The sequence below is a fragment of the Promicromonospora sp. NPDC050249 genome (assembly GCF_040656015.1).
Classification (GTDB): Bacteria; Actinomycetota; Actinomycetes; order Actinomycetales; family Cellulomonadaceae; genus Promicromonospora.
Genome location: NZ_JBFAKY010000004.1, coordinates 115,344 through 172,413, shown reverse-complemented (window position 1 = coordinate 172,413; position 57,070 = coordinate 115,344). Strand labels below are relative to the sequence as shown.

General features: G+C 71.8%; 49 protein-coding genes (2 of these 49 only partly in view). 18 read left to right on the top strand and 31 right to left on the bottom strand.

The window, feature by feature from the left end; all coding sequences use genetic code 11:
• Together AB0I32_RS04785 and AB0I32_RS04780 are read left to right on the top strand one after the other, a co-directional pair.
• On the top strand, window positions 1-714 hold the 3' portion of the coding sequence (locus tag AB0I32_RS04785; RefSeq protein WP_357503408.1) for an AEC family transporter. Its footprint begins 450 nt before the window's first position; only the last 714 of its 1,164 coding nucleotides appear in the window; its start codon lies off the left edge, out of view; it ends in the stop codon at window positions 712-714.
• 143 nt (window positions 715-857) lie between these two features.
• On the top strand, window positions 858-2,426 hold the full coding sequence (locus tag AB0I32_RS04780; protein WP_357503406.1) for a pectate lyase: 1,569 nt from the start codon (window positions 858-860) through the stop codon (window positions 2,424-2,426).
• A 114-nt stretch (window positions 2,427-2,540) separates the two neighbouring features.
• Here AB0I32_RS04780 and AB0I32_RS04775 read toward each other — a convergent pair whose 3' ends face one another.
• From AB0I32_RS04775 to AB0I32_RS04760, 4 genes are all read right to left on the bottom strand, one after another.
• Entirely contained in the window at window positions 2,541-3,965 is a 1,425-nt protein-coding gene (locus AB0I32_RS04775; protein WP_357503404.1) for a Gfo/Idh/MocA family oxidoreductase, read from the bottom strand.
• A gap of 106 nt (window positions 3,966-4,071) precedes the next feature.
• Window positions 4,072-5,112, bottom strand: a complete 1,041-nt coding sequence (locus AB0I32_RS04770; protein ID WP_357503402.1) for a 3-oxoacyl-[acyl-carrier-protein] synthase III C-terminal domain-containing protein — start codon at window positions 5,110-5,112, stop codon at window positions 4,072-4,074.
• Window positions 5,113-5,116: 4 nt separating this feature from the next.
• Entirely contained in the window at window positions 5,117-5,731 is a 615-nt protein-coding gene (locus tag AB0I32_RS04765; protein WP_116673419.1) for a SprT-like domain-containing protein, read from the bottom strand.
• Window positions 5,732-5,846: 115 nt separating this feature from the next.
• Window positions 5,847-8,126, bottom strand: coding sequence for an LLM class flavin-dependent oxidoreductase (locus AB0I32_RS04760; RefSeq protein ID WP_357503399.1), 2,280 nt, complete (start codon window positions 8,124-8,126; stop codon window positions 5,847-5,849).
• A gap of 117 nt (window positions 8,127-8,243) precedes the next feature.
• Here AB0I32_RS04760 and AB0I32_RS04755 point away from each other — a divergent pair, with 117 nt between their 5' ends.
• Window positions 8,244-8,738, top strand: coding sequence for a MarR family winged helix-turn-helix transcriptional regulator (locus AB0I32_RS04755; protein ID WP_357503397.1), 495 nt, complete (start codon window positions 8,244-8,246; stop codon window positions 8,736-8,738).
• 212 nt (window positions 8,739-8,950) lie between these two features.
• Here AB0I32_RS04755 and AB0I32_RS04750 read toward each other — a convergent pair whose 3' ends face one another.
• The gene (locus tag AB0I32_RS04750; RefSeq protein WP_357503395.1) at window positions 8,951-9,706 is read right to left on the bottom strand and encodes an FCD domain-containing protein; all 756 of its coding nucleotides are present in this window, start codon (window positions 9,704-9,706) and stop codon (window positions 8,951-8,953) included.
• Between the two features lie 70 nt (window positions 9,707-9,776).
• Between AB0I32_RS04750 and AB0I32_RS04745 the strand changes: the two genes are divergently transcribed.
• From AB0I32_RS04745 to AB0I32_RS04735, 3 genes are read left to right on the top strand one after another with little or no spacing between them, the layout of a single operon-like run.
• A complete protein-coding gene (locus AB0I32_RS04745; RefSeq protein ID WP_357503393.1) occupies window positions 9,777-10,586 on the top strand; it encodes a (Fe-S)-binding protein in 810 nt (269 codons plus the stop codon).
• Between the two features lie 14 nt (window positions 10,587-10,600).
• The gene (locus tag AB0I32_RS04740) at window positions 10,601-12,100 is read left to right on the top strand and encodes a LutB/LldF family L-lactate oxidation iron-sulfur protein (protein ID WP_357503524.1); all 1,500 of its coding nucleotides are present in this window, start codon (window positions 10,601-10,603) and stop codon (window positions 12,098-12,100) included.
• The gene (locus AB0I32_RS04735; protein WP_357503391.1) at window positions 12,097-12,768 is read left to right on the top strand and encodes a lactate utilization protein C; all 672 of its coding nucleotides are present in this window, start codon (window positions 12,097-12,099) and stop codon (window positions 12,766-12,768) included. The genes AB0I32_RS04740 and AB0I32_RS04735 overlap by 4 nt, the downstream gene beginning before the upstream one ends.
• A 5-nt stretch (window positions 12,769-12,773) precedes the next feature.
• On the opposite strand, the gene AB0I32_RS04730 is transcribed toward AB0I32_RS04735, so the two are convergent.
• Window positions 12,774-13,187, bottom strand: coding sequence for a DUF2000 domain-containing protein (locus AB0I32_RS04730; RefSeq protein ID WP_357503389.1), 414 nt, complete (start codon window positions 13,185-13,187; stop codon window positions 12,774-12,776).
• 50 nt (window positions 13,188-13,237) lie between these two features.
• Here AB0I32_RS04730 and AB0I32_RS04725 point away from each other — a divergent pair, with 50 nt between their 5' ends.
• Together AB0I32_RS04725 and AB0I32_RS04720 are read left to right on the top strand one after the other, a co-directional pair.
• Window positions 13,238-14,047 carry an AraC family transcriptional regulator gene (locus tag AB0I32_RS04725; RefSeq protein ID WP_357503387.1) on the top strand — a complete coding sequence of 270 codons (810 nt, stop codon included), beginning with the start codon at window positions 13,238-13,240 and terminating at the stop codon, window positions 14,045-14,047.
• 170 nt (window positions 14,048-14,217) lie between these two features.
• Window positions 14,218-14,730 carry a DoxX family protein gene (locus AB0I32_RS04720; protein WP_357503385.1) on the top strand — a complete coding sequence of 171 codons (513 nt, stop codon included), beginning with the start codon at window positions 14,218-14,220 and terminating at the stop codon, window positions 14,728-14,730.
• Window positions 14,731-14,814: 84 nt separating this feature from the next.
• Here AB0I32_RS04720 and AB0I32_RS04715 read toward each other — a convergent pair whose 3' ends face one another.
• Together AB0I32_RS04715 and AB0I32_RS04710 are read right to left on the bottom strand one after the other, a co-directional pair.
• The gene (locus AB0I32_RS04715) at window positions 14,815-15,867 is read right to left on the bottom strand and encodes a CU044_5270 family protein (RefSeq protein WP_357503383.1); all 1,053 of its coding nucleotides are present in this window, start codon (window positions 15,865-15,867) and stop codon (window positions 14,815-14,817) included.
• Window positions 15,864-16,508 (bottom strand): RNA polymerase sigma factor, encoded by a 645-nt coding sequence (locus AB0I32_RS04710; protein WP_357503381.1) that lies wholly within the window; start codon window positions 16,506-16,508, stop codon window positions 15,864-15,866. Before AB0I32_RS04710 ends, AB0I32_RS04715 begins: the two co-directional genes overlap by 4 nt.
• Window positions 16,509-16,711: 203 nt before the next feature.
• Between AB0I32_RS04710 and AB0I32_RS04705 the strand changes: the two genes are divergently transcribed.
• The 6 genes from AB0I32_RS04705 to AB0I32_RS04680 all read left to right on the top strand — a co-directional run bounded on the left by AB0I32_RS04705 (window position 16,712) and on the right by AB0I32_RS04680 (window position 23,684).
• A complete protein-coding gene (locus AB0I32_RS04705) occupies window positions 16,712-17,368 on the top strand; it encodes an ATP-binding protein (RefSeq protein ID WP_357503379.1) in 657 nt (218 codons plus the stop codon).
• Window positions 17,369-17,438: 70 nt separating this feature from the next.
• Window positions 17,439-18,644, top strand: coding sequence for a glycosyltransferase (locus tag AB0I32_RS04700; protein ID WP_357503377.1), 1,206 nt, complete (start codon window positions 17,439-17,441; stop codon window positions 18,642-18,644).
• Between the two features lie 41 nt (window positions 18,645-18,685).
• Window positions 18,686-19,783, top strand: a complete 1,098-nt coding sequence (locus tag AB0I32_RS04695; RefSeq protein WP_357503375.1) for a LacI family DNA-binding transcriptional regulator — start codon at window positions 18,686-18,688, stop codon at window positions 19,781-19,783.
• 693 nt (window positions 19,784-20,476) lie between these two features.
• On the top strand, window positions 20,477-21,607 hold the full coding sequence (locus AB0I32_RS04690; RefSeq protein ID WP_357503521.1) for a Gfo/Idh/MocA family oxidoreductase: 1,131 nt from the start codon (window positions 20,477-20,479) through the stop codon (window positions 21,605-21,607).
• 68 nt (window positions 21,608-21,675) lie between these two features.
• Window positions 21,676-22,827 (top strand): dihydrodipicolinate synthase family protein, encoded by a 1,152-nt coding sequence (locus AB0I32_RS04685; protein WP_357503519.1) that lies wholly within the window; start codon window positions 21,676-21,678, stop codon window positions 22,825-22,827.
• Window positions 22,824-23,684 carry a sugar phosphate isomerase/epimerase family protein gene (locus AB0I32_RS04680; protein WP_357503373.1) on the top strand — a complete coding sequence of 287 codons (861 nt, stop codon included), beginning with the start codon at window positions 22,824-22,826 and terminating at the stop codon, window positions 23,682-23,684. The genes AB0I32_RS04685 and AB0I32_RS04680 overlap by 4 nt, the downstream gene beginning before the upstream one ends.
• A 57-nt stretch (window positions 23,685-23,741) precedes the next feature.
• On the opposite strand, the gene AB0I32_RS04675 is transcribed toward AB0I32_RS04680, so the two are convergent.
• The 6 genes from AB0I32_RS04675 to AB0I32_RS04650 form a co-directional block, all read right to left on the bottom strand.
• Window positions 23,742-24,449 (bottom strand): DUF624 domain-containing protein, encoded by a 708-nt coding sequence (locus AB0I32_RS04675; RefSeq protein ID WP_357503371.1) that lies wholly within the window; start codon window positions 24,447-24,449, stop codon window positions 23,742-23,744.
• A complete protein-coding gene (locus tag AB0I32_RS04670) occupies window positions 24,446-25,285 on the bottom strand; it encodes a carbohydrate ABC transporter permease (RefSeq protein WP_357503369.1) in 840 nt (279 codons plus the stop codon). Before AB0I32_RS04670 ends, AB0I32_RS04675 begins: the two co-directional genes overlap by 4 nt.
• Window positions 25,285-26,238 carry a sugar ABC transporter permease gene (locus AB0I32_RS04665; RefSeq protein WP_357503367.1) on the bottom strand — a complete coding sequence of 318 codons (954 nt, stop codon included), beginning with the start codon at window positions 26,236-26,238 and terminating at the stop codon, window positions 25,285-25,287. The genes AB0I32_RS04670 and AB0I32_RS04665 overlap by 1 nt, the downstream gene beginning before the upstream one ends.
• 127 nt (window positions 26,239-26,365) lie before the next feature.
• Window positions 26,366-27,661, bottom strand: coding sequence for a sugar ABC transporter substrate-binding protein (locus AB0I32_RS04660; RefSeq protein ID WP_357503365.1), 1,296 nt, complete (start codon window positions 27,659-27,661; stop codon window positions 26,366-26,368).
• A gap of 69 nt (window positions 27,662-27,730) precedes the next feature.
• Window positions 27,731-29,632: a DUF2264 domain-containing protein gene (locus tag AB0I32_RS04655; protein WP_357503363.1), complete on the bottom strand. Its 1,902-nt coding sequence runs from the start codon at window positions 29,630-29,632 to the stop codon at window positions 27,731-27,733.
• Window positions 29,629-30,651 carry a hydroxyacid dehydrogenase gene (locus AB0I32_RS04650; protein WP_357503361.1) on the bottom strand — a complete coding sequence of 341 codons (1,023 nt, stop codon included), beginning with the start codon at window positions 30,649-30,651 and terminating at the stop codon, window positions 29,629-29,631. Before AB0I32_RS04650 ends, AB0I32_RS04655 begins: the two co-directional genes overlap by 4 nt.
• A 173-nt stretch (window positions 30,652-30,824) precedes the next feature.
• Between AB0I32_RS04650 and AB0I32_RS04645 the strand changes: the two genes are divergently transcribed.
• Window positions 30,825-32,708 (top strand): heparinase II/III family protein, encoded by a 1,884-nt coding sequence (locus tag AB0I32_RS04645; RefSeq protein WP_357503359.1) that lies wholly within the window; start codon window positions 30,825-30,827, stop codon window positions 32,706-32,708.
• Window positions 32,705-33,886, top strand: a complete 1,182-nt coding sequence (locus AB0I32_RS04640) for a substrate-binding domain-containing protein (protein WP_357503357.1) — start codon at window positions 32,705-32,707, stop codon at window positions 33,884-33,886. The genes AB0I32_RS04645 and AB0I32_RS04640 overlap by 4 nt, the downstream gene beginning before the upstream one ends.
• 120 nt (window positions 33,887-34,006) lie before the next feature.
• On the opposite strand, the gene AB0I32_RS04635 is transcribed toward AB0I32_RS04640, so the two are convergent.
• The 9 genes from AB0I32_RS04635 to AB0I32_RS04595 all read right to left on the bottom strand — a co-directional run bounded on the left by AB0I32_RS04635 (window position 34,007) and on the right by AB0I32_RS04595 (window position 46,915).
• Window positions 34,007-35,491, bottom strand: coding sequence for a rhamnulokinase family protein (locus AB0I32_RS04635; protein ID WP_357503355.1), 1,485 nt, complete (start codon window positions 35,489-35,491; stop codon window positions 34,007-34,009).
• On the bottom strand, window positions 35,488-37,584 hold the full coding sequence (locus AB0I32_RS04630) for a bifunctional aldolase/short-chain dehydrogenase (protein WP_357503353.1): 2,097 nt from the start codon (window positions 37,582-37,584) through the stop codon (window positions 35,488-35,490). The genes AB0I32_RS04635 and AB0I32_RS04630 overlap by 4 nt, the downstream gene beginning before the upstream one ends.
• Window positions 37,581-38,558, bottom strand: a complete 978-nt coding sequence (locus AB0I32_RS04625) for an alpha/beta hydrolase fold domain-containing protein (RefSeq protein ID WP_357503351.1) — start codon at window positions 38,556-38,558, stop codon at window positions 37,581-37,583. The genes AB0I32_RS04630 and AB0I32_RS04625 overlap by 4 nt, the downstream gene beginning before the upstream one ends.
• Window positions 38,555-39,730 carry an L-rhamnose isomerase gene (gene rhaI, locus AB0I32_RS04620; protein WP_357503349.1) on the bottom strand — a complete coding sequence of 392 codons (1,176 nt, stop codon included), beginning with the start codon at window positions 39,728-39,730 and terminating at the stop codon, window positions 38,555-38,557. Before rhaI ends, AB0I32_RS04625 begins: the two co-directional genes overlap by 4 nt.
• A gap of 277 nt (window positions 39,731-40,007) precedes the next feature.
• A complete protein-coding gene (locus tag AB0I32_RS04615) occupies window positions 40,008-41,930 on the bottom strand; it encodes an N-acetylmuramoyl-L-alanine amidase (RefSeq protein ID WP_357503347.1) in 1,923 nt (640 codons plus the stop codon).
• 368 nt (window positions 41,931-42,298) lie between these two features.
• A complete protein-coding gene (gene rhaS / locus AB0I32_RS04610; RefSeq protein WP_357503345.1) occupies window positions 42,299-43,315 on the bottom strand; it encodes a rhamnose ABC transporter substrate-binding protein in 1,017 nt (338 codons plus the stop codon).
• A gap of 11 nt (window positions 43,316-43,326) precedes the next feature.
• Complete coding sequence (locus AB0I32_RS04605) at window positions 43,327-44,322, bottom strand: ABC transporter permease (RefSeq protein WP_357503343.1); 996 nt, start codon at window positions 44,320-44,322, stop codon at window positions 43,327-43,329.
• A complete protein-coding gene (locus AB0I32_RS04600) occupies window positions 44,319-45,374 on the bottom strand; it encodes an ABC transporter permease (protein ID WP_357503341.1) in 1,056 nt (351 codons plus the stop codon). Before AB0I32_RS04600 ends, AB0I32_RS04605 begins: the two co-directional genes overlap by 4 nt.
• Window positions 45,371-46,915, bottom strand: coding sequence for a sugar ABC transporter ATP-binding protein (locus tag AB0I32_RS04595; RefSeq protein ID WP_357503339.1), 1,545 nt, complete (start codon window positions 46,913-46,915; stop codon window positions 45,371-45,373). The genes AB0I32_RS04600 and AB0I32_RS04595 overlap by 4 nt, the downstream gene beginning before the upstream one ends.
• A gap of 212 nt (window positions 46,916-47,127) precedes the next feature.
• Here AB0I32_RS04595 and AB0I32_RS04590 point away from each other — a divergent pair, with 212 nt between their 5' ends.
• Entirely contained in the window at window positions 47,128-48,573 is a 1,446-nt protein-coding gene (locus AB0I32_RS04590; RefSeq protein WP_357503337.1) for an APC family permease, read from the top strand.
• A gap of 162 nt (window positions 48,574-48,735) precedes the next feature.
• Here AB0I32_RS04590 and AB0I32_RS04585 read toward each other — a convergent pair whose 3' ends face one another.
• Window positions 48,736-49,119 (bottom strand): L-rhamnose mutarotase, encoded by a 384-nt coding sequence (locus AB0I32_RS04585; RefSeq protein ID WP_357503335.1) that lies wholly within the window; start codon window positions 49,117-49,119, stop codon window positions 48,736-48,738.
• A gap of 61 nt (window positions 49,120-49,180) precedes the next feature.
• Between AB0I32_RS04585 and AB0I32_RS04580 the strand changes: the two genes are divergently transcribed.
• A complete protein-coding gene (locus AB0I32_RS04580) occupies window positions 49,181-50,206 on the top strand; it encodes a LacI family DNA-binding transcriptional regulator (RefSeq protein ID WP_357503333.1) in 1,026 nt (341 codons plus the stop codon).
• Between the two features lie 9 nt (window positions 50,207-50,215).
• On the opposite strand, the gene AB0I32_RS04575 is transcribed toward AB0I32_RS04580, so the two are convergent.
• The 7 genes from AB0I32_RS04575 to AB0I32_RS04545 form a co-directional block, all read right to left on the bottom strand.
• Window positions 50,216-50,452 (bottom strand): hypothetical protein, encoded by a 237-nt coding sequence (locus AB0I32_RS04575; RefSeq protein ID WP_357503332.1) that lies wholly within the window; start codon window positions 50,450-50,452, stop codon window positions 50,216-50,218.
• 160 nt (window positions 50,453-50,612) lie between these two features.
• Window positions 50,613-52,946, bottom strand: coding sequence for a rhamnogalacturonan lyase (locus tag AB0I32_RS04570; protein ID WP_357503331.1), 2,334 nt, complete (start codon window positions 52,944-52,946; stop codon window positions 50,613-50,615).
• A gap of 48 nt (window positions 52,947-52,994) precedes the next feature.
• Window positions 52,995-53,636 (bottom strand): Poxvirus protein I5, encoded by a 642-nt coding sequence (locus AB0I32_RS04565; RefSeq protein WP_357503330.1) that lies wholly within the window; start codon window positions 53,634-53,636, stop codon window positions 52,995-52,997.
• A 5-nt stretch (window positions 53,637-53,641) separates the two neighbouring features.
• Window positions 53,642-54,571 carry a carbohydrate ABC transporter permease gene (locus AB0I32_RS04560; RefSeq protein ID WP_357503329.1) on the bottom strand — a complete coding sequence of 310 codons (930 nt, stop codon included), beginning with the start codon at window positions 54,569-54,571 and terminating at the stop codon, window positions 53,642-53,644.
• Window positions 54,568-55,548, bottom strand: a complete 981-nt coding sequence (locus AB0I32_RS04555; protein WP_357503327.1) for a sugar ABC transporter permease — start codon at window positions 55,546-55,548, stop codon at window positions 54,568-54,570. Before AB0I32_RS04555 ends, AB0I32_RS04560 begins: the two co-directional genes overlap by 4 nt.
• A gap of 11 nt (window positions 55,549-55,559) precedes the next feature.
• Entirely contained in the window at window positions 55,560-56,894 is a 1,335-nt protein-coding gene (locus tag AB0I32_RS04550; protein WP_357503325.1) for an extracellular solute-binding protein, read from the bottom strand.
• Window positions 56,895-57,069: 175 nt separating this feature from the next.
• Window position 57,070 carries a 1-nt sliver of a Gfo/Idh/MocA family oxidoreductase gene (locus AB0I32_RS04545; RefSeq protein WP_357503323.1) on the bottom strand. Its footprint extends 1,103 nt past the window's final position, so only 1 of the gene's 1,104 nt is visible here; its start codon lies off the right edge, out of view — the gene reads right to left on this strand; the stop codon is cut by the window's right edge — 1 of its three bases falls inside, at window position 57,070.

Genomic DNA, 57,070 nt, shown 5'->3' with positions numbered 1-57,070 from the left:
CAGCTGCTCGTGCTGGCGCCGCTCACGCTCGCGGTGCTCGACCGCTCGGGGGCCGCCTCCGGGGGCGAGCCCGGGAGCGCGGCAGCCGGTGCGCGCAGGACCGCCGCGCGGTCCGGCTGGACGTCGGTGGTCCGCGTGCTGCTCGCGGCCGTCCGGAACCCGATAACGGTGGGCACGCTCGCCGGGCTGCTGGTCGCGGTGGTGAGCGAGCTGACCGGGGCCCGGCTGCCCGAGGTCGCCCTGATCCCCTTCGACCTGATCGGCGCGGCGGCCCCGCCCCTCGGCCTGCTGACGTTCGGCATGACGCTCGCAGTGCCGATGCCGGCGCTCACTCCGCCGGGGGCGGGCACCGGGTCGCAGCACGGCTCCGGCGGCGGGTCGGCGGCAGGCCCGGACGCAGGGCCGGCAGCTCCCGCGTCGACCCCTTGGTGGACCGGGCGCGACCGACTGCTGGTGCGGGCCGTGGTCTCCCTCGCCGTCCTGGTACGCAACGTCCTGCACCCGCTCGCGGCGTGGGCCGTCGGCACCGCCGTGGGGCTCGACCCGGCGGCCCTCGCCCTCGTCGTGACGATGGCCGCGCTGCCCACCGCGGTGAACGTCACGACGTACGCCACCCGGTACGGCGTGTTCGACGGCGTCGCGGCGCGCGCGACGGTCTGGACGACGGCGCTGTGCGTGCCCGTCCTGGTGGCCGTCGGCGCGTTCACCGGGTGACGGCGGCCGCCACGGGAGCCCTGCTCCCGGGTGAATCCCGCACGTCCTGATCCCTGGGTCTTGTGGTGGAGCGGGCTGGCTGACATCGTGTGAGAAACCGGTTTCCCATGGCGGGCCGCCGGTGTCATGGACGAAGGAGTCACATGCGAACACGACCATCCCCGCACCTGCGCGGCGGCGTCGGCCCGACGTCGGGGAACGCCCTCGTGCTGCCGGCCGGCAGCCCACTCACCCGTTCCTTCGTGCTGCCCCTTGCGCTCACCGTCGGCCTAGCCGGCGCGCTGGTCGCCGTCGGGCAGCCGGCCGAGGCGAGCGTCGCCGCAGGGGCAGCCGCCGTCGGCCACGCCTCGGGCGGGCACCCGGGGCACGGGCACCACACCGACCTGGGCCGCGAGACCATCGGGACCGACGACGGGTGGGCCGCCTGGTCCGGCCCGACGTTCCCCGAGGGTGTGGAGCGGCAGGCCACGCCGACGACGGGCGGCGCGGCGGCGGCTCCCGCCGAGGTCTACGAGGTGGACACCTGGCAGGAGTTCCGGGACGCGCTCGCCGGCCGGGCGGGCGGCAGCCAGACCGACGCCCGCACCAACCAGGTCCCGCGGATCGTGTACGTCACGGGCGAGGTGGATGCCTTCACCGCGGCGGACGGAACCCAGCTGACCTGCGAGGACTTCGCCGCGCAGGTGACCGTCGGGGATACCGGCGAGCCGTTCTCGATGGACGACTACATCGCGCACTTCGACCCCTCCGGGCCGTGGGGCTGGACCGCCCCGTCCGGCCCGCTGGAGGAGGCGCGGGTCAGGGCCGCGAGCGTCCAGGCCGCCCAGACACAGCAGCACGTCGGCTCGAACGTGACGATCGTCGGCGTGGGCGACGACGCCCGGATCTCCGGGGCGAACGTCCGGATCCGGGACGCGCACAACGTCATCCTCCGGAACATGCGGTTCTCCGACGGCTACGACTGCTTCCCGCAGTGGAGCCCGGGCGACGGCGACGCCGGCAACTGGAACTCGGCCTACGACAACGTGTCGCTGTGGACGTCGACCAGCGTGTGGGTGGACCACTCCACGTTCGACGACGGCGCGCACCCCGTCGAGTCGCTCCCCGTGGTCTTCGGGCGGCCGTTCGAGGTGCACGACGGCCTGCTCGACATCACGCACGGCTCCGACCTGGTGACGGTGTCGTACAACGAGTTCCTCAACCACGACAAGACGATGCTGATCGGCTCGTCCGACTCACGCCTCCAGGACCGCGGACAGCACCGCGTGACGCTCCACCACAACTACTGGCAGGACATCGGGCAGCGCGCGCCGCGGGTCCGCTTCGGTGACGTGCACGTCTACAACAACTACTACCGGCAGACCCGCCGGCAGGCCGAGGCGGGCGGGTTCCAGTACTACTGGGGCGCAGGCAAGGAGTCGAGCCTCGTCGTCGAGAACAACGCGGTCTCGCTGGCGCGCGGGACCGATCCCGCGCTGGTGGTGGGTGCGTACGGCGGCACGATGATCAGCGAGTCGGGCACGGTGCTGAACGGCCGGCAGGCGGACCTCCTGGCGGCGTACAACGCGACGGCGACGACCCCGCTGGCCGAGGAGGCCCGCTGGACGCCGTCCGACGCGTACCGCTACCGGCCGCTGCCTGCGGCGGCGGTCCCGTGGGTGGTCACGACGTTCGCGGGCGCGGGCGTCCTGGCTTCGGACCTGCCGAGATAACCCCGCCACCTCCGCGAGGTAGAGCGTGTCCGGACACACGCTCTACTTCGCGGACAAGTGGTCAGCGAGGTAGAGCGTGCGTTCGGACAGGCGCTCTACCTCGCGGAGCTGGGGTCAGGCGCCCAGGTTCAGGTCCGCTATGCGGACCGGGTCGCCCGTCTCCAGCGAGCGGTTGCCCGCGTAGCCCACCGACGAGGCGCGCACGCCGTCGACGTAGCCGGCTACCCGGCCCAGCGGGTCCGGCTCCGCGGCCGGCGCGAACACGCTGGCCAGGAGCAGCGCGTCGCCGCCGCCGTGCCCGCCGCCGCCGCGCACGATCGGCCGCTCCTCGGCCCGCTCCCAGTGCCGCTGCACCACGAGCCGCTCGCCGATCGGCCGTACCGGGTCCGTGGCGAACACCTCGGTAGCGCTCGGGTCGAGGATCGCCGCGCCGTTCTCGCCGAACTCGACCGAACCGCGCTCGACGACCTCGAGCTCCGCCCGGCCGCGCGTGCCGTTCACCACCACGCGGTAGCCCTCCCAGGGCGCGTGCGCGGTGAGGGAGTAGGTCAGCAGGGCGCCACCCTCGTACTCGACGACGAGCCCCAGCGTGTCCTCTGTGGTGATCCCCTCGTCGAACACCGACCGGTTGCGCACGTAGCCGTCCACCGCCTGGGCCTCGGGCCCGTACAGCGCGGACAGCCACTCGTTCTTCTCCACGGAGAGCTGCCACGGGTCGATGCCGCGCTCGTTCAGCGCGCGCTCGGCGTCGGTGGGCTCGTAGCCCGTCTCGTGCGCGCCGTCGTCGCCGTAGAAGCGCCGGCCGCCGGTGGCGAACACGCGCTCGGGCACGCCGTCGATCCACCAGTTGACCAGGTCGAAGTGGTGGCTCGACTTGTGCACCAGCAGGCCGCCGTTGTTGACCTTCTCGCGGTGCCAGCGCCGGAAGTAGTCGGCGCCGTGCACGGTGTCGAGGGCCCAGTCGAAGTGCACCGACAACACGCGGCCGATCTCGCCGCTCGCGATGACCTGGCGCAGCGCGCTGTTGCGCGGCGAGTAGCGGTAGTTGAACGTCGTGACGAGGTCGCGCCCCGTCTCGGCGACGGCGTCCACGATCTGGCGGGCCTGGTCGGGGTGGGCCGCGAGGGGCTTCTCCACGACGACGTCGGCGCCGGCCCGCAGCGCGCGCGCCACCAGGTCGCCGTGCGTGCGGTCGATCGACGTGACGATCACGCGGTCGACGGACTGCTCGGCGATCGCCTTCTCGAGGTCGTCCGGCGCGTACACGGGCCGGATACCCCCGAGTGCGGCCGCCACACGTGCCTCGTACGCCGCCGCGCGCACCGGGTTGGGCTCGACCCAGGCGACGATCTCCCCGTCCGGCGCGTGCGTGCCGATCAAGGCGTTGATGTACATGGACGCGCGGTGCCCCGTTCCGACCACCGCGTAGCGGCGGCGCCCTTCGGGCAGCGGGCCCGACGGCGGCACGGGCTCCTGTGTCGGACCGGTGATCGGCTCGGTGGTCGGCTCGATGGTGGGCTCAGGGATCGGCTCGGGCATCGGTGAGGAGCTCCTTCGGTCGTCGTCGACGTCGGGTGGAAGGGATGGGACTGAAACGATACGGCGCCGGGAAAGCGCTGTCCATGGCCTGTCCACCCGCCCGAGGTCAGCGCTCCGGGGTGAGCACCACCTGCCCGGCCCACGCGAAACCGCCGCCGAACCCGAACAGCAGAGCGGGCACACCCGCCGGGATCCTGCCCGCGTGCCACCACTTGGACAGGCCCAGCGGGATGGACGCCGCCGACGTGTTGCCCGACTCCGTGATGTCCGTGACCACGACCTTGCCCTCGAGCCCCAGCGCCTTGGCCAGCGGCTCGATGATCCGCAGGTTGGCCTGGTGCGCGACCAGCACCTCGATGTCGTCGAGGCTCAGCCCGGCCGCGGCCACGACCTCCCGCGCCCGGTCGGCGGCGCGCGTGATCGCCCACTTGAAGACCGCCCGGCCGTCCTGCTGGAACTTGACCTCGGGTGCCTCGATGCGCACAGCGGGCGTGAGCTCCGGCTCCGAGCCCCACACCACCGGTCCGACGGCGGGAACGTCAGCGGCCCGCAGCACCGCGGCGCCCGCGCCGTCGGCCGTGAGGATGCACGTCGAACGGTCGGTCCAGTCGGTGTACGCGGTCAGCTTCTCGGAGCCGATCACCAGGGCCGTACGCGCCGACCCGGTGCGGATCGCCTGGTCGGCCAGGCCGATCCCGTGCGCGAAACCCGAGCAGGCCACGTTGATGTCGATGGCCGCAGGGCCCACGACGTTCCGCAGGTCCGGCGCCTCCTCGCCCTCTGGCGTCGAGGCCCCCGGCTGGACCCCGGTACGCAGCGCGTACGCGACCCGACCGGCGGTGTTGGGCGAGCGGTCGTCGTTGGTCGCCGTCGCGACGATCACCAGGTCGACCTCGTCCGCGGTCACACCGGCATCGGCGAGCGCGTGCTCGGCGGCGGCGGTGGCCATGTCGGCGACGGTGACGTCGTCGGCCGCTACGTGGCGGGTGACGATGCCGGTACGCGACCGGATCCATTCGTCGTTGGTCTCCACCAGCCCGGCGATGTCATCGTTCGTGAGCGTCCTCGGCGGCTGGTGGTGGCCGAGACCGATGATGCGGGAGCCGGCAGCGCCGGTCGGGAGTGCGATTGCGGGCGACGTAGCCATGAGATCAACGTAGCGCGCTCAGGTCGAACGGCTCCACGACCAGGCCCGGAACCCGCTCCCGAGCGGCCCGCACCACGCGCTCCTCGGCTCCCGGCCCCGTCTCCAGCGTCTCGCCCACCTCACGGAGCGCGCCGCGCAGCTGGGCGTCGTACCGCTCACCCATCGCCGCGTTGCGGCCCTTGTACGTCCACGCGACCAGGTTGGCCAGGTCGAACCGTGGACGGCACGACCGGCAGGACATGATGCCCGGCGGTCGGCGGAACCGCGTCGTCCGGTGACCGGCCGGGCACGCCCCGACCCATGGCCCGTCGATGGACGGCGCGGACGGGTCGACGCACCGCCGGCCCGAGCACCCGATCCGCACCGCCACCTCGCGCCACACCGGCCCGTGCTTCGCCTTCGGCCCCGCGAGCGCGTGTGCGACCTCGTGCAGGATCGTGTCCCGCACCTCCCGCTCGTCGTGGATGCGGGTGAGCGGCGCGGAGAGGCTGATGCGCCTCTTGCCGTAGCTGCACATCCCGGCGCGCCGGACGGCGTCGTCGAACTCGAAGGTCCAGGCCTTCAGGCCGTGCTGGTCCATCAGCTCGCGCGCCAGGCGCGAGGCGGCGACAAGGTTCATGCGTACCCCTGCGGTGATCGTGGTGTCTGCGTCCGGCCCTTCCGGACGTCGTCGAACCTACGGGGCTCCACTGACACCCACGCGAGGTTATCCACAGCCGCCGTACCAAAGAGGGCTAGGCCGCCGGCGGGATCGGGAAGTTGGTCCGGAACACGTTCGACGGGTCGTACGTGGCCTTGACCGTGCGCAGCCGGGCGAGGGTCGGCTCGGGGAACGCCTCCAGCAGCCGTTCAGGCCGGCTGTCGGTGTCGAAGGAGAGGTACGAGCCGTCCATCACGGGACCGATCTCGGCGTCCCAGGCCCCGTTGAGCCGGTCCTGGTTCGAGCCGAGCGCCGAGAGGTTGAAGTTCTGGTGCCGGTGCGCGTAGGCCGTGGCGTCGGGTGCGACGTCGTTCGTCGCGCCGCCTGTGGCCCGGACCGCCATGAAGTACGACTCCCGCGAACCCAGCAGACGCTCGATCGCCCGGCTCGTGGACTGGTCGAGGTGCGTGAGCAGACCCGACCTGGCCGACGGGTCGCCGCCGCCCGAGTGGTGGGCGTCTTCCTGGCGCACCACGCCCGAGTAGGGCAGGAGCTGCGCCTGGTGGCCGAGCAGCGGACCGGCGTCGGCCAGCAGCTCGAGCTGGGCGATGGCCTCGTCCGGGTCGACATCGGCGCCCTCTGCGGCGATCACCGTCATGAGCTGGGCCATCGGCGACTGACCGCCACGCCCGGGGGCGATGATGATGTTCGACGTGAGTCCGCGTGGGGCCGCCTCGACGGCGGCGCCCCACTTCTCCAGCAGCCCCGCGGTGTCGGTCGCGTCGAGCGTCATCTGCGAGAAGACGACGTCTCCGACGGCTCCGGCCTCGATCTCCAGCCAGGTCACCGCGCCCATGTTCCCGCCGGCGCCGCGCAGCGCCCAGAACAGGTCGGGGTGCTCGTCGCGGGAGGCGTGCAGCACGCGGCCGTCGGCCGTGACCACCTCGGCGGCGACCACGTGGTCGATCGTCAGGCCCTGCAGCCGGCCCAGGAACCCGATGCCGCCGGTGGTGCCGAGCCCGCCGACGCCCACGCCGCCGTAGTCGCCCGACGTGATGGCCCAGCCGCGCGGTGCGAGCGTAGCCGCCACCTCGCCCCAGGTGGCTCCCGCGCCGATCCGCACGCGGCGTGTGGCCTCGTCGACCACCTCGACCGACCGCAGGCCCCTCATGCTGAGCACCACGCCGCCGTCGTTCGTGGACCGGCCGGAGATCCCGTGCCCGGCCGAGCGGACGGCGAACTCGACGCCCTGCTTCTGCACCCAGGCCAGGCCTGCGGCGACCTCGTCCACGCCCTGCGGCCGCAGCACGAGGCCCGGCGCGCCGGAGCGCAGGTAGTTGTGCCGCACCGCCTCGTACTCGCGGTCGCCCGGCTCGACCGCCCGCGCCGCCAGCTCCGGCGGGAGCGAGTCGTAGTCGATCCCCTGCCGTCGCGCGGTCAGTGCCACCGCACCACGGCGGGCGGACGCGGGCACCGTGCCGGCCGACCGTCGCTCCGCCGCAACGGCCTCCCGCACCGCCGGCACCACGTCCTCCGCGAACGCCCGGATCTGGTCCGGGTCGTCGCCCATGACGATGAACCCGCTGACGCCGTCCTCGAGCGCCAGGAGCGTGAGCTCCTCGACCCACTGGTCGGCGGGGCCCTGGAGCTGGCCCGTCGAGCGATCCGTGATGGCCCCGCCCAGGTTGAGCAGGCGGCGGATCTCGCTCGGCGAGCGTCCGGCCTCCTCCGCGGCCTCGTCGATGGTCGCGTTGCCCCGGGCGAGGTCGCCCTCCTTGAAGTAGGGCAGGGAGGGCAGCCAGCCGTCGGCCTTCGCGCCGGTGAGGCGGAGCATCCGCTTCTTGTACGCGCCGAGCCAGATCGGGATGTCGTGCGCGGGGGCGGGGCCGCGCTTGGCGCCGTCGACCCGGTGGAACCGGCCGGGCACGCGCAGCGGGGTGCGGTTGGTCGCGTCCCAGATGCCGCGCATGATCTCGATGCCCTCTTCGAGGGCGTCCACGGACTCGGCGGGCGTGCGGCGGGTCGCGCCCATCGCCGCCATCGCGTCCCAGAAGCCGCCCGCGCCCACGCCCATCTCGAACCGGCCGCCGCTGAGCAGGTCGAGGCTCGCGGCCGACCGGGCCACGAGCGCCGGCTGCCGCATGCCCAGGTTGAGCACGTTCCCGGAGATGTGGATGCGCTCGGTCTGCGCGGCGACCCACGACATCAGGGTCCACGTGTCGAGGAACGACGGCTGGTACGGGTGGTCCTGGAAGGTGACCAGGTCGAGGCCCAGCCGCTCGGAGAGCTGCGCCAGCCGGACGGGCGCCTGCGGATCGCTGTTGGTGGGGGTGATGAACGTGCCGAAGAGCAGGTCGTGCCCGTAGTCGGTCATGCGCGCGGTGTCCCTCGTGTCGCCTCGTCCGCCGCACCTCGCGGCAGATCGTCTGTTCAGAAGATGATATTAGCAACAACTCTTCTGGGAGACCGCACATTCCCGTAGGATGGGGGCATGAGCACCACGCCCACCGAGACCCGCACGGACCAGCACTCCCTGTTCGGCTGGTCGCTCGCCGCGCTCCTGCGCGACTGGAGCGCTCGGGTCGACGCCGCGGCCGACGACCTGCCGCAGGGCACGCGCGGCTACCAGCTGCTCACGGCAGTGGTGCACGGCAACCTGCCGAGCCAGGCGGCGCTCGCCGCCACCCTCGGCATCGACCGCACGGTGATGACCTATCTGCTGGACGCGTTCGAGGGCTGCGGGCTCGTCGAGCGGCAGCTCGACCCGGCCGACCGGCGCGCACGGCGCATCGTCGCCACGGACAAGGGCCTCGAGGTGCTCGCCGCGATGCAGGCCCGCGTGGCGGCCGCGGAGGAGGAGCTGCTCGCCGGGCTCGAGCCGGAGCAGCGCCTGCTGCTCCGGCATCTCCTGGAGCGCGCCGCGACCGGCACGGGCCCGGACGACAACCCGTGCCGCACCGTGGTGCAGGCGATCAAGCCTGCCTAGTACGTAGATCGTGACCGCGGGTCGACGTCACGCACCGGGAAGCGATCGCGGCCGGGGCCATCGAGGCCGTTGCGATCAACACCCCTGAGGGCATGCCCCGCAACAGTGCCGTCACCGACCCCGACGGCAACTGGATCTGGCTGTACCAGGGCTGAGTCAGAGCTGAGTCAGACAGGGCTGAGTCAGACCGGGCAGAGTCAGACAGGGCCGGATCAAGAGACCGGCGCACTGCCCTGCACCGCGACGGTCGAGGGCTTCGGAGACACGCCGTCGCGCTCGTCCAGACCCGTCTCACGGTAGAACCCCTCGATGTGCTCACGCATCAGGCGCTCCGCCTGGACGCCGTCGTGCCGCGCGACGGCGTCCAGGATCGCGCGGTGCTCCGCGCTGAGGCGCGCGGCCGTCCGGGGCCATTCCTGGACGGCCTCCGCGCCTGCCGCCACATACGAGGCGACGGCGGCGCGCATACCGCTCAGGATGGCCTCGACGAGCTGGTTCCCGCCCAGGCGGGCCAGCTCGATGTGAAAGTCCTGGTCGTGCTCCAGGAAGGCGGCGGAGTCGAGACCGGGGTCCGCCATCGCCTCGACGTGCTCACGCGCCCGCGCCAGCGCGGCGTCGTCGGTCGCTCGCGCGGCGGCGTCACGCACCGCACCGGCCTCCAGCAGCACGCGCGTACGGACGACGTCGGACACGGGCAGCGTGCCCGACGCCACGTGCAGCCGGACCGCCGCGCCGAGGCCGGCCGCGGGCCGGTCGATCAGGGTGGCGCCCGCGCTCGGGCCAGAGCCGACGGCGGTGCGCACGATGCCCATCGCCTCGAGGATGCGGATCGCCTCGCGCACGGACGGGCGGGACACCCCCAGCTCCTCGGCGAGCGCCCGCTCCGCCGGGAGCCGCTCGCCGATGGACCACTTGCCCGCGCTCAGGCCTGACTCGATCTGGGCCAGTACGCGCTCGTGGGTTCTCACCGGGCGATTGTACTTCTGTGGTCTGTCCACAGTGGGCTATGGTGAGGTAAGACCTCGAAGGAGAGTGCCCATGCGCATCGCCCTGGCTTCCACGTGCATCGCCGACGCCATGTTCCCGCAGGCCCCGAGGGCCGTCGTCACGCTGCTGGAGCGGCTGGGCCACGAGGTGGTGTTCCCGGCGGGCCAGGCGTGCTGCGGCCAGATGCACGTCAACACCGGCTACCTCGCCGAGGCCGTCCCGGTGGTCCAGAACCACGTGCGCACGTTCGCCCCCGTGGCCGACGGCGAGTGGGACGCCGTCGTGGTGCCGTCCGGTTCGTGCACGGGGTCGATCCGGCACCAGCAGTCGATGGTCCTTGAACGCGCCGGGCTGCACTCCGAGGCGCGGGCCGCGAGCGCCGTCGCCGAGCGCACGTACGAGCTGTCCGAGCTGCTGGTCGACGTGCTCGGCGTGACCGACGTCGGTGCGTACTTCCCCCACCGGGTCACCTATCACCCCACGTGCCACTCGCTGCGGATGCTCGGGGTGGGCGACAAGCCCGAGCGGCTCCTGCGGGCCGTCGAGGGGCTGGAGCTGGCACCGCTGGCCCAGGCCGAGGGCTGCTGCGGGTTCGGCGGGACGTTCTCGCTGAAGAACGCGGACACGTCCGCTGCGATGCTCCAGGACAAGGTCGCCACGGTCGTCGACACGGGGGCCGAGGTGCTCACCGCGGGCGACTGGTCGTGCCTGATGCACATCGGCGGCGGCCTCTCGCGGGGCGGCACGGGCGTGCGGCCCATGCACCTGGCGGAGATCCTCGCCTCCACGCGGGAGTCGCCGGTGGTCCCGGGGCAGGCGGGCACCAGCCGGTCCGGCGCACAGCAGGAGGTGGCCCGATGAGCACGTTCCTCGGTATGCCCGCCGCGCGCGACGGCAGCGGGCCCAGCCCGGACGCCGCGCCCGGGACCCTGTCCGGCGTCGGGCGTCCGGAGGACCCGCTGCACTGGGGCGCCTCGTTCCCCGACGCCGCGAAGGCCGCGCTCGACAACGGCCAGCTGCGGCGCAACCTGGGCAGGGCGACGTCGACCATCCGGACCAAGCGGGCCCGCGTGGTCGGCGAGGTAACCGACTGGGAGGCGCTGCGCGACGCCGGTTCCGCGGTGAAGACGGACGTCATGGCGCGCCTGCCCGAGCTGCTCGAGGAGCTCGAACGCAACGTGACCGCACGCGGCGGGGTGGTGCACTGGGCGCGCGACGCCGCCGAGGCCAACCGGATCGTCGCCGACCTGGTGCGCGCCAAGGAGACCGACGAGGTGGTCAAGGTCAAGTCCATGGCCACCCAGGAGATCGGGCTCAACGAGGCGCTCGCCGAGGAGGGCATCGCGGCCGTCGAGACCGACCTCGCGGAGCTGATCGTCCAGCTCGCCGACGACATGCCGTCGCACATCCTGGTGCCCGCCATCCACCGCAACCGCTCCGAGATCCGCGACATCTTCCTTGACCGGATGGCGGACGCCCCGCCCGACCTGACGGACGTGCCGCGCGAGCTCGCGATGGCGGCCCGCGCGCACCTGCGGCGCAAGTTCCTGTCCGCGAAGGTGGCGATCAGCGGCGCCAACTTCGCCGTCGCCGACACCGGGACGCTTGCCGTCGTGGAGTCGGAGGGCAACGGCCGCATGTGCCTGACGATGCCCGAGACCCTGATCACCGTGATGGGGATCGAGAAGCTGATCCCCACGTTCGACGATCTCGAGGTGTTCCTGCAGCTGCTGCCGCGGTCCTCGACGGGCGAGCGGATGAACCCGTACACGTCGATGTGGACGGGCGTCACCCCGGGCGACGGACCGCAGGAGTTCCACCTCGTGCTGCTCGACAACGGCCGCACCAAGGTGCTCGCCGACGAGGCCGGGCGCGCGGCGCTGCACTGCATCCGCTGCTCGGCGTGCCTCAACGTCTGCCCCGTGTACGAGCGGGTGGGCGGGCACGCCTACGGGTCGGTGTACCCCGGCCCGATCGGCGCGATCCTGACGCCGCAGCTCACCGGCGAGAAGTCGGACCTGCCGTACGCGTCCACGCTGTGCGGCGCCTGCTACGAGGTGTGCCCCGTCAAGATCGACATCCCGTCGATCCTCGTGGAGCTGCGCGCCCGCGAGGTGGCCCTGTCGGGAGCGTCGCCAGAGACCGCCGACCGGGTCTGGAAGGCGGCGATGAAGGCGGCGTCCTTCGCGATGGCGGACGGCGCACGGTTCCGCCGCGCGGCCCGGGTCCCGCGGCTGCTGCGCGCGATCTCCCGCAACGGCGTGATCAGGCGGCTGCCGTTCCCCGGCTCGCTGTGGACCCGGTCCCGGGACCTCCCGGAACCGCCGAAGCAGACGTTCCACGACTGGTGGGACGCACGAGAGGACGGGCGATGACCAACGCCAAGGATGAGATCCTGTCGCGCATCCGGGCGGCGCTCGGCTCGGACGCCGGTTCCGCCGGGTCGACGGCGGCCCCCACGGTGGTACCCCGCGAGTACCGGTCAGCGGGCGAGCACGCCCCCGGGTCCGACGTCGTGCTGGACCTGCTGATCGACCGGCTCGTGGACTACAAGGCCGAGGTGCACCGGGCAACCCCCACGGAGCTCCCGCCGCTGCTGGCCCGGCTGGCCACGCCCCGGCCCACCGAGCGGCGCGGCGTCGTCGTGCCCCATGGGCTGGACGGCGAATGGCTCTCCGCCATCGACGACGCCGACGTGCGGCGCGACTCGCGGGACGCTCCTCTGACGGCGGCCGAGCTGGACGGGGTGGACGCCGTGATCACCGCGGCCAGGGTCGCCGTCGCCGAGACCGGCACGATAGTGCTGGACGGCGAGCCCGACCAGGGCCGGCGCGCGATCTCCCTGGTCCCCGACGTGCACGTGTGCGTCGTCCGGACCGACCAGGTGGTGCAGACCGTCCCCGAGGCGGTACGGCTGCTCGGCGCCGAGCCAGGCCGGCCGCTGACCTGGATCAGCGGCCCGAGCGCGACGAGCGACATCGAGCTCGAACGTGTCGAGGGCGTGCACGGCCCCCGGACGCTGCACGTGGTGCTGGTGTCCTGAGGGGGTCAGGGGTGCAGCTTCGCGCCCTTGACCACCTTGTCCACGACGCGGCGCTCACCCGCCACCGCCACCCCGACCAGGTCGAGCTTCTCGGTGGCGACGCCCGCGACGGCGGCCCGGTTGTCGACGTCGTTCCCCGTCGCGAACAGGTCCGCCGTGTAGAGGCCGATCCGCAGCCCGCGGGTGGCGGCGCGCTCGCGGATCGTGGCGAGCTGGTCGCCGTCGGCCACCATGACCATCACCGGGGTGCCGAGCATCGGGAGGTACTCGACGCCGTCCGCGTCGCGGTACGTCTCCCCCACGAGCTCCGGGTAGGCGGCGGTCACGGCGCTGGCCAGGAAGGCGGTCACGTTGTTCTCCTGCCAGCCCAGCAGGTCGTCCCGCAGCACGATCACGATCTTGGCTTGTTCGAAGGTCATACCGCTCACACTGCGGCCGCCGCCGGGCCGGATTCTTGTACGTTCTTGACATGGCCTCGCCCGCTGCGGACTCGGATGTCGTGCGCGCCTGGCGTCCCGGGGTGCCCGGGGTCGCCGAGGTGCTGCACGCCGCCTGGCACGAGCACGCCTACCCCGCCCACACGCACGACACGTGGACCGTGCTGGTGGTCGACCACGGCCTGATCGGCTACGGCCTGGACGGTCAGGAGCATGCCGCGCAGCATTCGGGCGTGACGGTGCTGCCACCGGGCGTCGTGCACGACGGGCGGTCGGTGACCGCCGCCGGCTTCCGCAAGCGCGTGCTCTACCTGGAGCCCACCGTGCTCGACGACGGCCTGGTCGGCCGCGCCGTCGACGCACCGCTCGTGCTCGACGACACGCTCCGCGCTCGCTTCGTCGGCCTGGACCGGGCACTCACCGTGCGCGAGGACCTCGCGGCCGAGGGCCTGCTCGCCCTGGTCACGGAGGGCCTGGCCTGGCACCTCTCCGGCCGGCCGACGCCGCCGCGCGAACCCGCCGGCACCACCACCGCGCGGCGGGCCCGCGACCTGCTCGACGCCGATCCCGCGCGGCCGGTCCGGCTGGCCGAGGTCGCCGCAGAGCTCGGCGTCACGGTGCCGCACCTGGTGCGCGCGTTCACCCATGAGCTCGGCCTCCCGCCCCACCGGTACCTGGTCGGACGGCGGCTCGACATGGCCCGCCGCCGGCTCCTGGCCGGGGAGCCCGCAGCCGACGTCGCCGTCGCCACCGGGTTCCACGACCAGGCGCACCTCACGAGACACTTCCGTCGCCTCCTGCGCACCACGCCGGGCCGCTACCAGCGGGGAGCCGGCCGCTAGCCGGTCGTGGGCGCGACCCTCGCGTACCGCACGGCACGTACGCGGGCCGGGCGGGCGACGTCGGGCGGCGCAGTGCAGGTGCCGCCGGGCGGCGGATTCTCGCGCGGGCCGACGGCGGGACGGTTGACCCATGGACGCCACCAGGGTGTCCCGGAACCGGAGGCACCGCGATGGTCACCATGACGAACACCGGGCAGGCCCGCCGCATGGGCTCGCTCCGCACCGCAGACACGATCCGCACGGCGTTCGGGACGCTCGAACGCCTGCTGGCCGCCCACAGCATCACCGCACTGCGGATCAGCGTCGGCCTGATCTTCACCTACTTCGGGATGCTGAAGTTCTTCCCTGGCGCGTCGCCCGCCGAGGTGCTCGCGACCCGCACCATCGACCTGCTCACGCTGGGGACGGTCCCAGCCGGCGCAGCACTGCTGATGACCGCGATCATCGAGACGTTCGTGGGGCTCACGCTGATCACCGGGGTCGGCCTGCGGGTCGGGCTGGTCGTGCTGTACGGGGCGCTGGCGGGGATCATGTCGCCGCTGGTGCTGTTCCCGGGCGAGCTGTTCGACGGCGTCGTGCCGACGCTGGAGGCGCAGTACATCCTCAAGAACGTGGTGGTTGCCTGTGCCGGAGCCGTCGTCGCCGCGAAGGTGCTGGGCTCGCGGCTGATCGCCTCGCGCTGAACCGGCACCCCCATGATCAAGCAAGGACGTCGCTGGTCGAGGCACCTCCTCGACCAGCGACGTCCTTCCAGCGGGAGCAACAGGTCAGGGCTTCTGGCCCACCTCGTCCACGATGCCGGACTCCAGGAGCGCCATGTCGTAGCTCGCTCCGTCGCCGGTCGCGGGGACCCCCTTCGCCAGGGTCTCGGGGTCCCACAGGCTGCGGAAGCCGAGGAACCCGTTCGTCTCCGCGTCGAAGATCAGCTCGTCCCGGTTCCCCTGGGCATACGTGAACCCGACGGCGATCCCGGGTCGGCCCGCCGCATCAGCGGTCTCACCCGTGACGGTCACGCCCGAGATCAGGGCGATCGCACCGAAGACGGCACTGCGCGCCTGGGGCGGCATGCTGCCGAGCGTCAGGAGCTCCTTCGCCCGCTCGAAGGTTCCGGTGTCCGGGACCGCCTCCGGCCACTCGGTCGGATACGGCTCCAGAGCCGGCACCGCGGTGTCCCGCAGGTACTGCAGCATCACGTCGACGTCCCCGTCCGTGGGGAGGTCCTGCGGGTAGGCCGGGAAGTTCCCGCACCACGACTCGGTGCCCTCGGCGCACGGCGTGAGCGGCTCCGACCCACGGCTGCCGTCCGGTTCGAGCTCGTTCGGGTCGGTCCAGCCCTCGCTGAGCCCCGTGTGCAGACCGTCGACCGATGTCCACGCCTCGTCGCCGCCCGACGCCAGGACCTCGACGCCGTCCTCCATCACGAAGTAGCTCGAGACGGACTTCGTGTACACGAACTGGTCCGGCCGCGGAGCCCACGGCTCCTGCTCCGCCTCGGCCGCCGCCGCGTCCTGCAGCACCGCGGCCGCCGCCGCGTCGATCCTCAGGCCCGCCTGCTCACCGTCGCCCGATCCACCCAGGGTCGGCCCCAGGACCATCGCACCGGTGAGTGCCGCCGCCACACCGCCGACCAGGGCCACCCGCCGCCCCCACGGCCGGCGCAGCGGGATCACGTCACCGGCCACGGCCCGGTCCGGCGCGCTCGCCGCACCGCCGTCGGCCACGAACCCGGCCACCACCCGCTCGCGCAGCGCCGCAGGCGCCCCGCCCCGCGGGTCGAGGTCTGTCCCAGCAGCCCGCAGCATCGTCATCTCGTCGTTCATCGTCCCGCCTCCAGCTCGTCCGTCGCGCCCGCGCCGAGCGCGGCCCGCACCTGTCGTCGCGCGCGGTGCAGCCGCGACCGGGCGGTGCCCGGCCGGATGCCCAGCGTCTGCGCTATCTGTTCCTGTGTGAGGTCGCCCCAGGCCTCCAGCAGCAGCACGTCCCGGTCGCCCGGGGCCAGCCGCCGCAGCGCCTCCGCGAGCTCCGGCCGTGCGGCGCTCGCGCTCACGCGCTCGGCCACCCGGTCAGCGGGCGACTCCTCGTCGCGCCCGACGTCGGAGCGGGCCCAGGCCCGCAGCCGCGCCTCCTCGGACCGGTACCACCGTGCGATCTCCTTGGTGGCGATCCCGTAGAGCCAGGGGCGGGCGTCCGGTCGTGACCGGTCGTACGTGCGCCTGCGCCGGAACGCGATCGCGAAGGTCTCCGCCACCACGTCCTCGGCGTGCTCGGCCCCGACGCGCCGGTAGGCGTACCGATACAGTCCCGCCGCGTACCTGTCGTAGAGCACGGCGAACAGCTCGGTGTCCTGGTCGGCGGCAGCGATCACCGACGCGTCGGTGGTGATCACGGGGCCGGCCATCGGGCCGGCCGGGACCCTGGCGCCGACCCACAGACCCACCCGCGGGACCGTTCCCGCGCTCACGTCGGGCGTCCCGCCGCCGGCCCGCTACGAACGTGTCTCATATCGCTTCCCCTTCGCCTCGCCGCACCCACTGTCACCCCTGTATCGCCGCGAGCACACGAAAGTGTTCGCGCCCCCGGCCGACGGCGCGCGCAGCGGGCCGTCGGCGCGCGCAGCGGGCCGTCGGCGCGCGCAGCGGGCCGCGTGCGGGAGAATTGCCTCTCGTGACCGACCCAGCGCCCGAGCCCACTCTCTTCGACCTCCCGCCGGGTGCCCGGCGTCCCCGGGCACGCGTGGTGCTGCTGACCGGGCCGTCGGGGTCGGGCAAGACGTCGCTCACGCAGCGTCTCGGGCTGCCGGTGGTGCAGCTCGACGACTTCTACCTCGACATCGACCATCCGGGCCTGCCGCAGCGGTACGGCAGCGTGGACTGGGACAGCCCCGAGACCTGGGACGGCAAGGGCGCGCTCGCCGCGCTGAACGAGCTCGTGACGGAGGGCCGCGCCGACGTCCCCGTGTACGACATCCCGACGTCGCGCCGGACGGGGATCCGCCGGCTCGACATCGGCGACTCGCCGCTGATCCTCGCCGAGGGCATCTTCGCGGCGCACCTGGTCGACGTCTGTCGCGCCGAGGGCCTGCTCGCGGACGCGATCTGCCTGTCCCGGCCGCGGCTGGTCACCTTCTGGTTCCGGTTCCTCCGGGACGTCGCCGAGGCCCGCAAACCGCTGGGCACGCTGCTGCGCCGCGGCACCTCGCTGCTGCGCGCGGAGCCTGCGATGATCGAGCGGTGGGTTGCGCTGGGCTGCCGCGAGACTTCACCCGCCCAGGCGGAGAAGGACATCCGAAACCTCCTTGTGCAAAAGTCCTTGAACACGTAATCCTCGCGTAACCGAATTGCCACGTACCCCACATGCCCAGGCCTCACCCTGGGCGCAGGAGGTGGTGTCTGTGATCCAGCGCAACAGCTTGCGTGTGCTCTCGCTGTACGAGGGCTTCTTCAGTGGCGGGGCTCGTGTCCTGCACTCGACGGTGGTCGCCGGTCTGCATCAGGGCGGCCGTCAGCAGCATTCCGTGCTGAGCCTGCACCACGAGGTCAGGCGTGAGGCCACCCTCCAGCGCATGGAGGACGACCCCCGGTACCGCGCTCTGCGCGCCGCGGGCGTCCGGATCGGTTCACTGGGCCGGAGCACCGACGCGGGCCATGACCCGCGCACCTTCACGGAGACGGAGCTCGCGGCCGCCGTGCGCCAGGCCGAGAGCTCGCACGTGGTGCTGTCGCTCAAGGAGCAGCCGCTCCGGCTCGTGAACCAGGACGCGTTCCCGAACCGTCCGGTGATCGCGTGCCTGCACCGGTCCGACCCCGAGCACCAGGGCGACGCCCTCGGCGACCTGCTGACCGCGGCGGACCGCGGCCGGCTCGCCGCCGTCGTCTGCTGTGCGGAGTCGACGCGGGACGCGTACCGCGAGGCCGGCGTGCCCGCCGACCTGCTGCGCGTGGTGCCGAACGGCATCAACCTCGCCCGGTTCCGCCCGGTCCAGGGCGCGCGCCGGCTGGCCCTGCGGGGGGCGGCCGGCGTGCCGAGCGACGCGACGGTGGTCGTCTACGCCGCGCGGTACGACGAGATGAAGAACCCCGAGCTCTTCCTCCGGTCGGCCCGCACGTTCCTCGAGCTCGAGCCCACCGGCCACGTGCTGATGTGCGGCGCAGGCATGACGGCGGCCAACCCGGCCCTCCAGGACGACCTCGCCCGCATCTTCGACGACCGGCCCGACCTGCTGGCCCACATGGACCTGCTGGGCGTGCGGCACGACATGGAGCTGATCTACGCGACGGCGGACGTCGTCGCGCTCACCTCGACGTTCGGCGAGGCCGCGCCGCTGTGCCTGATCGAGGGCTCGATGTGCGGGGCGGTGCCCGTCACGACCCCCGTGGGCGACGCGCCGTCGATAGTGGACCGCATCGGTTTCGTGACGTCGTTCGACCCCGCCGAGATCGCCGCGACGTGGATCGAGGCCGCCGCCCGGCGCGAGGAGCTGGAGTCGGCCCGGACCGCCGTCCGACCCCGGTTCAGCCACATCCGCATGATCGCCGGCTACTCGACGATCATCGAACGCACCCACCGCGAAGCAGCCTTGAAGCCCCTCCGCGTCTGACTCGATGACCACAGGGGCGTCGGACACGGCAAGATGACCTCATGTCCGACGCCCCCGTCACCCTGAGCCAGGTCGCCCGAGAGGCCGGCGTCTCACTCGCCACGGCGTCGCGCGCCATCAACGGGAGCGCCACCCGCAGCGTCCGCGCGGACCTGCGCGAACGTGTCCTGGAGACGGCACGCCGGCTCGACTACTCGCCGGACCCGAGCGCGCAGGCCATGGCTCGCGGCCGCACGTCGGCGCTCGGGCTCGTGGTGCACGACATCGCCGACCCGTACTTCTCGACCATCGCGGCCGGCGTCGCCCGCGCCGCCGAGCGCGAGGGCCTGATCGTCACGCTGTCCTCCACGGAGCACAGCCCCGAACGGGAGCTCGCCTTCGTCGAGCTGGCCCGGCGGCAGCGGTCCCGCGCGATCATCCTCGCGGGTAGCCGCGGCGTGCCGCCCGAGGCCCTGCCGGAGACACACCCGGCGGAGGTCGTGGACCGGCTGCGGCGCGAGGCCGGCGCGCTGGAGCAGGCGCTGACCACGTTCCAGCGGGCCGGGGGCGGCGTGGCGACGATCGGACAGGCCGTTGGCGGGCTGCCCGTCGTGGAGATCGACAACGCGGGGGGCGCGGGCGACCTCGCGCGGGCGCTGCACCGGATCGGGTACCGCCGGTTCGGGGTACTGGCGGGACCGCCCGGGCTGCGTACGGCGGCCGACCGGACGAGCGGCTTCCTGAGCACGCTCGCCGAGCTGGGCTGCCCGGTGCCCGACCGTGACGTCGTGCGCGGCAGCTTCACGAGGGACGGCGGCCACGAGGCGATGACGGCGCTGCTCGGGAGGACGACCTCCGCCAAGGCGGCGGCTGCGGAGACACCGGAGGTGGTGTTCGCGGTCAACGACGTCATGGCTGTGGGCGCCATGGCTGCCGTCCGCGACGCGGGCCTGAGCGTGCCGCACGACGTCGCCGTGGCCGGGTTCGACGACATCCACACCCTGCGTGACGTGTCCCCCGGGCTCACGACCGTGCGGATCCCCTTGGACGAGGTCAGCGAGGCGGCGACCGCGCTGGCGCTCGGCCGCAAGGACGAGACGCCCGCCCCGGTGCGCGGCGAGGTCGTCCTCCGCGACTCCACGCCGGGGATCGCCGGCTGAACCGCAGGTTGCTGGTGTCCGGCTGTGCCGAGCCGCACGTTGCTGGTGTCGGGGTCGCCGAACCGAACGTTGCTGGTGCTCGGATGTGCCGAACCGAACGTTGCTGGTGTCCGGGTCGCCGAACCGGAAGTTGTTGCTGGCGTCTGGGTCGCCGAACCGCAGGTTCCTCGTGTCCGGGCCGCCGAACCGAAGGCTGCTCGTGCTCGGACTCGCCGAACCGCAAGCTGACGGTCCAAGGGTCCGCCGAACCGAACGGCACGCCGACGAAGCACGCCCGTATCGGCGTGTCGTTGCGGTTCGACATACAGATGCACGGTCAACCTTCGGTTCGGCGACCCCGACGCCAGCAACCTTCGGCTCGGCACACCCGAGCACGAGCAACGTTCGGTTCGGCGACCCGGACACCACCAACCTTCGGCTCGGCACACCCCGAGCACCAGCAACGTGCGGTTCAGCGACCCGGACACCACCAACGTTCGGCTCGGCACACCCGAACACCAGCAACGTGCGGTTCGGCGATGCGAGCAGCCCTGAACGGCCGGGCGGCGATCCCCGCCCAGCCAGCCAAGGCCCCGCGCCGCGAACCACGGACGGCGCATGTACTCACCGCGGGTCGTGCGCTACGCTTTCCGGGAAAGCGCATTCCCAAGCCACGACGATGGAGTCCCGCCCGTGACCACACTTCGCATCGCCATGAACGGCGTCACCGGCCGCATGGGTTACCGCCAGCACCTCGTGCGCTCGATCCTGCCGATCCGCGACCAGGGTGGCGTCACGCTCCCCGACGGTTCCCGGGTCCAGGTCGAGCCCGTGCTGGTGGGCCGCAACGCGGACAAGCTCAAGGAGCTCGCCACGCTGCACGACGTGGAGCACTGGACCACCGACCTGGACACGGCGATCGGTGACGCCGACATCGTGTTCGACGCCGCCATGACGAACCTGCGCCCCGCGACACTGTCGAAGGCGATGCGGCAGGGCAAGCACGTCTACACCGAGAAGCCGACGGCGGAGACCCTCGCCGAGGCGATCGAGCTCGCGCGGCTCCAGGCGGAGACCGGCGTGACCGTCGGCGTCGTGCACGACAAGCTTTACCTGCCGGGCCTCGTGAAGCTGCGCCGCCTCGTGGACGAGGGCTTCTTCGGCCGCATCCTGTCGCTGCGCGGCGAGTTCGGCTACTGGGTGTTCGAGGGCGACTCACAGGCCGCCCAGCGCCCCTCCTGGAACTACCGCAAGGAGGACGGCGGTGGCATGACCACCGACATGTTCTGCCACTGGAACTACGTGCTCGAGGGCATCCTCGGGCAGGTCAAGACGGTGACGGCCAAGACGGTCACGCACATCCCGACCCGCTGGGACGAGTCCGGCAAGGAGTACGCCGCCACCGCCGACGACGCCGCGTACGGCATCTTCGACGTCACCACCCCTGACGGGGACGACGTCGTCGCGCAGATCAACTCGTCCTGGGCCGTGCGCGTGTTCCGCGACGAGCTCGTCGAGTTCCAGGTGGACGGCACGCACGGCTCCGCCGTCGCCGGCCTGCGCGAGTGCCGCGCCCAGCACCGCTCGCACACGCCCAAGCCCGTGTGGAACCCGGACCTGCCGGTCACCGAGCCGTTCCGCGACCAGTGGCTCGACGTCCCCGCGAACGCCGACCTCGACAACGGCTTCAAGCTGCAGTGGGAGGAGTTCCTGCGCGACGTCGTCGCCGGGCGCCCGCACCGCTACGACCTGCTGTCGGCGGCCCGCGGTGTGCAGCTCGCCGAGCTCGGCCTGCAGTCCTCCGCGGAGGGCCGCCGCCTCGACATCCCGGAGATCACCCTGTGAGCGGGGCGGCAGTCGCGCTCCCCGTGTTCGACGGCGAGGGCCGGGTCACCGGTTCGGAGACCGTCGAGCTGAGCGCCCCCGGCCCCTGGACGAAGCCGTCACGACCCATCGAGTCCCGCATCGCCTTCGCGGCGGCCCACGTGGTGCCGCAGGTCGGGGCGGAGAACGTCCCGGGCGCGCCCGCCGTCGTCGACTGGGAATCCACGCTCGCCTACCGGCACCGCATCTGGGAGCACGGTCTCGGTGTCGCCGACGCGATGGACACCGCGCAGCGCGGCATGGGGCTGGACTGGGCGGCGACGCAGGAGCTCGTGCGGCGGTCGGCGGCCGAGGCCGCCTCGGTGGGCGCCCGCGTCGCCTGCGGTGCGGGAACCGACCAGCTCACGCCCGACGTCGTCGCCGGTCTGGTGCCCGGTAACGCTGGGCTCGCCACGGTGGCCGACGCGTACCGCGAGCAGCTCCACCTGGTGCAGGACGCCGGGGCGCAGGTCATCGTCATGGCCTCGCGTGCGCTGGCGAAGGTCGCCCGCGGGCCCGAGGACTACGCCCTCGTGTACGACGCGGTCCTCGCCGACGCCGAGCAGCCGGTGATCCTGCACTGGCTGGGCACCATGTTCGACCCGGCGCTGGCCGGCTACTGGGGCTCGGACTCCGTCGACGACGCCACCGCGACGTTCCTCGACCTGATCCGGGCGCACCAGCCGCGGATCGACGGCGTCAAGGTGTCCCTGCTCGACGCGACCCACGAGGTGGGCCTGCGCCGTTCGCTGGCCGAGCTGTCGGCAGGCGCCTCCGACGTACGGCTGTACACCGGTGACGACTTCAACTACCCGGAGCTCATCGCCGGTGACGAGCAGGGCCACTCGGACGCGCTGCTCGGGATCTTCGCCGCGATCTACCCCGCCGCCTCGACGGCGCTGCAGGCGTTCGACGCCGGGGACGCCGAGGGCGGGCACAAGATCCTGGCCTCCACCGAGGCGCTGGGCCGGCACATCTTCGCGGCGCCGACGTACTACTACAAGACCGGGATCGCGTTCCTGTCCTGGCTCAACGGGTTCCAGCCCGGGTTCTCGCTGGTCGGCGGGCTGCACTCCGGCCGTTCGCTGCGCCATCTCGTCGAGCTGGCCCGCCTGGCCGACGGCTGCGGCATGCTGCTCGACCCGCCGCTGGCCGCCGCACGGCTCCGGGCCCTCCTGACGACGTACGGGGTGACCGCATGAGCCGCGCCTCGCTGAACACCGCGACCGTCAAGCACGCCTCGCTCGCCGAGGCATGCGAGGCGGCGGCCACCGCGGGCTTCGGCGCGGTCGGGCCGTGGCGCAACCTGGTGCAGGACGTCGGCGCGCCGCAGGCGGCCCGCATCATCGCCGACGCCGGGCTGCGCGCGTCGTCCCTGTGCCGCGGCGGCTTCCTCACCGCTGCCGACGACTCCGGGATCCGTGCCGCGCTCGACGACAACAAGCTGGCGATCGAGGAGGCCGCGACGATCGGCACCACGGAGCTGGTCTTCGTCGTCGGCGGGCTCGCCGGGTCGACGCCGGGCGGTGCCCCGACGTCCGGCGTGGACCGCGACCTCGTGGCCACGCGCGGCCGCGTCGCCGACCGGATCGCGGACCTGGTGCCCTTCGCGTCCGAGCACGGCGTGCGGATAGTGCTCGAGCCGCTGCACCCGATCTTCGCCGCCGACCGGGCGGTGATCTCCACGCTCGCGCAGGCTCTGGACCTGGCGGCGCCGTTCGCGGCGTCCGAGGTCGGCGTGGTGGTCGACACCTACCACGTGTGGTGGGACCCCTCGCTGCGGAAGTCCATCGCCCGGGCGGGGCGGGAGGACCGCATCGCGTCGTACCAGGTGTGCGACTGGGTGCTGCCGCTCGCGGCGGAGCCGCTGAACTCGCGCGGCCACGTCGGCGACGGGTACATCGACTTCGCGACGATCACGGGCTGGGTCCGCGACGCCGGCTACGTCGGCGACGTCGAGACCGAGATCTTCAACGAGGAGATCTGGTCCCGCCCGACCGCTGAGACGGCGGCCACGGTCCTGACCCGCTACGAGAAGCACGTAGCCCCGCACCTCTGACGGATCGCCGAAGTAGAGCGCCTGTCCGGACAGGCGCTCTACTTCGGCGACGGAGCTCTACCGCGACGGGCGGAGGGTGAAGCGGCAGATGCCCCATACCGCGTAGAGCAGCGGCGCCGCGGCGAAGCCGAGGCCAACGACCGGGCGCACCTCCAGGACGGACAGCAGCAGTCCGAGCACGAGCAGGGCGCCCGCCGAGAGGTACCAGCGCCGGGTGCCGAGCACCAGGGCCGCGAGGAGCACGTCGCGCAGGCGCGTGCCGGCCATGTCGGGCACGGCGGCCAGGGCGAGGACGGCGGTCAAGACCGCCCCGACGGCGAGGGTCACCAGCACCGGGATCACCAGGGCTCCGAGCGTGCGGCCCCAGAAGAAGGCCACGTCGACGGCGGCCACGACCACGGCGCCCGTCGCGAGCGCCCCGATGGCGAGGCCGCGGCGCAGGTGCCGTCGCCAGGCGCGCGCGAAGGTGCGTACCACCGCCGTCGAACCGTCGGAGCTGAAAGCGCCGAACACCGCGAAGGCCGCGGCGAGTGCCGGGCCGAGCAGCGGAGCCGCCAGGGCGACGTACGGCCAGGTCGCGGCGGGGTCGGTCGCCGCGACCAGTACGACGAGGGGGAGGCACGCGATCGCCAGGAGCAGGTTCGTCATCAGCCCGGTGTAGACGGTGCCGAACACCATCTCGTACGTCTCCGGACCGATCAGCTGCCGGCGGCGCGGCGTTGCCGCCGCACCGGTCCCTGCGCCCACGGCGTCCACGGTGGTCACCCCTTCACGCCGGTCGTCGCGATGCCCTGGACGAAGTAGCGCTGGCCGAGCAGGAAGATGAGCGCGATCGGCAGCACCGACAGCACGGAGCCCGTCATGATCAGCGCGTGCTCGGCGTTGTACTCACCGATGAACGACTGCAGACCGAGCTGGATGGTCCACAGCGGGCGGTCGCGCAGGTAGATGAGGGGACCGAGGTAGTCGTTCCAGGTCTGGACGAACGTGATGATCGTGAGCGACGCCAGAGCAGGCACGGACAGCGGCATGATGATGCGCCACCAGATCCCGTACTCGGACAGCCCGTCGATCCGCGCCGCCTCCGACAGGGAGTCGGGGATGGACTCGTAGTACTGCTTCATCAGGAACACGCCGAAGGCGCCGAACGCCTGCAGCAGCATGATCGCCCACAGGGTGTTGTTGAGCCCCCAGCCGGAGATCATCTGGAACTGCGGGATCATGTACGACTGCCACGGCACCGCGATGGTCCCGATGTACAGCAGGAACAGCGCGTCACGCCCCGGGAAGCGCATCTTGGCGAAGCCGTAGGCCGCGAAGCTGCCGGTCAGCAGCTGCAGGAAGGTCACGGCGACGGACAGCACAAGGGTGTTGCGCACCCAGGTGACCATGTCGGCCTTGACCCAGATGTCGAGGTAGTTGCGCCACTGCACCGGGTCGGGGATCCACTGCACCGGTGCCGTGAACACCTCGTTGTTGAGCTTCAGCGACGAGATCACCATCCAGGCGAACGGCAGCATGATCCCTGCCGCCGCGATGATCATCACGACATAGAGCAGTACCCGGCCGGACTTCCGGGCGGTGGACGTACGGGAGGCCATCACGCATCCCTCCGCTTGTTGTAGAGGAACTGCACCACGGTCACGAGGATGCAGATGAAGAACAGGACCACCGCGACGGCCGAGGCGTACCCGAACTCGAACTGCTCGAAGCCCTTCTGGTAGATGTACTGGCTCAGCACGAGGGTCGCCTGACCCGGACCGCCGTCGGTCATGACGAGGATCAGGTCGAAGACCTTGAAGCTCTGGATCGTGACCATGACGGTCACGAAGAACATCGTGGGCCGCAGGCAGGGCAGCGTGACGTTCCAGAAGCGCTGCCAGGAGCCGGCGCCGTCGATCCGGGCGGCCTCGTGCAGCTCAGCCGGGACGGTCTGCAGGCCGGCCAGGAACAGGAGCATGTAGTAGCCCATGTCCTTCCACGTGCCCACAATGATCACGGCGGGCATCGCCCAGTCCTTGGAGACGGTCCAGCCGGGGAGGTCGCCGTCGACGAACAGACCCAGGAACTGGTTGATCGGCCCGAACTCCGGGCTGAACAGCATGTTCCACACCACGGCGACGGCGACGATCGAGGTGATGTAGGGGAAGAAGGCCACCGTGCGGAAGAACGCGGCGCCACGCAGCTTCTGGTTGAGCAGCAGCGCGAGGGCGAGCGACACGACGATGGTGATCGGGATGTGCAGCGCGGCGTAGTAGAAGGTGTTGCCGAGTGCGGTGTGGAAGCTCTTGTCGCCCACGAGCCGCGTGAAGTTGTCGAAGCCGACCCACTCCGCGGTCCCGAAGATGTTCCAGTCCGTCAGGGACATGTAGAACAGCGTGATCACCGGCGTCAGGGTGAGCACCGCGAAGCCGAGGAAGTTCGGCAGGATGAACGTCCAGCCGATCAGCGCATTGCGCACCTTCAGCGACGTACGCGGCGCTCTGAGCTGCCGCGAGGGCTCCGGCTGCGAGAACCCGAGGGTTCGCTGGTTGCCGACGACCGGTGTCGTCATGGGGGATATCTCCTCTGAAGTACTGATGTTCCGGGGCCTGCACGGGGGCGGGCTCTTGGTTGTGGGCGCGACCGTCGCGACTCTGCGTCCGAGGCGCGACGATCGCGCCCACAACCAAGCAGGGCGGTTAGCCGACCTCGTTGGCCACGCGCTCCTCGGCCTCGGTGATCGCCTCGTCCACAGGGGTGGACTCGGACATGACCGCCGAGTGGAGCTCGCCCAGGATCGTCTGGATGGCCGCCGTGTTCTGACCCACCGGGTTCTCCGGCAGGGTGTCGTGCGTGGTGTAGGCGAAGCGGGACAGCTCGTCCTGGGGCACGCCCTCCAGCGAGAAGATCGCGTCCGCGACCGTGTCGTCGATGAGAGCCGGCGTGATGCCGATCCCGGCGAGCGCGGCGGCGCCCTCGGGGCCCGCGGCGAACTTGAGGAAGTCCTTCGCGGTGGCGATCTTCGACTCGTCGATCCCGGCGTTGATGCCCATGGTCGTCGGGTCACCGAAGCTGACCGGCGTGTTCTCCGTGCCGGTCGTCGACTCGTCGAGCTGCGGGATGGGCGCGATGCCCCACTCGAACGTGTTGGCCGCACCCGAGGCCTGCTCGGCCACGAGCGTGCCGATGTACCACGAGCCCATCGGCATCATCGCCGCCTTCTGGGTGCCGAACTGCGCCTGGTAGGTCAGCTCGTTCGTGGTGACCGTGGCGTAGGACGGCTGCGAACCGGCGTCCTGCATCGCGAGCTCACGCTCGTAGTACGGCGCGAGGTACGAGAAGTCGCCGCCGTCGATGGAGGCGCCATCGGTCTGCGCGAGCGCGAAGCCCTGCACGGTGGACTGCCAGCTGTGCAGGTAGGTACCGGTGACCTGCTTCTCGTCGAGGCCCTTGGTCAGCTTCTCGGCGGCGTCGGCGTAGTCGTCCCAGGTCCAGGAGCCGTCGGGCAGGTCGACACCGGCCTGCTCGAACATGGCCTTGTTGTAGTAGAGCAGCCAGGTGTCCTGGCGGTAGGGCACCGCGAAGGTCTTGCCGTCGACGGCCATCGGCTCGAGGCCACCCGTCGCCGGGTCGAGCTCTGCGGCCACGTCCGAGATGTCGAGGAGCGTGCCACCCTCCTGGAACGTCACGTAGTTCTTCAGGTTCTTCACGATGAAGACGTCCGGCGCCGCACCGGCCGACAGGTCGGCGGTGAGTGCCGTGTCGTAGTCGTCGCCCGCCGGGTACTCCTTGAGCTCCACGGTGACGTCCGGGTTGGCCTCGTGGTAGGCGTCCGCGAGCGTCTGGAACTCCGGCGTGGACGCGAAGTCCCAGCCGGCCAGCGTGATGGTGACGGGGCCTTCGGGGGCCTCCGGCTCGGACTCGGCGCCGCACCCGGTCAGTGCCAGCGACGCGGCGGCGGCAACGCCGACCGCGCTCATGAGCTTGCGGTTCATTCCTACTCTCCTTCGAGTATTCCGCTCCCACGACGCCTTGCTGGCGGTTGTCGGGAGCGGCGTGTGTGGTCAGGGCAGGGTTGCCGTGGTCTGTTCCCCGTCCGGCCAGGTCACGGCGGCCTGTCCGGCGGTGAGCTCGAGGCGCGGCTGCCCGATGGCGGGCGTGCGCGCCAGGTAGATACCGACGGCTACCCACCCGTCCGGGACCGGCGCGTACCGCGACCAGGGGGTCACGGTCGGGCCGGCCAACGGGGTGGCGTCGTCGGAGGTCGTCTCGCCGCACACCGGTGCGACGTCGCCCAGCAGCGGGACCACCGTGGAGACGAGCCCCGGACCGGCGGACCAGCCGCCGATCCGCAGCGCCGTGGCCCCGGTGGTCTCGATCGTCCCGGCCTGGGCGAGCGCCGAGACGCGCACCAGCCGCACCTCCCAGGCACCGCGGACCAGGGACACGGTGGTGATCCGGCCCGCAGGGGTCGAGGTGCCCGGCCGGCCGGAGCCGTGGTCGGGGACGGTCGGGTCGGGCTCGACCCAGTGGGCCTCGGCCGTCGAGGACAGCACGGCTGCGGTCTCGACGGGCTCGACCACCGGTCCGGTCTCGAAACCCGTGCGGTGCGTCGCCAGGCCGTCGGCGTCGAGCAGCACCACCGACTGGTCCAGGGGCGAGTCCCACGCCTCGGCGTCGAGCAGCGGCGAGGTCGCCGTCGAGTAGCCGAGCCGCGCGTAGAGGGGCGAGTCGCCGACGTCGGCCCCCGGCACCGCGTGGTCGGTGCCGTGGTTGATCACGCGGACGATGCCGTCGTCGCGCGTGGCGCTGATCGCCCAGCCGGGCGCGGCGGCGATCGCCAGCACGTCACCGACCTCCACGGGGAGCGGTTCGGGGGCGGCGGTCCACACCTCGTGGGACGCAGGGAGCGCCAGGCCGAGCAGGCCCTTGCTCGCCCAGTAGGGCGACCCGGGGCCGCTGTACCGCTGTGCGATGGGACGCCACGGGCCGTGCCAGCCGAGGGTGAGCAGGCCGTCCGGTCCGGGCACGTCGTGCGCGGCGAAGTGCCGCACGATCCGCGTCGCGGCCTCCCTGAGCTGCCCGGGGCGGCCGACTCCGGCGAAGGCGCCGGCCCAGAACGGCGCGGCGGCCGCGAAGCGGTAGGTGAGGCTGCGGCCCTGGATGAGCGGGCCGCCGTCCGACCCGACGAGCGCCAGCGCGTCGTCGAGGTAGCGCGCCAGGTGCTCGCGGTCGGCTGCCGACCGGGTCGTCAGGTCGTCGCCGGCCGCCGACGCGACCTCCGCGGCGCCCGTCATCCGCTCCCACAGAGCCGGGTACAGGTGCAGGGCCCAGCCCGTGTAGTGGTCGAAGCTCCGCTCGGGACCGTCGGCGAACCAGCCGCCGGGACGGTGGAACCGGTCGTGCGCCGCGAGGTCGTGCACCATGTCGTCGGCGGAGAACGGGCCACCGACCGAACGCAGGAACGTCTCGACGACGATCCGGAACCACACCCAGTTGTTGTCCGGGTAGTCGAGGTCGCCGACGACCGACGCGAGGTACTCGACGGTCCGTTCCTGCACCTCGGGCGACAGGCGGTCCCAGATCCAGGGCCGCGTCATGTCGAGGATCAGGGCGAGCGAGGCTGCCTCGACCTTGGCCTGGCCGTGCTCCTCCGGCCGGGTCCAGCGCTCGGGGTGTGCGGGGTCGGTGCCTGCCGCCAGCCCTGCCGCGTACCGCTCGGCGAGGCCCGTCGGGTCTTCCCCGTCCTCGCCCGCGAGCCGGAAGCCGGCCAGCAGGAACGTCCGCGCGAACCCCTCGAGGCCGTCGACGGCGGTGCCGTACCCGCCGGGCTTGCCGGGCAGCGTGATGAGCGACCCGCTCGGCGAGGCGTACGGCCGGACCCCGGCCAGGAGCCGGTCGGCGTAGGCCGTGAGCCAGGCGCGGGCCTCAGGCCCGGTCTGCATGACGGGGACGTCGCGGCTCATGCGACGAACTCCATGTCGGCGCGGGTCACGGCGCTCCGCGGGGAGTCACCCCGTGCGTACCGCTCGAGCTCGTCGAGCGCGGCGGCGGTCATCCGCCGTGTCTCCGTCCCGAGCGAACCGGCGATGTGCGGCGTGATCATGACGTTGGGCAGGTCGTACAGCACCGACGACGCCGGCAGCGGCTCCGGCTCCGTGACGTCGAGCATCGCGTAGATGCGGCCGGTCGCGCACTCGCGCTCCAGCGCCGCGGTGTCCACGACGGCGCCGCGCGCGGTGTTGATCAGGGTGGCGCCGTCCGGCAGGAGCGCCAGCTCGCGCGCGCCGATCAGCTTGCGCGTCGAGGGCAGCTCGGGGACATGCAGGGAGACGATGTCGGAGGCGGCCAGCAGCTCGTCGAGCGGCACCAGCCGCGCACCGGCCTCGGCCACGGCGGCGGGGTCCGCGAACGGGTCCGCGACGAGAAGCTCGCGCGTCTCGGGGCCGGAGCCCTGCACGGTCAGCCGCGCTACCACCTGGCGCCCGGTCCGGGAGAAGCCGACGATCCCGACCACCCGGTCCCGGTTGGACAGGACCTCGTGCTCGCCCAGGTAGGACCAGTCGTCGCGCCGCGTGCGGGCGATGTTCGCGAGGAACGGCGCCTTCTTGCCCGCCATGAAGATCGCGGCCACCGTGAACTCTGCGACCGGCAGCGCGTTCTCCGCGACGGCGTTGGTGACGAGCAGCCCGCGCTCCCAGACGGCGTCGGACACGAGCGGCCGGACCGTGCCGGCGCAGTGCAGCACCGCGCGCAGGTTCGGCGCGAGGTCGAGGACCTCCGCGGTGATCCGGGGGGCACCCCACGAGGTGAGGAGCACCTCGACGTCCGCCAGCCGTTCCTTGGCCTCTGGCGTGTCGTAGGCGGTGACGCGTACGGGCTCACCGAGCAGCGCGAGCTCGCGCAGCCGGGTTTCCTCCTCAGGACCGAACTGCATCTTCCGCGCTCGGTCGTCCATGACGAGCAGGACCTCAGGTCGCCGCACCACAGCTCTCCTCCCCATCGAGTTCGCGTTCGCCTGATCATCCAGCCGAACAGTTCCGATCAACTACGATCGGACGATGGCTCATTGAAGCCCACGCCACGTGGCCTTGGCAAGCCCCTGGCTCTCGGCAGAGAAATCCTCTACGATCATTTTCGATCACTGGAGGACAGCACATGACAGCAGCGCCGCTGCCTGCTCCCGACGTCGCCGACCGGGGCTTCTGGGCGTCCGACCGCGTCGTCGAGGCCCTCGTGCCGACGGAGGCGACGGCGGACGCCGAGCGCGGCACTCCGTGGCCGCAGACCCTCGCCTCGCAGTACGCCAGGTTCTTCCGCGACGGCGACCGCACGGTCTACGAGGCGAACGTGGCCGCCCGGCACGCGCGCCTCACCCGCGCGACGCTGGCGGCGCTGCTCGACCCGCGCACGGACCGAGTCGACGAGGTCGTCGACGGCGTCCTGCTGCTGTGCGAGCAGTCGACCTGGTGCTGGGCGGCCCACGACGACACGCAGACCCGGTTCGGCCGGGTCACGCCCACCGTCACCGAGCCGTACCTGGACCTCGGGGCGGGCGAGGTCGCCGCGCAGCTCGCGTGGATCGACCACCTGCTCGGCCCGGTGCTCGACGAGCGCGCCCCCGGCGTGCGGTGGCGGATCCGGCAGGAGACCCAGGCCAGGGTGCTGCGGCCCTTCACCGAGCGCCGCGACTGGTGGTGGCTCGGCGTCGACCACCCGATCATGAACTGGAGCCCGTGGATCCAGGGGAACGTGCTGGCCGCCAACCTCGCGCTGGAGGAGGACCCGGACCGGCGCCGGGCCGTCACCGCGCTCGTCGCGGAAGGGATAGCCGCCTACTGGGCGTCGCTGCCCGCCGACGGCGGGGTGGACGAGGGCTACAGCTACTGGTGGCAGGGCGCCGCCCGCGCGCTGGAGGCGCAGGACCTGCTCCGGTTCGCCGGGACCGAGCCGGAACCGGCGGCGCTGGACCGCATCCGCGCGACCATCGCGTTCCCGCACTCCATGCACCTCGGCGGCGGCTGGTACGTCAACGTGGCCGACAGCGTCGCGCGCCCGCTCGCGACGTGGCCGTGGAACGTCGTGCACGCCTGGGCGCTGCGCGTAGGCGACGGCGACGCCGCCCGGCACGCGTCCGCCCACCGCAGGCTGCCGGGCGGCCTGTTCGACGAACGTGCCTCCCTCCCCCGGGCCGTCCGGCTGCTCTCCGACGCCGCGTGGGCCGAGGCGCCGACCGCCGCTCCGCCCCTGGTCGGGTGGGCGCACTTCCCCTCGACAGGGATCGCCGTGGCCCGCTCGGCGCCCGGGTCCGCGCGAGGCCTCGCGGTCTCGGTCAAGGGCGGGCACAACGGCGAGAACCACAACCACGTGGACGTGGGCTCGGTCGTCGTGGCGCTCGACGGCGTACCCGTGGTGGCCGACGCCGGCAAGCCCACGTACCGCGCGGGCACCTTCGGACCGGACCGGTACGACCTGTGGATGGTCCGGGGGGACTGGCACAACGTCCCCCGGGTGCGCGGCGTGGAGCAGGCCCCGGGCGAGCGGTTCGGCGCGCGCGGCTTCGAGGTCTCTGACGGCGGAGCGGACTCCCGCCGCTGGCGGGCCCTGCTGGATCTCGGCGGGGCCTATCCGGTGGACGGGCTCGAGCACTGGTGGCGCGAGACCACGCTGGACCCGGGCGCCGAGACGGTGACCGTCGAGGACACCTGGACGTTCTCGGACGCGGCGCCCGTGGCGTCCGCCGACGGCTCGACAGCGTGGCACTGGCTCCTGGCCGGCGACGTCACGCTCACAACCGGCCGTGCACAGGTCCGGTTCACCCCGGACGACGGCCCGGCGACGGCACGCGTACTCTCCCTGACCTGGGATCCTGATGCCGTCGACGCCGAGCTGGACGTGCGCGAGCTGGACGACGCCGAGCTGTCGGCCGTCTGGGGCACACATCTGACCCGGTTGCGGCTGACCGCGCGTACCGAGGCGCCGTCCGGCACGTTCCGAGTAACCATGAGACCCACCGGGTCCGTACCGCAGGAGGTTGCATGACTGAGGAAGCGCCGCTCCCCAGCGAGCGTCGGGCGCGCCTCATCGCGCGAGTGCGGGAGACCGGTTCGGCGCGCGTGAGCGACCTGTCGCGTGTACTCGGCGTGACACCAGTGACCGTGCGACGCGACCTCGCGCTGCTCGTCGCGGACGGCACGCTGGAGAAGGTGCACGGCGGCGCCCGGATCCCGGCCCGTAGCGCGGGCCTCGGTGCTCGCACGGGTGCCGGCACCGGCATCCCCCAGCCCGATCCGGCCTCCGGCGACCGTGTCGACCAGTTGACCATCGGCATGGTCGTGCCCTCCATCGAGTACTACTGGCCCGAGGTGATCCGCGGCGCGCGGGACGCCGCGCGCGGAGAGGTGCGGCTGATCCTGCGCGGCGCGTCGTACGAGGTCGACCAGGTCCGGCGCCAGGTGGCCGCGCTCGTCGGGGAGGATGGCGGACCGGGTGTGGACGGTCTCCTCGTGGCGCCGCCCGTCGACGGGCCCGAAGCCGCCGAGCTCGGTGAGTGGCTGGCCGGCCTGAGCGTCCCGGTGGTGCTGATGGAACGGCGGCTGGCGACCGGCCCGTACCGCGAGCCGCTGGAGTCGGTGGCCACCGACCACGCGCTCGGCTCAGGCGTGGCCACGCGGCACATGGCGGAGCGCGGGCACCGGCGGGTGGGATTGGTGACGTCGCGGACCAGCCCGACCTCGGCCGCCGTGCGGCGTGGTTTTCTCGCGGTGGCGGACGAGCTGGGCCTCGACGTGGTGGTCGACCTGGAGACCGTGCCGATGTTCGACGCCGACTGGGCCGACGAGGCCGCCGCCGTGCTGGACAGGTGCGCGGAGACCGGAGCGACGGCGCTCATCGTGCACTCCGACCGGGAGGCGATCTCGCTGGTCGAGCAGGCGCAGGAGCGCGGCGTGCGAGTGCCAGCGGACCTCGCGGTGATCGCGTACGACGACGAGGTCGCAGGCCTGGCCGACCCGCCGCTCACCGCGGTGCGGCCGCCCAAGGCGGCGATCGGCGCGGGCGCGCTGGAGCTCCTGATGCGCCGCCTTGCGGCCCGGGCGGATGCCGCGGCGTCGCCTGGCAGCGACGGCGGCGACGCGGTGACCGGGGCGGACCGGCCGGTGCACCGCATCGAGCTGAGCCCGCGGCTGATCGTGCGCGCCTCCAGCGCTCCCCGCGGCTGAGGCTCGGAGAAAGACCTAATCCGCGGAGTGTGTTGCGCTCAGTGCACAATGTCTACTGAGCGCAACACACCTCGCCCGGGTATGCATTGCCCGGCACCTCCGCCCGCACGTGCCCGCCGGCTAACTTCCCGGCGCGGGGTCATAGCGCCGCAGGGAGCTGCTCTCGCGCACCACCTCGCGGAGCGCCGCCAGATCGCCGGACACGACGCCGACCGCGCGTGCCTGCACGAGCACGTTCCCGAGGGCCGTCGCCTCGACCGGTCCCGCGATCACGGGCAGCCCCGCCGCTTCGGCCGTGAGCCGGCACAGCAGCTCGTTCTGCGACCCGCCACCGACCACGTGCACTGCGTCCACAGCCACGCCTGCCAGGGCAGATGCCTCGGAGATCGCCCGAGCGGACGCCGCGGCCAGGCTGTCGAGGATCACGCGGACCAGGGCCGGCCGCGTACCGGGCAGCTCGACGCCGAGGCGGGCGACGGCGGCGGACACCCGGCGGGGCATGTCGCCCGGGGCGAGAAACTCGTCGCCGTCGACGTCCACGAGGCAGCGCCCTCCGGGCTCGGCCTCTGCGGCGGCGAGCAGGCCTGGCAGGTCGACGGACGCACCGTCGTCTGCCGCCCAGGCCCGGACGCACTCGTCGAGCACCCACAGCCCCATGACGTTGCGCAGGTACCGGACCGTGCCGTCGAGCCCGAGCTCGTTGGTGAAGTTCGCTGCGCGGCTCGCCTCGGTGAGCACGGGAGCCGGCAGCTCCAGCCCGACGAGCGACCACGTCCCCGACGAGATGTACGCCGCAGAGGCCCCGAGCGGCGCCGCCGCCACGGCGGAGGCCGTGTCGTGCGAGGCGACCGCGAGCACGGGCACGTCGCCCAGCCCCGTCGCCTCCCGCACCTCCGGCAGCAGGTGCCCGACGGCGGTGCCCGGCTCGACGAGCTCCGGCAGCCGGTCGCGGAGTCCGGCGAGCTCGGGACGTGCCGCGGCGAGCCGGTCCAGGAGGTCGGCCGACCAGCCGCGCGAGCGAGCGTCGAGCAGTCCGGTGGTCGACGCGTTGGTCACCTCCGCGACCCGACGCCCGGTGAGCCGGTAGGCGATCAGATCGGGGATCAGCAGAAGCCGCTCGGCCCGAGCCCACTCGTCGGCGTCGCTGGTCGAGACCCCCGCCACCAGCTGGAACTCCGTGGTGAACGGCAGGTTCTGCAGCCCGTTGACCGCGTAGTGATCCGCGAACGAGATCTGCCGGTACACCTCGGCGGCGACCCCCTCGGTGCGCGCGTCCCGGTAGCAGTGCGGGTCCGCCACCAGCTCGCCGGCGCCGTCGAGCAACCCGTAGTCGACAGCCCACGAGTCGACGCCGATCCCACGGATCTCGAGGCCCCGTTCGCGCGCGACGTCGCCCGCGGACCGCAGCCCGTCGAGGATCCCGCGCCACAGCGCGCGCACGTCCCAGCGGAGCTCGCCGCGCTCGCCGGGCACGGGTCCGTTGAGGAACCGCCCGCACTCGACGAGCTCGACCCGCCGGCCGTCCACCACACCGAGCATCACCCGGCCGCTGGTCGCGCCGAGGTCGATCGCGACGAAGCCGGCGGTCTCGGTCGAGTCACTCACCGCAGGAACGCCGCTGACACGCCCGCGTCGACGGGTACGTGCAGGCCTGTCGTGTGCGAGAAGTCCGAGGTGCACAGCGCGAACACGGCGGACGCCACGTTCTGGGGCAGCACCTCGCGCTTGAGCAGGGTGCGCTGCGCGTAGAACTCGCCGAGCTTCTCCTCCGGCACCCCGTAGACCGCCGCGCGGTTGGCCCCCCAGCCGGACGCGAAGATGCCCGACCCGCGCACCACGCCGTCCGGGTTCACGCCGTTCACGCGGATGCCGTGCTCCCCCAGCTCGGCGGCGAGCAGCCGCACCTGGTGTGCCTGGTCGGCCTTGGTGGCGGAGTAGGCGATGTTGTTCGGCCCCGCGAACACGGAGTTCTTCGAGGAGATGTAGACGATGTCGCCGCCCAGCCCCTGGTCCACCAGGACTCGCGCCGCTTCACGTGAAACCAGGAACGAGCCCTTGGCCATGACGTTGTGCTGCAGGTCCCAGTCGGCCTCGGTCGTGTCGAACAGGGACCGCGACAGGGACAGCCCTGCGTTGTTCACCACGAGGTCGACGCCGCCGAACGCGAGCACGGCCTCCCGGATCCCGGCCTGCACGGCGGCCTCCGACGACACGTCCATGGCGACACCGATCGCGACGTCCGCCGAGCCCAGCTCGGCAGCGGCGTCGGTCGCCTTCGCGAGATCCAGGTCCGCGACGATCACGCACGCGCCCTCGGCCGCGAGCCGCTGGGCGATCGCCTTGCCGATGCCCGACGCCGCCCCTGTCACGAGGGCGACCCTCGTCGCCAGCGGCTTCGGCGCGGGCATGCGCTGCAGCTTCGCCTCCTCGAGCGCCCAGTACTCGATGCGGAACTTCTCGTCCTCGGCGATGGGCGCATAGGTCGAGATCGTCTCGGCGCCGCGCATCACATTGATCGCGTTGACGTAGAACTCGCCGGCCACGCGCGCCGTCTGCTTGTTGCGCCCGTACGAGAACAGGCCGACGCCCGGCACCAGCACGATCGCCGGGTCGGCGCCGCGCATCGCGGGCGGCTCCTCGCCGCGGGCCCGCGCCGTCGCCGCGCCGCGCTCGTAGTAGGCGGCGTAGTCCGCGCGGTAGGCGGTGTGCGCCTCGCGCAGGGCGGCGACGGTCTCCTCCACGGTGGCCGACGTCGGAACGTCCACCACCAGCGGCTTCACCTTGGTGCGGAGGAAGTGGTCGGGGCAGGACGTGCCGAGCCCGGCGAGCGGCAGCAGCCGCTCCCGCGCGAGGAAGTCCAGCACGACGTCGGAGTCGGTGAAGTGGCCCACCTGCGGCGCATCCGCTGACGCGATGCCACGGATCACCGGGGCGAGCGCTGCCGCCCGGGCGCGCCGCTCGGCGTCGGGCAGGGCCTCGTAGCCGGGGCGGACGGCGCCGAACGCGTGCACGCCGTCGGCCGCGAGGGCCGCCGTCCGCGACTCGATGAACTCCTCGGCGCGCCGGATGATCCCGAGCGACCGCTCCTCCGCCTCGTCCGAGGTGTCACCCCAGGCGGTGATGCCGTGCCCGCCCAGGATGCAGCCGATGGCCTGCGGGTTCGCGGCCTTGATCGCCGCGATGTCGAGGCCGAGCTGGAATCCGGGCCGACGCCACGGCACCCAGACGACATCGGAGCCGAAGATCTCCCGGGTCAGCGCCTCGCCGTCGGCCGCAGCGGCCAGCGCGATCCCCGAGTCCGGGTGGAGGTGGTCCACGTGGGCGGCGTCGACCAGGCCGTGCATGGCGGTGTCGATCGACGGCGCCGCGCCACCCTTGCCGTGCAGGCAGTAGTCGAACGCGGCGACCATCTCGTCCTCGCGGTCCAGGCCCGGGTACACATCGACGAGCGCGCGCATCCGGTCCAGCCGCAGCACGGCCAGGCCCTGGGGCTGGAGTGTGCCGAGGTCTCCGCCGGAGCCCTTGACCCACAGCAGCTCGACGGGCTCGCCCGTCACGGGGTCGGTCGCGGTCCCCTTCGCGGACGTGTTGCCGCCCGCGTAGTTGGTGTTGCGGGGGTCGGCGCCCAGCCGGTTCGAGCGGGCGACGAGCGAGGTGACCGTCGGGTTGTCAGTCGCGTCGGCAGTCTGGTTCGTCATCGGGCTGCTGCTTCCGTCTCGGTGGGGTGGGCCTCGTCGGTCGGGCTCGCCGAGACCGGGATCCCGGCGAGCTCGGCCGGCGGAGGCGTGACGTCGTGGTGGTGCGGTGCTTCGTGCGGTGTGCCGACGAGCCCGTCGACGGTGAGCCAGGCCGCGATACGCGTGATGCTGCGTGCCGCGCCCGCTGTACCCGGCTCGTTGAGGTGGCCGTGGTACGTGCTGTCCTCGCGGACGAGCAGCACGTCGACGCCGGCCGCGGCGAGCTCCGCGCAGTACGCCTCGCCGGAGGACCGCAGCGCGTCGTGGTCGGACGTGACGACGAACGTGGGCGGCAGCCCGCGCAGGTCCTGCCCTCCGGGGTGGGCGTACGGGGAGATCGGCACGTCGCTGTTGCCGAGGTAGTTGGCGCCCATCGCACGCATCGCCTCGGGCGGGAAGTCCCGGTCGGGCGGCAGCGCCGCGATCTTCGCGGCGAGCTCCGGGCTGGGCGCCGGGAGCTCGTAGTGCGCCACGGGGTAGGCCAGCACGATCGACCGCGGCTGCGGGCCGCCCGCGTCGCGCAGGCGGAGTGACGCGCCGGCCGCCAGGTTGCCGCCGGCGCTCGCCCCGCCCAGCGACCAGCGCTCCGGGCCGACGCCGAGACCGGCGTCCCGCGCCCAGCCGTAGGCGAACGTGACCTCCTCGGATGCCACGGGGAACCGCACCCCGTCAGGTGCCGCGGAACCGGCCGGGTCCCAGTAGTCGAGGTCCGGCGCGAGCCGGTAGTCGACGCTCACGACCACCACGCCGACGTCGGCGAGCCGCCGCGCCACCCAGTCGGCCTCTGGCATGTCGAGGTCGCCGTACATGAACGCACCACCGTGCGCCCACACGAGGCCGGCCACCCGGTCGGCGCCGGCCGCCGGCTCGTAGACCCGCACCCGCAGGTCGCCGTGGGGGCCGTCGAGCAGACGGTCCCCGACGATGCCGCTCACGCGCCCCATCCGGCCTGGGCGCCCCCGACACGCTCGGCGGCGATCTTCTCGGCGTACCCGGACGCCTTGAAGGCGGCGGTCGGGTTCGGGTCCAGGCCCATCTCCTCGCGCACCTCGGCGACGAGCGGGCGGACGTCGGTGTCGTACGCGTCCATGAGCACAGCGTGCGCGCCGAGCACGTCACCCGATAGCTGGGCGGCGGTGAGCGCCTCGACGTCGACGAGCAGCGCCTTCGCCGTCGCCTCCTGGACGTTCATGACCGAGCGGATCTGGGCCGGGATCTTCGGCTCGATGTTGTGGCACTGGTCGAGCATGAAGTTGACGCCGCTGTCCGGCGCGTGGGCGCCGGCTGAAACGATCTCGTGCATGATCCGGAACAGCTGGAACGGGTCCGCGGCGCCGACCATGAGGTCGTCGTCGGCGTAGAAGCGGCTGTTGAAGTCGAAGGCTCCGAGCCGCCCCTGGCGTAGGAGCTGCGCCACGATGAACTCGATGTTGGTACCGGGCGCGTGGTGGCCGGTGTCGAGCACCACCTTCGCCCGGTCGCCCAGGGCCATGACGTGCAGCAGGGACGTGCCCCAGTCCGGGACGTCGGTGATGTAGAACGCGGGCTCGAAGAACTTGTACTCGAGCACCATGTGCTGGTCGTCGTCGAGCGCGGCGTAGATCTCGGCCAGCGACTCGGCGATCCGGTCCTGCCGGGCGCGGATCGAGTCCTGGCCCGGGTAGTTCAGGCCGTCGGAGAGCCAGACCTTGAGGTCCTTGGAGCCGGTCGCACGCATGACGTCGATGCACTGCTTGTGGTGGTCCACCGCCTTGGCCCGGACCCGGGGGTCGGGGTGGGCGAGGGAGCCCAACATGAAGTCGTCGTCCTGGAAGACGTTCGAGTTGATCATGCCGATCTGCACGCCCAGGTCCTCGGCGTGGCGGGCGAGCACCTCGAAGTCGTCCACGAGGTCCCAGGGGATGTGCAGGCTGACCCGCGGGGCCACGCCGGTGTACTGGTGCACCTGTGCGGCGTCGGCCAGCTTCTCGAACGGGTCGCGCGGTACGCCCGGCTGGCCGAAGACCTTGAACCTCGTCCCCGAGTTGCCGAACGCCCACGACGGCAGCTCGATCGTCTGCTGCCGGAGCGCGGACTTGGCCGCCTCGGTTCGTGTGGATGCCGCCATGGCGTCCTTCCTCTCCGCGCACTTCCTCGTGCACCATCTTGAAACGATCGTCTTGAAACGATTCAGTCGGAGCCTATGCGGCGGGTGCTCCCCCGGTCAACCCCATCTGCGACGAGCGCGGTTGGTGGAACTCCGCCGCGTCCAAGCGGTCCAGCATGCAACCAGCGCGAATTCGATGCTCAACCACTTGATGGCGGCGGGCTTTCGGGCGACCAAACGCCGGCAGCGGCCGCCTCCTAGGGACGACGGCCGCCAGCGGTCCAGCAGATCGCGGCCCTCAGTACCGCGCGTCGGCCCGAGCGGCGTAGCCGCTGGAGACGATGATCCCGCGGCGCATCGGCGCCTCACCCCGGACCGAGTCCGTGCGCAGCGCCTCCACCCAGGCCGCGGTACCAGATGCGGTCGGCGTGACCCCGTAGCGCCCATAGGTGTCCACCACCCGGTTACGCACCGCGTCCGGGTGGTCCCACAGCTGCTTGATGATGGCGGTGCGGGACGATCCGCGCAGCGCGTTCACCCAGGACGTCAGCGAGTTCGCCGTCGGCGTACGGCCCAGGATGTGCCGGAACAGTGCCGTCATGTAGGCCCGTTCGGTGCCACCCACGCGGTAGTAGTACGAGTTCGTGGCCATCAGGAGGGCCTCGTGCTCGTCGATGTTGCGCCCGCCCTTGATGAGCTCGAGGTGGGCCGCGATCTGGGCGTTCGTCGGCTTGAAGCCGAGCGTGGTCTGGAACGCCTCGTTGATCCGCACGCGGCGGTAGGTGCTCGACTGCTCCATCCCGTCGGCCAGGACGCCGGGGCCGCTCTCCGCCACCCGCGGCACCCACCCGTCGACCTCGGCTGGCGTCGCCTCACGCCCGAAGCTGTCCCGGTAGATCGCCTGCACCAGGTTGAACGTCTGCTCTGGGTACTCGGCGTACTGCTCGGCGTAGTCGGCGGTAGCAGCCTGGATGCTCGCGAGCTGCGGGTAGCCCAGGTCGCCGGGGCACGCGGTGTAGTGCGTGTCGCGGTGCCCGAACACGCGTGGGAGCACCACCTGCTCGCCCGCGTCATACCGGCCGGTGTCCGTGAGGCCGGCCGACGTGAAGGTGGCCGACTGTGCCGGGTCCACGCCATACTCCGCGAGCCGGAACCCAGCGATCTGGGCGACGCCGTCCATCTGTTCGGCTGACGGCGCCTCGCTCATAAAGGTGCCGAGCATCGACACGCCCACGGTCCTGTTGTTGAAGCCGCCGGCGTGCGCTCCGATGATCGGGGCGTCGATGCTGCCCTGGGCACCCTCGTAGATGTTTCCCCACTTGTCGACCAGGAAGTTGTAGCCGATGTCGCACCAGCCGTTGCTCTCTTGGTGGTACGCCTGGTCGTTGCGGATGAGCTGCATGGCCTCGGCGACCGTCGCGTAGTCGTTCGGGTTCACCGTGTGGTGCACCACCGCGCCTTCGAGCCGGTCGCCGGCGCCCCACGACGTGCCGGGCGTGCTGATCGCGCCGTCCGGCGGGCACTCGGGGATGGCGCGCGGCGGAGCGGCTCCCCACTCGGCACGCGTGATGATCGTGGGGCCGGGTGTGTCCGACGTGGCGGCCACGGTGCCCGATGTCTTGGCAGCGGCCGTCGAGACCTGGTCGGAGGCGACGAGTGTGAGCTCGGCGCCCTCGGGGAGCGTGGCCGTCGGGTTGACCGTGGCGACCTGGACCGCGACGGAGTCGCCCACGTGGACCGGAGCGGACATGAACTCGGTCTGCTCGCCGTCGGGGACGTCGCTGGACTTCTCCAGGTGCGCCCACTCACCCCACGCCCCGTCGGCGGCCAAGGCCCGGACCTGTAGCTCCGGCATGGCGGCGTCGATGGCAGCGGGCCAGCGCAGGCCCACGGTCTGGAAGCCACCCGGGGCCGCCACCTCACCCGCTATGCGGCCCGCGGAGTCGGTCGTGTCGAGCACGACCTCGCCGTCGGCCACCGTGTCGGCGGCGGTCCCCACCTCGGGGGAGGCCGTGGTGACGTCGCTGACCCGCTCGGACGCGGCGGGAGCGGCCGCGATCGCGATGTTCTCGACCGTCGCGGCCGCCGGCCCGGCGTCGGGCAGCACCGACTCCTGGGGGGTCAACGGTGCCGAGGTGCCCTCGGGTTCGAAGGACGGCTCCTGCGAGAGCGCCGTCGCCGCCGGGGCGAGCGCGCCACCTAGCACGATCGTCGGGGCCATCCCGAGAACTATCGTCTTTCCCACCACGCTGCGTGTGAACGAGGCCCCACGCCTCGATCGGGATGTCGGTGCTGCCACGTGCCGGGCCACTTGCTTCCTCCTCGCATCAGAGCGCCGGTCCGCGCACAGCGCGGACCGGCGCAAATACCAGAGGGACAGTAATAGCGGCCGACCGGCGTGAACCCCGATCTCACCCGCTCCGGAGCGGGTGAACCTCGGCCAACACGGTCGCGGCAGTTCACCGCGCCGCGGCCGTACCAGCCGCTCGTCGGCACCACGTCAGGTGATCGGCAACCCGGGCTGCCGATCACCTGACGTTCTACCGATCACACGGTCGAGTGCCGGCCGAGTCCTGGCCGAGCGACGGCTCAGAAGTCGAAGTCTTCGATGTTGCTCTCGTCGTAGACGTAAGGCTCACCGAGCAGCACCTCGCCGTTTGCCCCGACCGTGAACTCGCCCAGGCGCCCCGCGGTGAAGGTCTCGCCCTCCTCGCCCGTGATGTCGCCCGCAGCCAGGGCCGCGGCGGCCTGCGTCGCCAGGTAGCCGAGGTCGGTCGGGTTCCACAGCGCGAACGCCTCGACCGTCCCGTCCTCGACGTACTCCCGCATCTGGTTGGGCGTGCCGAGCCCGGTCACCGCGACCTTGCCCTTGTACTCCGACGTCGACACGTAGCGCGCTGCCGCGGCGATGCCGACGGTCGTGGGCGAGACGATGCCCTTGAGGTCGGGGTGCGACTGCAGCAGCGCGGCGGTCTTGTCGAACGACGTCTGGTCGTCGTCGTCGCCGTAGACGGTCTCGACCAGCTCGATGTCCGGGTAGTCGGACGCGAGCTTCTCCTCCATGAGCGCGATCCACGCGTTCTGGTTGGTCGCGTTGGCCGACGCCGACAGGATCGCGATCTCGCCCTCGCCGCCGATCTGGTCCGCGACCAGCTCGAGCTGCTTGTCCGCGATGCCCTCGGGCGAGGCCTGGTTGACGAACAGGTCCCGGAACTGCGGCTCGGTGTCGGAGTCGAACGTGACCACCTTGGTGCCTGCCGACCGCGCCTCCTCCAGCGCGTCGCCGATCGCCGTCGGGTCGTTGGCCGAGACCACCAGGGCACTGACCCCCTGCTGGGCCGCGGTGTTGATGAACGGCACCTGGGCGTCGGGCGAGGCGGCGTCCGGGCCGACCTCCTCGACCGTGGCGCCCAGCTCCCCTGCCGCCTCCTCCGCGCCCGCCGTCGACGCCTCGAAGTACGGGTTGCCCAGGTTCTTGGGCAGCACGGTGATCGTCAGCGCGTCGTCGCCACCACCGCCACCCCCGCCGTCGCTCGAACCGCAGGCGGTCAGGCCGAGCGCCAGCATGGCGGCCGTGCCGGCCGCGAGCACAGATGTGAACTTCATCGTCCGTCTCCTCACGTTCGTTGCCCGACGGCGCTCCGCCGTCGGACTCTCAGGCCGCCCGCTATGCGCGGGGCGACCACGGAAACAACCAGCGCCGTGCCGATCACTATGTTGATGACGTTGACCGTCACGCCCTCCAGGCGCAGCGCGCTGCCGAGCACCCCGATGAGCAGGACGCCCGCGACCACCCCGTGGATCGCGCCGCGTCCGCCGAAGATCGACACCCCGCCGAGCAGCACGGCGGCGACCACCTGCAGCTCCATACCCGTCGCGTTGTCGCCGCGCGCGCTGCCGTAGCGCAGCGTGTAGTAGACGCCCGCGAGCGCCGAGACCGCCCCGGACAGCACGAACAGGATCAGCAGGGTCCGCTTGACGTCGACGCCGGAGAACCGGGCGGCCTCGCTGCTGCGGCCGATGTCGAGCACGTTCCGGCCGAACGGTGTCGCGTGCAGCAGCACGGCGAAGATCGCGATCACGAGGAGCAGCCCGAGGGTGATGACCGGGTAGGGCGACTCCCCCAGCTTCTCCGTGGCGCCGTCGGTCCAGGACTCGGGGAAGCCGGTGACGGCCGTGGTGCCGAGCAGGCCGACGGCGAGGCCACGGTAGAGGGCGAGCGAGCCGATGGTGACGGCCAGCGACGGCAGGCCCGCGTATGCGACCAGTGCGCCGTTGATCGCGCCGCACACCGCGCCGAGCAGCACCGAGATCAGCAGCGCGGCCCAGAGGCCGAGCCCAGCCTGGTGGAGCAGCCCGAACGTGACGCTGGACAGGCCGACCACCGACGCGACCGACAGGTCGATCTCCCCGGTGGCGATGATGAGCGTCATCGGCAGGGCGATGAGCAGCACAGGGGCGACGTCGAGCGCCAGGTAGGTGATGGTGAGCGGGCCGTCGAAGTTGTTGACCACCGCGGACGCGACGATCCAGGCCACCACCAGGATCGCGATGGTGAGCATCTCGCGGGTGAGCAGCGCACGCTGCCACCAGGGACGGGCGTGGGTCCTCATGCGCTCGCCTCCTCACGGCCGTTCGGGCTGTCTCCTCGTGGGCCGACGCCGGGTGGCGCCGCACCGCCGGGCGGGCCCGCGTCCCGTTCGGCGGCCAGACGCCGGGAGCGGCGGTTGGCGAGCACCCGGTCCAGCGCGATGGCGCCGATGATGAGCGCACCGACCACGGCGCGCTGCCAGAAGTCGGGGATGCCCACGACGGGCAGCGCCCGGTTGATGGTCAGCAGCAGCATCGCGCCGAGGGCGGCGCCCGCGACCGTGCCGCTGCCGCCGAAGATCGCCACGCCGCCCACGACGACGGCGCCGACCACCTGCAGCTCCATGCCGGTCCCGGCACCGGAGGACACGGTCCCGTAGCGGGCGGCGAACATCACCCCGGCCAGCCCGGCGAGTGCCCCGTTCAGCGCGAACGCCCACAGCAGCCGACGCCGGACAGGCAGGCCCTGGAGCGCCGCCGCGTCGGGGTCGGAGCCGATGGCGTACAGCTGACGCCCGCCGCGCGACGTGTACATGTAGTAGCCCACGGCGACCAGCACGATCGCGGCGACGACGGTGAGCACCGGCACGCCCAGCACCTGCCGCGTGCCCAGGCCGAGGAAGGCGCGCGGCATGTCGCCGGCGTCGATCCGGTCGCTGCCGGCCCAGGTCAGCGTTACGCCGCGGTAGACGTACAGCGTGCCGAGCGTGATGACGAGGGCGGGCACGCGGGCGAACGCGACGATCGAGCCGTTGACCAGGCCGAGCAGCGTCCCGACCGCGACGGCGACGAGCGTGACCACGACGACGGGCAGGTCCGGTGCCTCCATGAACAGCCGGCCGGTCAGGTACGCCGTGAGGCCCAGCACCGACCCGACGGAGAGGTCCACGTTGCGCGTGATGACGACGACCGCCTGGCCCACGGCGAGCACCACGAGGATCGCGGGCGTGAGCAGCAGGTCCCGCCAGCCGCCCGCGCTGAGCAGGAAGCCGGGCTGGATCGCGGTCGTCACGCCGATCACCACGAGGAGGGCGAGGGCGATGCCCGCCTCGCGGCGGCGCAGGACGTTCCTCATGCCGCCCCCTCGGTCTCGGCGCCGCTGGTCTCGGAGTGACTGCGGGTCGCGCCCGGCGTCGCCGCGCGCATCACCGCCTCGGGCGTCGCCTCCGCGCGGCTGAGCTCGGCGGCGATGCGCCCCTCGCGCACCACGAGCACACGGTCAGCCATACCCAGTACCTCCGGCAGCTCGGACGAGATCATCAGGACGGCCAGCCCCTCGGCGGCCAGGGTGGACAGCAGCCGGTGCACCTCGGCCTTGGTACCGACGTCGATCCCGCGGGTGGGCTCGTCGACGATGAGCACCTTCGGCCCGGTGGCCAGCCACTTCGCGAGCACCACCTTCTGCTGGTTGCCGCCGCTCATCGTGGTGGCGAGCGCGTCCAGCGCCCCTGCCTTCACCTCGAGCCGGCCGGACCAGTCGCGCGCGAGCCGCGCCTCGGCGTCGGGCAGCAGGAGGCCGAGGCGAGCCAGGCGCCGCCGCATGACGGACGACACGTTGCGCCCCACCGACGACTCCGTGACCAGACCCTGCAGGCGACGGTCCTCCGGGACCAGGGCGAGGCCCGCGGCGATGGCCGCCGCCGGGTCGCCCGGCCGCAGGGGGCGTCCGCCGACGGTGACCCGGCCGGCGTCATACCGGTCGACGCCGAACACCGCCCGCGCGATCTCGCTGCGCCCGGCCCCGACGAGGCCCGCCAGGCCCACGATCTCGCCCGCCCGCACCTCGAAGGACACGTCGTGGAAGGTGCCCGTCGACTCCAGGCCCTCCACCCGCAGCACCACCTCACCGACGGTGCTCGGCACCTTCGGGTAGAGCTCGGCCACGTCGCGGCCGACCATGCGGCGCACGAGCTCGTCGGGCGTGACGTCGGCCACGGCGTCCGTCGAGACGTGCTCGCCGTCGCGCATGACGGTCACGGTGTCGCAGAGGTCGGCCACCTCGTCGAGGCGGTGCGAGATGAAGACGACGGCGCGGCCCGCGTCGCGCAGCCCTCGGGCGACCGCGAACAGGCGGCGCACCTCGACCGCGCTCAGCGCCGCCGTCGGCTCGTCCATGACAAGGAGGCGAGCGTCCAGCGAGATCGCCTTGGCGATCTCGACGATCTGCTGGTCCGCGATGGAGAGCCCCTCGGCGGGGCGGTCGGGGTCCAGGTCGACACCGAGGTCCCGGAACAGGTCCCGGGCGCCCTCGCGCATCGCGCGCCGGTCGATCCGGCGGAACCGGCCGAGCGGCTCGCGGCCCAGAAAGATGTTCTCCGTGACGGTCAGGTCGGGAAAGCTCGCGGGCTCCTGATGGATGACGGCGACGCCGGCGGCCTTGGCCTCGGCGGGTCCGGCGAAGTCGACGGGCTCGCCGTCGAGCTCGACGGTGCCCGCGTCCCGCCGGTGCACCCCGCCCACGATCTTGACCAGCGTGGACTTGCCCGCGCCGTTCTCTCCGACAAGGGCGTGGATGCTGCCCGGCTGGACCACCAGGGTGCCGGAACGGAGCGCCGCCACCGGCCCGAAGGACTTGGCGACCCCCTCGAGGCGCAGCGTCGGTGCGGCGTTCGGCATGTCTCTCCGTCGAGCTGTGCGGGCGGTCGACGATGACCGCTGGTCTGTCCTCACACGGGTTGAATCGTTCAAACCGATACCTCGGAAGATAGACCTGCCAGGTCAGAGCGTCAAGAACTTCCGGCGCGTCCGTTGCCGTGCGCTTTCACTTACGGAACTCTTGATCGATCAGGGGTGAACATAGCCCGCAGCACTCATGGAGGTGACCGGATATGAGCCAACCAGTGGCCGAGGAGCACGCGCCCCCCGGCGAAGAACCGACCGAGCTCAAGCGGGTGATGGGGCCCAAGCTCCTCCTGCTCTTCATCGTCGGGGACATCCTTGGCACCGGCGTGTACGCGCTCACCGGACAGGTCGCGGAACAGGTGGGTGGGGCTGCGTGGGCGCCGTTCATCCTCGCGTTCGTCATCGCCCTGATCACCGCGTTCTCCTACCTGGAGCTGGTCACCAAGTACCCCCGTGCGGCAGGCGCCGCGCTCTACACCCACAAGGCATTCGGGGTACACCTGTTCACCTTCATGGTCTGCTTCACCGTCATGTGCTCCGGCATCACGTCTGCGTCGACGGCGTCGCGGGCCTTCGCCTCCAACCTCGCGGTGGGCTTCGGGCTGGACAAGGACAACGCGACGCTCATCATCACCGTGGCACTGATCTTCATGGCCGTGGTAGCGGCTGTGAACCTGCGCGGTGTCGGCGAGAGCGTGCGGGCCAACATCTTTCTCACGCTCATCGAGCTTTCCGGCCTGCTGCTCGTCATCCTGGTCGGCTTCTACGCCGTGTTCGCCGGCCGGACGGACTTCAGCCGCACCATCATCTTCGAGGACGCGAGTGATCGGGGTGTCTTCTTCGCCGTGACGGCAGCGACGTCGCTGGCCTTCTTCGCGATGGTCGGCTTCGAGGACTCCGTGAACATGGCGGAAGAGACCAAGGACCCGGTCCGGAACTTCCCCAAGATGATGATCACCGGCATCGGTATCACCGGAATCATCTACGTGCTCATCGCGCTCTTCGCCGTGGCCATCGTGCCCGTGGGCGAGCTGGGGGCGAGCGACACGCCACTCGTCACCGTCGTCGAGACTGCCGCACCAGGCATCCCGGCGGGCGACATCCTGCCGTTCATCTCGATGTTCGCCGTGGCCAACTCGGCGCTCATCAACATGCTCATGGCCAGCCGCCTGCTGTACGGCATGGCCAAGCAGAACGTGCTGCCCGGCATCCTGGGGCGGGTCAACCCCCGCCGCCAGACGCCGTGGGTCGCCATCCTGTTCACGACCGTCATCTCGTTCGGGCTCATCTACTTCGTCAGCCGCGACCCGGACAACGACGTCGTCGCCGCCCTGGGTGGTACGACGTCGCTGCTGCTGCTTGCGGTGTTCGCGATCGTGAACGTGTGTGTGCTGGTGCTGCGCCGCGACCCGATCGACCGCAAGCACTTCGTGGCGCCGACAGTGCTGCCGATCATCGGTGCGCTCGCCTGCGCGTTCTTCGTGGGCCCGTGGACCGGGCGGCCCGTCCTCGAGTACCAGATCGCCGGTTGGCTGCTCGGTATCGGGTTCATCCTGTGGATCTTGACGTGGATCACGAACCGCCTGCTCGGCCAGGGCACCGCGATCACCGATCCGAATGCCCTCAGCGAGCGCGAGGGCGGCGTCAACTAGACCGGGCCCCGCGCCTCGACCGCCGCGGGGAGACGCCTGGTCCACGGGATGTGTTGCGCTGCGTAGACAACGTCTACGCAGCGCAACACATCCCGCGCACGTGAGCTCTCCCCGGAGGCGCCCCCGCGAAGGCGCCCCTCCGGAGACATTCCTACCGAGACGTCACTCCCCGGGAGCGTCGCCGTCGGAACCGGCCGCCAGCGCCGCCAGCTGCCCCTCCAGGTAGAAGACCTCGTCCAACAGCACGAACCCGTCGTCGGGATTGCCGTCGTCGACGAAGAACCCCGACATCGCCGCCTGCCAGCGTGCGTTGACCTCGGTCGCCGCCATCCCCCGCTGCGCCGCCTCGTAGTCGTCGGTCTCCAGGAACCCGACGAGCAGACCGTCGTCCCGCAGGAACAGGTGGTAGTCACGCCAGCCCGTGTCCCGGAGCGCCTCCAGCATCTCGGGCCAGACGGCGGCGTGTGCCGCCCGGTACTCCGGGATACGGTCGGCCCGCACCCTGGACGTGAAACAGACGCGTGCACCAGCGGTGTTGCTCGACATGTCCGGTCCTCCGGTTCCTCGTGAAACGGTTCATAATGTAGCCCGAAGCAAGGAGGCACCCATGACCCAGCAGGCCGCTCACCGACGAGCATCCATCGCCGACGTCGCCCGTGCCGCCGGCGTCTCCGTCGGCACGGTCTCGAACGTCCTCAACCGACCCGAACGTGTGCTGCCCGGCACCCGCGAACGGGTCGAGGCCGCGATCGAGGAGCTCAGCTTCGTCCGCAACGGGTCCGCCCGGCAGCTCCGGGCCGGAACCATCACGACCATCGGCGCGATCGTCCTTGACATCGCCAACCCGTTCTTCACCGACGTCGCACGGGGCATCGAGGAGCGCCTGGACCGCGACGACTTCACACTCATGGTGGCGTCGTCCGACGACGACCCCGAACGCGAGCAGCGCTACCTCCGCCTGTTCGAGGAGCACGGCGTGCAGGGCGTCATGGTCGTACCGGCGACCGACGACATCGAGCACCTGCTCGCGATCCGCCGCCGTGGCACCGGCGTCGTGCTGCTGGACCGTCCGTCGTCGGACCCGAGCATCTCGTCGGTGGCCGTCGACGACGTCCGCGGGGGCGAGCTCGCGGCGCGTCACCTCCTGGACGAGGGCCACACCCGGATCGTCTTCCTCAACGGGCCGCACACGATCAGGCAGTGCGCCGACCGGCACGAAGGCGTGGTCAAGGAGCTCGCCGCCGCTGGGCTCGACCCGGCGTCCGCGCTCCAGGAGATCACCGTGTCCAGCCTCAACGCCGAGGGTGGCGAGGCCGCGATCCGCGGGCTCCTGGAGTCGGGCGAGCGCCCCACCGCCGTCTTCTGCGTGAACGACCTGGTCGCGCTGGGTGTGCTGCGCACGCTCCGCACGGAGAACATCGCGGTACCCACCGACGTGGCGGTGGTGGGATACGACGACGTCGCGTTCGCCGCCGAGCTGTCCACACCCCTGACCTCGATACGCCAGCCGACGCACGAGCTCGGCGCCCGCGCCGCGGACCTCCTGCTCAGCGGCCCCGACGCGGCGGCAGAGCACGTGATGTTCCAGCCCACGCTGGTGGTGCGGGGCTCCAGCTCCGCGTCGGCGAGGTAGTCCCCGGCGTCAGCTCTGCCGGTCCGACGAGCGGACCTTCACCGGAACCGGGCGCCTGCCGCGGGACGCGAGGAATGCCGCGGGGCCAAGAAGCGGTACGAGGACGATGACGAGCAGCGTCAGGACGGCCTCCCAGGTCTGCTCCCAGCGCGTCCGGAACCAGACGACGAGTGCGGCGAGGGTCAGCGCGACAGCCACCAGCGCACCAGCTGACCAGATCAGGTCGTACGGCGAAACCGCGAACATGGTCGTCCCATCGGGTCGGGGCAGGTCGTGACGGCCGACGCTACTCCACGACTTCGCGGCCTGTCACTCGAATCGGGCGGCGCACCCCGCATGGTCACAAGGTCTCGACAGGCTCGACCACCGGCGCCCTGGGGCTGCCGGTGGTCGAGCCCGTCGAGGGTCAGCCGCGGCCCGGGATCGGGACCGTGGACCAGTCGGTGTCCGAGGCGAGGTAGAAGCCCGGGTACGACGGCTGGTTGTACGTCGTCTGCTGCCGCGCCACCTCGGCGCGGTACTGCCGGTCGTGCATCAGCGTGTACATGGCGATGTCCGTCGGCTCGGTGGTCGTGAACAGCCGCAGCGCGCTCGAGTCGGTCGTCCGCACCAGCACCTCCTCACGCCAGTCGCCGAGCATGTCGGCCACGAGGGACGGCGTGCCCTTGGTGCCGTTGTTCGTCAGCGTCCCGTCCAGGGTCTTCACGACGCCGCGCGACCAGTCGGTGATCGTCGGCGTCTGCGCCTCCGCTCCCCCGATGATCTGCGTGGTTCCGTCCCCGGCCCAGCGCACCGACTGGTTGGTGCCCATGGTCGTCGTCGACAGCTGCGCGCCCGTGGCGCTCAGCGTGCCCGACCCGAGGGTGCCGTCCGGCATGGACGCCCAGACCTCGACGCCCGGCACGTCCGAGCGCACGTCGCCGATCATCGCCCGGCCCGTGTCCCGGCCGGAGTACTGCCCGAACAGCACCTCCCCGGTCGCGGCGTCGCGCAGCGCGGAGCCGTACGGCGCCCACGTGCCACCCTCGTGCGCGGTCCAGATCTCGAGCCCGGGCCGCGCCGGGTCGATGTCGGTCACGTGCATGGCGTCACCGTGGCCCAGCCCGGCGCGCGCCCCCGGGTTCGCGGAGCCCTCGGGCAAGGTGTCGAACGACGAGTAGAGCAGCGACCCGTCGTCGTCGAGCGTCGCCGAACCATAGACGACCTCCTGCTTGCCGTCGGCGTCGACGTCGGCCGCGGACAGGGAGTGGAAGCCCTGCGTCGTGATGCTGCCCCACTCCGGCGAGGTGCCCGGCACCCCGTGCGGGCTGTCGTTGAACGGGTTGCTCATCGCCGTCCATCCCGAGTCCGCGAGCCAGCGCTTGGTCAGGTGCCTGCCGTTCCAGTCGTAGGCCGCGATCGTGGAGCGCGTGTAGTAGCCGCGCGCGAAGATCGCGCTGGGCCGACCCTCGGACAGGTAGGCGACGCCCGACAGGAACCGGTCGACCCGGTTCCCCGGCTCGATGCGGGCCATCGCGTAGTCGCCCCAGCGCAGCCCGTCGTCGGTGCGGCCCGGCTCGTAGTCGACGGTCTCCATGGGCTTGCCGCTGCGGCCGTCGAAGACCGTGAGGTACTCCGGCCCGCTCACCACGAAGCCCTCGAACCTGCGCAGCTGGTTCCGCGTCGAGCGGGCAGGTGCGTAGACGTCGATGAAGTGGTCGGCCGCGGCGCGCGCGTCGGCGTCGGACAGCGGGTAGGACCACCGGCCGTCGATGCCCCACGCCTCCTCCAGCGTGGCCGGCCACTCCCCGCCGGTCACCTCTGGCCGTGTCGACCAGCCGCGGAACATCTCCACGAGGTGCTCGTAGTAGTCGCCGGCAGACATCCGGTAGTCGTCGGCGTGGGTGACGCCGTCCGCCCGGTCGTCCCGGGGGATCCCGATGTAGCGCCGACCGGCGGGCTCCCCGTCGTCGTACGTGGTCACGTGCGTGCCGGGGGCGGTCTTGACCATCAGCTCGGCGCGGCCGTCGCCGTCGAAGTCGTAGACGGGGAACTGCGTGTAGTGCGCGCCCGCCCGGATGTTGACGCCCAGGTCGATGCGCCAGAGCTGGGTGCCGTCGAGCTCGTAGGCGTCGAGGTAGACGTTGCCCGTGTAGCCGACCTGGGACACGTCCTTGGAGTTGGACGGGTCCCACTTGACGACGATCTCGTACTCGTCGTCGCCGTCGAGGTCCGCGACCGACGCGTCGTTGGCGCGGTACGTGTACGCCTCGCCGGCGGGCGTGACGCCGTCGGCCGGCTTGTTCAGGGGGATGTCGAGGTGCCCGTCGCCCCACACGGTGGCCGACGCCGACCGGCCCGCGTTCGGCCCGCTCAGCGGCACCACCCGGTACCTGGAACCGGCGGTGCCCGCCGGGTCGACGTAGTTGGTCGAGCCCGACACCTTCGCGACGCGCCTGCCGTCGCGGTACACCGCGAAGTCGGGGCTCTTGAGCCCTGCGTCGGTATGGCCGGTGACCTCGGGCGCGAGCAGCCGCCAGCTCAGGAAGACGCCCTCGCTGGTGGACGCCGCGACCAGCCCGCGCTCGAGCCGCTCGGTGCCCGATGTCGGCCGGTCGCCCTGGGCGCTCAGGTCGCCCTGGTCGCCGGTCAGGACGGTACTCGGGCCGGCCTGGGCGGACGCCGCGACGCCCACCCCGCTCAGGCCGAGGCAGAGTGCCGTCGCCAGGACAGCCCTGGCGTGGATTCGTCTCGCGATCATGTTCGAATTCCTCTCTGAATTCTCGATCTCACGGATAGCTGGACGACGTCAGTCGAGCGCGCGGCGCCGCACACGTCGCGTCTCGACGGCGACCGCCGCCAGGCTCAGCAGGCCGCCCGTCACCAGGACGAGCGGCGTCAACATCCAGACGAGCACCACGCACATCACCAGGGCCGCGAGCACCAGGGCGGACCCGGACAGGTCGTCCCTTGCGCGTAGGGCACCCCGGGACACCAGCACCCACACACCACCAGGACCGGGCTCGTCGTCGGACCAGGCGGCCACGGCGCGCACCAGCACGACCGCCGCGCACGCGGCGGCCCCCCATGTCACCCAACGGACGGCGGACGCCCCGGGCAGATCACCCGACGCCGTCAGCCCGGTGTTCAGCACGACCGCGCCCGCGGCGAGCGGCAGGAGCGCACCCAGCGCCCAGAGGCCGCGCGCCGCGGCCAACCAGTCCCGCGCAAACGTCCGGACCGTCGTGTCGTACCCACCGAGGTGACGGCGCAGGTGCGCGGCCCCGGCCGCGAGCGCCGCCGGGAGCGTCACCACGGGGAGGCAGCCGATCAGCACGAGCAGCCCGGTCAGCAGCGTCTCCCCGAGCAGCGCGAACCGGCTCTCGCCGGCCACGCGCTGCCCGCCGGCCGGCTGCGCGCCGGCCTCGTCCTCTCGTCCGTCGGCGTCCACGCGGCTCAGCCCTTGAGGCCCTGCGTCGCGACCCCGTCGACGAGGTACCGCTGGAACAGCACGAAGAACAGCAGCACCGGCAGGAGCGCGAGCACGGCCATGGCCATCTGCGCGCCGTAGTCGGAGACCGACGTCTGGTCCACGTACATCCGCAGCGCGATGGGCAGCGGGTACGTGTCGGGCTGCTTGAGGTAGAGCAGCGGCCCGAGGAAGTCGTTCCACGACCAGATGAAGGCGAAGATCGAGCTGGTGATCACCGCCGGCCGCATGAGCGGGAGCAGCACGAGCCGGAAGATCCCCCAGTGCCCGCACCCGTCGATGCGCGCAGCCTCGTCGAGCTCACGGGGCAGGCCGCGCAGGAACTGCACCATGAGGAACACGAAGAACGCCTCGGTGGCCAGGAACTTGGGCGCCAGCAGCGGCAGGAACGTGTTCACCATGCCCATGGAGTTGAACAGGATGTACTGCGGGATGATCACCACGTGGAACGGCAGCAGCATCGTGCCGATCATGATCGCGAAGTACACCCCGCGCCCCGGGAAGCTGATCCGGGCGAACGCGTACGCCGAGACGGTCGACGACAGGACGACGCCGACCACCGAGCCGACCGCGAGGATCAGCGAGTTGAGGACGAAGGTCCAGAACGAGATCCCGCCGATCCCGCTGAGCGCCGAGACGTAGTTGTCGAGCGTCCACGTCTCCGGCCACAGGTTCACGTTGCCGACGATGTCGCCGTTCGGCTTGAACGTGCTCATCAGCATCCACACGCCGGGGTACAGGATCACCACGGCGATCGCGAGCACGACCACGTGGAACACCACGGAGCCGGTGCGTCGCCGCTGGCGGGCCTTGCTCGACGACGAGTGGTCCCGGTCGGCGAGCAGCGTGGCCCCTGCCTCCAGCGCGGTGTGGTTCGGGTGGCTGGTCTCGCTCATCGCACGTCTCCCGTGTAGTGGACCCACGCACGCGAGGTGCGGAACAGGACGGCGGTGATGATCCCGACGACGAGCACGAGCACCCAGGCCATCGCCGAGGCGTACCCCATCCGGAACTCCGTGAAGCCCTTGATGTAGAGGTAGAACGTGTAGAACAGCGTCGAGTCGGCAGGACCGCCGGTGCCGCCGGAGATGATGAAGGCCGAGCTGAACACCTGGAACGCGCCGATCGTCTCGAGCAGCAGGTTGAAGAACAGCACCGGGGACAGCATCGGGATCGTCACCGAGATGAAGCGCCGGATCGGCCCCGCGCCGTCAACCGCTGCCGCCTCGAGCAGCTCGGCCGGGATCTGCTTGAGCCCGGCCAAGAAGATCACCATGGGGGCGCCGAACTGCCACACCGCCAGCAGGATCATCATCGGCATGGTCATGTTGGGATCGCCCACCCAGCCACCGCCGGGCAGCCCGAAGAACTGCTGAACCTGGTCGGCGATGCCGTCGTCGATGAACATCGCACGCCACACGATCGCCACGGAGACGCTGGCCCCGATGAGCGACGGCGCGTAGAACATCGAGCGGTACGCGCCCTGGCCGCGGCGCTTGGCGTTCAGCAGCAGCGCCACGGCGAGTGCCGCCGCGAGCTTCACCGGCACACCCACCAGCACGTAGATGGCGGTGACCTGGGCCGACTTGAGGAACCGCGGGTCCGCGAACAGCGTGGTGAAGTTGTCGATACCGACGAACTCCGGCGCCCGGAACAGGTTGTAGTCGGTGAACGCGAGGTAGAGCGACATCAGCATCGGGCCGGCTGTCAGCAGCCCGAACCCCAGCAGCCACGGGGACAGGAACGCGTAGCCGGCGCGGGTGTCGGCCCGCTTGCGCGGCGGCTTGCCGGCGCCGCCCCGCGCGGGGGTCGACGATGTCGTCGACCCCCGCGCGCTGCCGCGCCCAGCCTCACGGCCGCGCTCGGTTGTCATGGCTGACATGCTCACTGCCCGCCGAGGTTCGCTTCGGCGCTCTGGAACCACTGGTCGGCGAACTCCTCGGCAGTGACGTTGCCGTACGCGAGCTCCTCGCCCAGCCGCTTGAACTCGGCCTCGACGACGCCGTAGCCCTCCCCCGGGAGCGGCGTCTCGGCAGTCACCAGGTCCGCCACCTCGTCCTCGTAGGTGACGATCTTCGAGTCGATCGAGCCCTCGGCCAGCTCCATCGCGTCCTTCTGGGCCGGGACGGCGGGCACACCCTTGGACGTGCCGAAGATCTTGCCGACCTCGGGGTCGTTCACCAGGAAGTCGATCAGTGCGGCCGCGGCGTCCGGCTCGTCCGTGTTGGCCGACGACGAGAGCAGCATCGACGGCTTCCAGAACTGCTGCGAGCCGTCGGCGCCCGTGGGCACCGGCAGGATGCCGAGGTTCTCCGTACCCGCGCCGGCCGCATAGCCGGCGAGCATGTTGTCCCAGGTGATCTCGGTGGTCGCCTGGCCGACCTGCATGGCCGTGAGCGGCTCGACCTGCTTCGTCCGCTCGATCGGGAAGAACATCTTGTCGTCACGCATCGGCTGGGAGCGCTCGATCCATGCGACGAGGTCCGCCTTCTCGAAGGCCGGCGAGCCGTCCTCCGCGAACGCCGTCTTGCCCTGCTGGAGCAGCCACTGGATGAACAGCCAGAGTGCGCCCGTGTAGTCGGTGCCGCCGTAGACCTGCGGGTCCTGATCGGCCCCCGCCTCGCTGACCTCACGGATCCAGGCGTCGTACTCGTCCCAGGTCAGTCCCTCCGCCGGCGGCTCAACGCCCAGCTCGTCCAGGAGGTCCTGGTGGTAGAACATGCCGAGCGTGTTGGTGCTGGTCGGGATGCCGAACTGCCTGCCGTCGACCGAACCGGAGCCGAGCAGCGTCTCGTCGTAGTCGCCGGTCTCCAGGTTGACGCCGACCTGGCTCGACAGGTCGAGCAGCTGGTTGTTCGACGCGTACTGGTGGATGTACGCGAGGTCCATCTGGAAGACGTCGGGGAGCGTCTGGCCGGCCGCCTCGGTGGTACGGGCGGTCCAGTAGTCGTCCCACGCCTGGAACTGCGTCGAGACGACGATGTTCGGGTGCTTCTCCTCGAACAGCTTCACCGCTTCCTCGTAGCGGCTCGCGCGGTCGTCGTCTCCCCACCAGACGAGGGACAGCTCGATGTCCCGGTCGGTGGCGACGGGCGCGGCCTCGGCCGAGGTGGCGGCGTTACCGCCGCCCCCGCACGCCGAGAGGGTGAGCGCGGCGACCGCCGCGATCGCCGTTGCGTGGACGGCGGCCTTACTTGTGGTGGTGCGTGTGCGAACCACGTGAGCCTCCTTGCTCGTACTGCTGTTGGCGCGCCGGCTGCGTCCTCGACGGCCGACTGAATCGATACAATACCGCTCCGGGAAGCGTTGTCCAGGGCTTCAGGTCAGGAATTCGTAACGAAGTGCACCGATACAACCCATCTGCCCTCGACGCCGTCACGGCAGGGCCGGGCCGT

Coding starts and splice junctions, on each gene's coding strand:
- AB0I32_RS04560 (WP_357503329.1), bottom strand. CDS start 54,571: ATGAGCGAGACCAGCCACCCGAACCACACCGCGCTGGAGGCAGGGGCC.
- AB0I32_RS04765 (WP_116673419.1), bottom strand. CDS start 5,731: ATGAACCTTGTCGCCGCCTCGCGCCTGGCGCGCGAGCTGATGGACCAG.
- AB0I32_RS04630 (WP_357503353.1), bottom strand. CDS start 37,584: ATGACGAACCAGACTGCCGACGCGACTGACAACCCGACGGTCACCTCG.
- AB0I32_RS04575 (WP_357503332.1), bottom strand. CDS start 50,452: ATGTTCGCGGTTTCGCCGTACGACCTGATCTGGTCAGCTGGTGCGCTG.
- AB0I32_RS04615 (WP_357503347.1), bottom strand. CDS start 41,930: ATGGCCCCGACGATCGTGCTAGGTGGCGCGCTCGCCCCGGCGGCGACG.
- AB0I32_RS04715 (WP_357503383.1), bottom strand. CDS start 15,867: ATGAACGACGAGATGACGATGCTGCGGGCTGCTGGGACAGACCTCGAC.
- AB0I32_RS04680 (WP_357503373.1), top strand. CDS start 22,824: ATGAGCCGCGCCTCGCTGAACACCGCGACCGTCAAGCACGCCTCGCTC.
- rhaI (WP_357503349.1), bottom strand. CDS start 39,730: ATGGCGGCATCCACACGAACCGAGGCGGCCAAGTCCGCGCTCCGGCAG.
- AB0I32_RS04760 (WP_357503399.1), bottom strand. CDS start 8,126: ATGACCGACTACGGGCACGACCTGCTCTTCGGCACGTTCATCACCCCC.
- AB0I32_RS04640 (WP_357503357.1), top strand. CDS start 32,705: ATGACTGAGGAAGCGCCGCTCCCCAGCGAGCGTCGGGCGCGCCTCATC.
- AB0I32_RS04580 (WP_357503333.1), top strand. CDS start 49,181: ATGACCCAGCAGGCCGCTCACCGACGAGCATCCATCGCCGACGTCGCC.
- AB0I32_RS04690 (WP_357503521.1), top strand. CDS start 20,477: ATGAACGGCGTCACCGGCCGCATGGGTTACCGCCAGCACCTCGTGCGC.
- AB0I32_RS04780 (WP_357503406.1), top strand. CDS start 858: ATGCGAACACGACCATCCCCGCACCTGCGCGGCGGCGTCGGCCCGACG.
- rhaS (WP_357503345.1), bottom strand. CDS start 43,315: ATGAAGTTCACATCTGTGCTCGCGGCCGGCACGGCCGCCATGCTGGCG.
- AB0I32_RS04605 (WP_357503343.1), bottom strand. CDS start 44,322: ATGAGGACCCACGCCCGTCCCTGGTGGCAGCGTGCGCTGCTCACCCGC.
- AB0I32_RS04745 (WP_357503393.1), top strand. CDS start 9,777: ATGCGCATCGCCCTGGCTTCCACGTGCATCGCCGACGCCATGTTCCCG.
- AB0I32_RS04695 (WP_357503375.1), top strand. CDS start 18,686: ATGTCCGACGCCCCCGTCACCCTGAGCCAGGTCGCCCGAGAGGCCGGC.
- AB0I32_RS04725 (WP_357503387.1), top strand. CDS start 13,238: ATGGCCTCGCCCGCTGCGGACTCGGATGTCGTGCGCGCCTGGCGTCCC.
- AB0I32_RS04645 (WP_357503359.1), top strand. CDS start 30,825: ATGACAGCAGCGCCGCTGCCTGCTCCCGACGTCGCCGACCGGGGCTTC.
- AB0I32_RS04730 (WP_357503389.1), bottom strand. CDS start 13,187: ATGACCTTCGAACAAGCCAAGATCGTGATCGTGCTGCGGGACGACCTG.
- AB0I32_RS04570 (WP_357503331.1), bottom strand. CDS start 52,946: ATGATCGCGAGACGAATCCACGCCAGGGCTGTCCTGGCGACGGCACTC.
- AB0I32_RS04665 (WP_357503367.1), bottom strand. CDS start 26,238: ATGACGACACCGGTCGTCGGCAACCAGCGAACCCTCGGGTTCTCGCAG.
- AB0I32_RS04555 (WP_357503327.1), bottom strand. CDS start 55,548: ATGACAACCGAGCGCGGCCGTGAGGCTGGGCGCGGCAGCGCGCGGGGG.
- AB0I32_RS04600 (WP_357503341.1), bottom strand. CDS start 45,374: ATGAGGAACGTCCTGCGCCGCCGCGAGGCGGGCATCGCCCTCGCCCTC.
- AB0I32_RS04660 (WP_357503365.1), bottom strand. CDS start 27,661: ATGAACCGCAAGCTCATGAGCGCGGTCGGCGTTGCCGCCGCCGCGTCG.
- AB0I32_RS04655 (WP_357503363.1), bottom strand. CDS start 29,632: ATGAGCCGCGACGTCCCCGTCATGCAGACCGGGCCTGAGGCCCGCGCC.
- AB0I32_RS04775 (WP_357503404.1), bottom strand. CDS start 3,965: ATGCCCGAGCCGATCCCTGAGCCCACCATCGAGCCGACCACCGAGCCG.
- AB0I32_RS04595 (WP_357503339.1), bottom strand. CDS start 46,915: ATGCCGAACGCCGCACCGACGCTGCGCCTCGAGGGGGTCGCCAAGTCC.
- AB0I32_RS04585 (WP_357503335.1), bottom strand. CDS start 49,119: ATGTCGAGCAACACCGCTGGTGCACGCGTCTGTTTCACGTCCAGGGTG.
- AB0I32_RS04590 (WP_357503337.1), top strand. CDS start 47,128: ATGAGCCAACCAGTGGCCGAGGAGCACGCGCCCCCCGGCGAAGAACCG.
- AB0I32_RS04720 (WP_357503385.1), top strand. CDS start 14,218: ATGGTCACCATGACGAACACCGGGCAGGCCCGCCGCATGGGCTCGCTC.
- AB0I32_RS04735 (WP_357503391.1), top strand. CDS start 12,097: ATGACCAACGCCAAGGATGAGATCCTGTCGCGCATCCGGGCGGCGCTC.
- AB0I32_RS04740 (WP_357503524.1), top strand. CDS start 10,601: ATGCCCGCCGCGCGCGACGGCAGCGGGCCCAGCCCGGACGCCGCGCCC.
- AB0I32_RS04755 (WP_357503397.1), top strand. CDS start 8,244: ATGAGCACCACGCCCACCGAGACCCGCACGGACCAGCACTCCCTGTTC.
- AB0I32_RS04770 (WP_357503402.1), bottom strand. CDS start 5,112: ATGGCTACGTCGCCCGCAATCGCACTCCCGACCGGCGCTGCCGGCTCC.
- AB0I32_RS04670 (WP_357503369.1), bottom strand. CDS start 25,285: ATGGCCTCCCGTACGTCCACCGCCCGGAAGTCCGGCCGGGTACTGCTC.